The following is a 56,636-nucleotide window of genomic DNA, read 5'->3' on the forward strand; positions in this document are numbered from 1 at the left end:
GCGCCCTTGACGGCCGCCGCCAGCTTCCACCCAAGGTTCATCGCATCCTGAAGGCCGACATTCAGCCCTTGGCCGCCCGCTGGAAAATGAATATGCGCCGCATCCCCCGCAAGAAAGATTCTGCCGTCCCGATACCGCTTCGCTTGACGTGCGGCATTCCCGAACCTTGACATCCACGAAGGCTCGCTTAAACCGAAGTCAGTTCCGCAAATTCGTATAAGATCAGTTTTTAGCTCCTCCTCAGTGACCGGCACATCTTTCGGTGTCTGAGTTCGGTATGGGCTGATTACGACGACACGGTATCGACGCGGAGAAAGCGGAACAATCATCACACCGCCCTCTTTTGTGCAAAGGGACAGCACTCCTGACGGCGGCGGAGAAAGGAGCGCCACATCTCCAAGCGCCGCTGTAACGGTGCTGTCGGTACCCGAAAACTCAATTCCAGCCTGTTTCCGGACAGTGCTACCTGCACCATCGGCACCAATGACAAATTTGCTTATGATCGTCCGCACACTCCCCTCCCGATCCTTGAAAATCGTTTGCGCCCCTTCCCTGTTTTGCGTAACCGCCAGCGCCTCTGCTCCTCTAAACACCTCTGCTCCCAGGCTTCGCGCATGTTCCTCAAGCAGCTGCTCCGTTTTAACCTGCGGAAGCAAAAGCGTGTAAGGACAGCTCGTATCCAAGCCTGAAAAATCAAGACGGGTATCCAGCATCGAAAAGTGCCCGGAAGGTATCTTGCTCCCCTTGGATACAAACCGCTCCAAAAGCCCTCTCATCTCAAGTAGCTCCAGCGTGCGGGGATGCAGCGTCAGCGCCTTGGAATAAGGAACAGGCTTTTCAAGCCGCTCAACCACACATGTTTTCACCCCGGCCATCGCAAGCTCGGAAGCCAGCATCAACCCGACCGGCCCTCCCCCTATAATCACGGCTTCAACATTCATCTTAATCACTCCTTTTGTTTCATATAAAACGAATAAAAACCAATAAAAACAACCCAAAATTAAAAGCGAATTCTATTTTTGTTACACATGAAACAATTTTGATTATAACTCCTTACAAATTTTTCTTCAACACATTTTTCCAAACCAGCACAAAAAAGACGCCGTTTCAATTGGCGTCTTGGTTTTATTCAGAATCGGAGATCACACCGACAATCTTTTTTTCACTAATTGGACCAAAGTGCCGGCTGTCGAAGCTGTATATGCGATTATCTCCAACAACAAAATATTGTCCTTTCGGCACTCTGCTTGTTCCTGTCACATCTTTCAAGGTAAAATCACCCGTTACATGGCTTCCGGCAGAAACAGATTTCAAATGCTTCAAAAATGGCTCAGCAACCTGCTTTCCGTCCACATACAGCTGATCATCTTTATATTTGATCGATTCACCAGGCAGGCCGATCACCCGCTTAATCAGCACTTTTTGATCTGGGCCTTTGAAAAGGACAATATCAAAGCGATGAATGGTTTTAAATCGATGCGAAAATTTACTAACTAACAATTCGTTCCCTTCCTGAAAGGTCGGGTTCATACTGACGCCTTCCACCTTGTAATCAATAAAGACGGCATTTTTAACCTGAATGGCGAGAACGACGGACACTATACCGGCAAGAAACCAAAACCGTTTTTTCATGTTACTGCCTCCCCCCATCATGCTCACGCTGACTGGCTCTCACATGCAAATACCGCTCCACCTTTTTGCCCACATACCATAAAACAGCGATCACCAATACAGCAATGATCGTTCGTATCGGCTGTGTGATGAGCGCGTGCAGATCATATCCGATAAAGCTGATCATAAAAATCATGACAAGCTTCCCCGAGGCTGCCGCCAAAATAAACGGCCGCGTTCCGATCCTCGACAAACCGGCAACAACATTCACCGCGGCTGACGGTGTAAACGGAAAACAAAGCAGAAGAAACATAGGGCCAAAGCCGTGTCTTTCCACCCATAACATCAGCTTTCTGACCGACGGGTGACTGCGGATAACTCCAAGCAATCTTCTCTGCCCGTATTGACGGACAATGAAAAAGACAAGTATAGATCCAGCAGTTGATCCCGCCCAGGACAGGATGAATCCTTCCCAAAGGCCAAACGAGTTCGTATTCGCCACCACAAACACGATCAGCGGCAAAAACGGGAGAAATGCTTCTACTAAAGGCAGCAGCACAGCAATGAGCGGACCTAAAGCCCTGTAGCTTTGGAATAATTCAGTTAAGTTTTCTTGTGTAAAATAGGATAAAAAATGATCCAACATTTATACTCCTTACCGGGTTTGTCTATCCTTATTCTACACATTATCAGCAAAAAACTAAAAAGTTTTGGTGATTTTTTCTGTATTGAAACATTTCACCAGCCGATATAGAATATACAGAACGAACGTTCCCGCAAGAAAGAAGGAGTCAGCATGCCGAATTTACAGGAGGAAATATACGATTTAATTGAACGGGCTCTTTTTTTGCCCATGGCCATTACGATTTTAAATCGTGATCTCGCCGGAATTGAGCAAAGCGCTTTAAAATTGAAGCATCCTTATAAACAGCTTATCAGCGAATCATTAAAAATAGCACAAAAGGATTTGATTGAGGTCAGAAAAGAGCTGAGGAAAAGAAAAATTGTGATCCACGAGGCGGAACGCGATGAGGCCTTTACGCTTTATGTATTTGTGATCGAAGGTTATGAAGAAAAGCACCGTTATTTTAATCCGCGAATCCGTGAACAGGTTAGCGAATTATTAACGTTTTATCTATTTGCCCCGGACAGGCCATAAGTCTTTTGAATCATTTTGCGCCCTTCCGAAACTGCCCGCTCCCTCTTCGGGCAATTCTAATAATAAATTTCAGACAATTCACACTATACAAACAAAATGAATTTATTTATAATTCGAACCACAGCCTTTTACCCCAAAAAATGACATGTGCCGCCATATTTCCCGACATCATTTTCAGTACGCTCCGGCTTGCACACCCCACCTTAAAATAAAAGGAGGATTCTATGAAACTGATTCACGTTCTCGCCGCTTTGCCCTTTATTGGCATCTTACTCGGCATCCCTTTTGCAAATAAAATGACTCCCTATGTATTGGGCATGCCGTTTATTCTTGCCTATATCGTGATGTGGGCTCTTTTGACCTCTGCGTTGATGGCGATTGTATATGTCCTCGACAACGAAAATAAAAAGGAGGAAGCAGAATGAACGCAGCTCTCATCATCATTTTCGGCGTCCTGCTCTTGAGCATTTTTCTCGGTATACGCGCCCAAAAAGGAAAAGACATGAACCTTGAGCAGTGGACGGTTGGAGGCCGCGGCTTCGGAACCTTGTTCGTCTTCTTATTGATGGCAGGCGAAATTTATACCACATTTACGTTTCTCGGCGGAAGCGGCTGGGCCTATGGAAAAGGCGGACCGGCCTTTTACATCATTGCCTACGGCTGCCTGGCCTACATCCTTTCTTATTGGCTCCTGCCGGCTGTTTGGACGTACGCGAAACAGCATAAGCTGATGTCGCAGTCTGATTTTTTCACCCAAAAATATAACAGTCCGCTGCTTGGCGTACTCGTTTCACTGGTCGGCATCGCCGCGCTCATTCCGTATCTTGTGCTGCAGCTGAAAGGCCTCGGTCTGATTGTATCGGAGACATCGTACGGCAAAATCTCCCCGGCCGCCGCCATCTGGATCGGCGCCATTTCCATCACGGTTTACGTTATGGTTTCCGGCATTCACGGGTCTGCCTGGATATCGGTTGTGAAAGACATTATGATTTTGGTCGTCGTTCTGTTTTTAGGTGTGTATTTGCCCATTCATTACTACGGCGGATTTCAAGACATGTTTCAGCAGATCGAAACGGCAAAGCCGGGCTTTCTTACGCTTCCTGAAACGGGGCAAAGTACGGCGTGGTTCAGTTCAACCGTGCTCTTAACAGCCCTCGGGTTTTATATGTGGCCTCATACATTTTCCGCTTCGTATTCAGCCGAAAACCCAAGAGTCTTTCGCAAAAACGCCATCATCATGCCTTTATACCAGCTGGTCCTGCTCTTCGTCCTGTTCGTCGGCTTTGCCGCTATCCTGCAAGTACCTGGTTTGAAAGGTGCGGACGGTGATTTATCGCTTTTGAGACTGTCTCTGCAAACCTTTGACCCTTGGTTTGTCGGGATCATCGGCGCTGCCGGACTGCTGACGGCGCTTGTGCCGGGGTCTATGATCTTAATGTCAGCTTCCACCCTGTTTGCAAAAAATGTGTACAAAGTGTTCGCACCCCGCACGACAGAACAGCACGTATCGACACTTGCTAAATATGCAGTGCCAGTGATCGCGCTGATTTCGGTTTATTTTACGTTCAAAGGCGGGAATACCATCGTTACACTGCTATTAATGGGCTACAGCCTTGTCACACAATTATTTCCGGCACTGCTGTTCAGCTTGTTCAGGCATAATATAGTGACGAAACAGGGAGCCTTCGCTGGCATCCTTACAGGTGTCGGAGCGGTGTCTTATATTACATTGACGGAAACAACGATCAGCACTTTATTTCCAGCGCTGCCGCAAGCCGCAAAAGACGTAAATGTCGGCATCGTCGCCCTGCTTTTGAACATCACGGTCATGGCAGCAGTAAGCTTTGTGACAAGAAAAGCGAAAAGCGCTGCGGCCGGTCAAGCGGCGTAACCAATAAATAGTAAAAGCAATCTGGCCATCAGATTGCTTTTCTTGTTTAGCGTTCGCAGGCGATATAATCTTTATCGCGGTCTTTCTTTTTATTGGCATCATAAAGCGCCTTAGAGACGTAAGGCTTGTACTTCGTTTTTCCGCCTTTATTTTTCACCTTCGACGTGCGGGCCACCCCGCCTTTGTATACTTTGTTTAACTCCTTGCAGTTCTTATAGACTTTCACCTTTGTTTTGGCTTCCGCCACATGGCCGGCTCCGTATGAAAAACCGAAAACGAGACCGAGTGACAACAAAACCGCCGCCGCTTTTTTCATGACGATTTACTCCTCCTCATACCCAATATTTAGTTGTTTATAGCTGGATTTCATCTTAATTCATACAGTCAAGTTTGACAAGATAAATATGGAAAAAGGGTTGGATTTTTCTTGTCTTTCAGCATTCAAACTGTCAAAACATGTTTTTCTGAAAATACTCAGGGGTACACATACGAATGTACACCAAACAGAAAAGGAGCGTTGATGATGTCTGATTCAAATCTTAGCAATCCTTTAACAGCATTTTTTCATGATGAATTTCCCGAACAATATCAACAACCGCCCGGCCTGCAGCAGAACATGAAGCCAGTGCCGGATTGCGGAGAAAAAAGCTACAAAGGATCGGGTAAACTAACCGGCCGAAAAGCGCTTGTCACCGGCGGCGATTCCGGTATCGGCCGAGCGGCAGCGATTGCTTACGCCCGGGAAGGCGCCGATGTGGCCATTAACTACCTGCCTGCGGAACAGCCTGATGCTGAAGAGGTGAAAGAACTGATAGAAGCAGAAGGGCGAAAAGCAGCACTGATCCCCGGAGACTTGAGTGACGAATCCTTCTGCCAGGATTTCGTCAAACAGGCGCATCAGGAACTTGGCGGTCTGGATGTGTTGGCGCTGGTTGCCGGCAAACAGCAAGCGGTCGAAAACATCGAAGATCTGCCTACTGAACAAATCTATAAAACATTTGAAGTAAACGTCTTTTCCCTTTACTGGATTGTAAAAGCGGCGCTTCCGTATTTGCCTGAGGGCTCATCAATTATTACCACCACCTCAGTTGAAGGCTACAATCCAAGCCCGATGCTGTTAGATTACGCAGCAACGAAAAACGCCATTATCGGCTTTACCGTCGGATTGGGAAAACAGCTGGCTTCGAAGGGCATAAGAGTGAATTCAGTAGCGCCCGGGCCAATTTGGACACCGCTGCAAATTTCCGGCGGACAGCCGAAGGAAAACATCCCGAAATTCGGCCAAGGCACGCCGCCGTCACCTTTAAACCGTGCAGGCCAGCCAGTAGAATTGGCAGATGTTTATGTATTTTTAGCTTCAGAGAATTCAAGCTATGTGACATCCCAGGTATATGGCATCACCGGAGGAATTCCGACTGCCTAAGCAGGAGAAGGAGCTGTCCTGTTTTGTCAGCTCCTTTCTATTTTCTAATACCGCTCCCCGAGCTCTCGCAAAATAAAATCATAAATCATCTTCGTCCGCTCTTCCTTCGGATACAGCATAAATTCCTGCCGTTTTGGCACGCGGTGTTCGATTCTGTCCTGGAATTTGGTTCTGAGCCACGCTGTCCGGTAAACCTGGTTTTCGAACGAATTGCAGGAGATCGGCAGCTCCATTGTTTTGCCGTTCGAAAATGTCACTTCCGTATCGTCGAATGCAGTCGGTTTGAATTCTTTTACGTACACATGGGAAATCCAGCCGCATTGGGGTCTTGTCGAAGAAAGTGTAGGGAATAAAAAGATTTGGTTCGAAGGGTCCACCATGATCGGCGGTTTGTGTGAAATTTTTGTCACTTCATAAGTTCCCGCTTTTCTTCCCGCATAGCTTGATCCGAAAAAACGGCAGCTTCTGTCGACGATTTGCAGCGGCTTCATGCTGACATAAAATACGCAGTCTTTTTCAATAATTTTGGAACAGATTTTGCCATCAATTTCTTCTGGCAGCACGGCAATTGTTGCGCCGTTTACTTCATACGATTCTAAAGGTGCGTCAGTTTTCTGACTCATATTATAGCCTCCATCCTTTTTCTGCAAAATTTATACTAATAATCTATCATCTGTTTTTATAAAACGACAGGTTTTTTTAACAAATAAGCTAAAATCATCTTTTAATGATATTTTCTAGCGCTAAATTACTAGTAATAACCCGATTTTACATTCATATGATCTTCCGGTTTACGGCATTTTGCAGGATATGTCGATAGATTGCCAAGTATTAGTTGTCTAAAAATTATAAAAATTGATTGATTTTTTCGACCTTTATCCATATACTATAAAAAAGGCATTGGGGGGATTCTTTATGAAAGAGAAAAAATCGTACACTGAGCTCATGAAGTCCCGCAACACGCAAAAAACAAAAGAATTTGATGTCACAATGACGGATGTCTACATTCAAATGGTGCTCGATGAATCCTTGTATAAGCGTCGGCTTGCCATGCTGACGGACCAAATCAATAAAGCCTTGGACGAAAAAGATAAAGATGCGTTTCTTACGCTCTCTAAAGAATATGCAGCGCTCAAGCAGAGCGAATAAGCCAATCCTTAAGGATTGGCTTTTTATCACCCATTCACAATTGTTCCGCCATTGACGTGAATCGTCTGTCCTGTGACATAGGTGGAATCGTTGCTGGCAAGGTATAGATAGCTTGGCGCCACTTCCACCGGCTGTCCCGGGCGTTCCATCGGCACATCTGAACCAAACACTTCCACATCCTTTGCGGAAAAACTGGCCGGGATAAGCGGTGTCCAAATAGGACCCGGCGCTACTGCATTGACCCGTATGCCCTGCTGAACAAGCGACTGTGAAAGTGACCTTGTAAACGTAACGATCGCTCCTTTTGTCGCTGAATAATCGATCAGCGTTTTATTCCCTTTATAGGCGGTAATTGAGGCTGTATTAATGATGGAGCTCCCCTTTTTTAAATGAGGCAGCACCGCCTTTGTTAAGTAAAACATGGAGAAAATGTTTGTTTGAAAGGTTCTGACCAGCTGGTGGCTTGTGATTTTTTCAATGCCGGGCTGGACATGCTGCTCAGCTGCATTGTTGACCAATATATCAATGGACGAAAACGATTGGCTTGTCTGCATAACCACATCATTGCAAAACGCTTCATCCCCGACATCTCCAGCAATCAGCAGGCATTTTCCCCCTTCCTTTTCTACATACTGCTTTGTTTCCTCGGCGTCCTGATGCTCATTTAAATACACGACGACCACATTAGCCCCTTCTTTTGCGAATAACACCGATACAGCGCGTCCGATTCCGCTGTCTCCTCCGGTAATAATAGCGGTTTTGCCCTCTAATTTTTTCGCTTTCTTCGGCTTATCAAAAACCGGACGCGGGTCCATGAGATATTCTAAGCCCGGCTGCTGGTTCTGGTGCTGAGGCGGCAATGTTTTCTTTTTTTGATTCGCCAATGCAATCACTCCTTTTCAACCCTATTATGTTATGAACAATGCCTGCTCCCTATGTATGAAAAGATAGAATATGGAAAAATTAAGAATAAATCTGATTGGAGGTATAATGGCTTGGCTAATCAATATTTTGCAAAGGAAGCACCTGAAACATACTGGAAAACATCAACTGACCTGCCTTCTTTTCCGGCGCTTCAAGAGGATACTGAGTGTGATGTCACCATAATCGGCGGCGGGATTACGGGAATTACAACGGCATATGAACTCGCGAAGAGAGGCTTCCGTGTCGTTTTGATTGAAGCAAATCAGGTGCTCAATGGCACCACTGCCCATACAACTGCTAAAATTACCGCCCAGCATGACATGATTTACGATGAATTTATCCGCAATTTCGGATTGAACCACGCAAGGCTTTATTATGAAGCCAATCAAAACGCAATAGATTACATAAAAGGAATTGTGGATGAACATCAAATTGATTGCGAATGGAGCGAACAAGATGCATATCTTTACACAGCAAATGAAGACGCTGTAAAAAAAATCCGAACTGAGCACGAGGCATACACAAAGCTTGGCATTGAAAGAGACCTTATAAAGGAGCTTTCGATTCCCTTAGGTTCTAAGCTGGCGCTTGTCATGAAAAATCAAGCCCAATTTCATCCGCTTCAATACTTAAAAGCGCTTCTGGAGCAGATTGTTCAAAAAGGCGGACGGATTTATGAAGAGACCGTTGCGCTTGATGTCAAAAAAGGCGAAAGGCCTGAAGTGGTAACAAAAAGCCGGCACGCCATTAAGAGCCGCTTTATCATATGCTGTTCCCACTTCCCTTTTTATGACGGAGGCGGATTATATTCTGCGAGAATGTACGCTGACAGATCCTATGTCCTCGCCATCAAGCCAAAGATCGACTATCCCGAGGGCATGTATTTGAGTATCGATCAGCCGTCAGTGGCCCTCCGCTATACAAACGTAAACGGAGAAAAACTGATTCTCTTTAGCGGAGAAAGCCATAAAACCGGCCAAGGAAAAGACATGTCGACACATTACGAAACACTGAGACAAATGGCAGAAAGCACCATCGGCATCGAAAGCATCCCATATTATTGGTCCACCCAGGATCTTGTGACAATTGACAAAATTCCCTTCATCGGACCGATGTCGGAACAGGAGGACAATATTCTTGTAGCGACCGGATTCAAAAAATGGGGCATGACGTCATCAGCTGTCGCGGCCACTCTATTGTCAGACCTTGTGGAGAAAAAAGCCAATCCATACGAAAGCATTTTCACGCCGTCCCGTTTCCATCTGAACCCCGGACTGCAGAAAGTGATTTCTTACAATGCCGATGTCGCCAAGCATTTCATTAAAGGAAAGCTTGAAAAGCCTGACGTCCAGTTTGAAGAGATCGCGCCGGGTGAAGGAAAAGCCGTCACCATCAACGGCAGACGTGCGGGGGCATTCAGAGATGAAAAAGGCTGCCTTCATCTCGTCGATACGACTTGCACCCATTTAGGCTGCGAGGTCGACTGGAACGACGGCGAGCATACATGGGATTGTCCGTGCCACGGATCCCGCTTTAAGCCAACCGGCGAAATTGTTGAAGGTCCTGCCATCAAGCCATTAAAACAAATTGACTTTGATTAAACCGTTCATTTTAGTGAACGGTTTTTATAAATATTTTTCATCTGTATCTTCATTCACGTTCCCCTTGACCGATAAAAAAGAAAAAGGCTTAAAAAGCCAAAAGGTAAACATTATATTTTTCCCAAGGGGGATCACAGTATTGTTATTTAAAAAAGATAGAAAACAAGAAACCTATTTTTCTGATTCAAACGGACAGCAAAAAAACCGCATTCAGCTCACAAACAAACATGCGGATGTTAAAAAACAGCTCAAAATGGTCAGATTAGGAGATGCCGAGCTTTCCGCTTTAGAGCAGCTTCAGCCACTAATCCAAGAAAACATCGTTTTCATCGTCGATGCGTTTTATAAAAACCTTGACCATGAAAGCTCATTGATGGATATCATTCATGACCACAGCTCAGTTGACCGCTTAAAACAAACGTTAAAACGGCATATTCAGGAAATGTTTGCAGGCGTTATCAATGATGAATTTATCGAAAAGCGAAACCGAATCGCCTCCATTCATTTAAGAATCGGCCTTCAGCCAAAATGGTATATGGGCGCCTTTCAAGAATTACTCCTGTCAATGATTAACATTTACGAAACGTCTATTACAGACCATAAGGAACTGCTGAAAGCAATTAAAGCGACAACTAAAATCTTGAACTTGGAACAGCAGCTTGTTCTCGAAGCGTTTCAAAGCGAGTACAATCAAACCCGTGATGAACAAGAGGAAAAGAAAAACCTTCTTCACCAGAAAATTCAAGAAACCTCTGGGTCGATTGCAAATCTGTTTTCAGAAACGAGCAGATCTGTTCAAGAGCTTGTGGACAAATCTGAAGGCATTTCTGAAGCATCGAAAGCCGGCACAGTGACATCCGGCACCGTTGAAGAAAAGTCGATCGGCGGAAAAAAAGAGCTTGAAATCCAGCAAAAACAGATGAATAAAATTGACACGAGCCTTGTCAAAATTGAAAAAGAAATGGTCAAGCTAGATGAAATCGCACAGCAAATTGAAAAAATCTTCGGCATTGTCACTGGCATTGCTGAACAAACAAACCTCCTCTCGCTCAATGCTTCTATTGAATCTGCCCGCGCCGGTGAACACGGTAAAGGCTTCGCGGTAGTGGCTAATGAAGTGCGGAAGCTTTCTGAGGACACGAAAAAAACGGTCTCTACCGTGTCTGAGCTTGTGAACAATACGAATACACAAATCGAAATCGTCTCAAAGCATATCAAAGACGTGAATGGGCTAGTCGGCGATAGTAAAGAAAAAATGACGCAAATTAACCGCCTATTCGATGAAATCGTCCACAGCATGAAAGTCAGCAAAGAGCAATCAGGCAAAATCGACGTCGATTTGCAGGCCTTTCTCGGAGGGCTTCAGGAAGTCAGCCGCGCCGTTTCTCACGTGGCCGCATCTGTTGATTCGCTTGTTATCCTGACAGAAGAATAAACATCAAAAACCGGTCTGCCAAGCAGCCGGTTTTTTCACGCTTATATTGTTAACTAAAATTAAAAATTAGTTGACATAATAATGACCTGCATTTATTGTATAACCATATTTTATTACTGTTTGGAGGATTTCACATGCTGAGATTAATAGACATGATGCATATTGCCATTTTTACCGCACTGATGGCAGTGCTTGGCTTTATGCCTCCTCTCTTCTTATCATTTACACCCGTTCCGATTACATTACAAACGCTTGGTGTGATGCTGGCAGGCAGCATCCTCAAGCCTAAGTCTGCTTTCTTAAGCCAGCTTGTCTTTTTGCTGCTCGTTGCCTTCGGAGCGCCTCTTTTGCCCGGCGGCCGAGGCGGGTTTGGCGTTTTTTTCGGGCCGAGCGCAGGCTTTTTGATCGCTTATCCCTTCGCTTCGTGGCTGATCAGTTTAGCCGTTTCCAGACTGCGAAAAGTGACTGTATTGCGTCTCTTTTTCACACATATTGTATTCGGAATCATCTTTATTTATCTGCTCGGTATACCAGTACAAGCTTTTATCATGCATATTGATTTGTCACAGGCCGCCTTCATGAGCCTTGCGTATGTGCCTGGTGATTTGATAAAAGCAGCTGTATCTGCGTTTCTGGCGATAAAAATCACCCAAGCCTTGTCTCTTTCTGATACGATGTTTACGAAAGGAGGCTGATTCCATGACAATTACTCATACCTATTCATCTATTGCCGAAAGATCACCAGGCCGTGTGGCGATCCAAACTGAATCGGAGCAAATCACATACAGGGACTGGGCTCAACTAGTCTCTCAAACCGCAAATTGGCTGCGGTCGCAGCCGAACATGCCAAACCGTGTGGCGATCCTGCTCCCGAACAGCCTGGCGTTTTTACAGCTGTTTGCCGGAGCTGCAGCGGCGGGGTGCACGGCAGTTCCTATCGACACACGCTGGAGCGCGGCTGAATGCAAGGAGCGGCTGTCCATAAGTGATGCGGATCTTGTGGTGACTTCAGCCTTTTTCGAAAACAAACTGATAGATAACAAGACACCTGTTGTTTTGCTGGATAACTGTATGGCAGATATTTCGGAGGCATCCGCTGATCCCGTGCCTATCATTGATCAAGAGCACCCTTTTTATATGGGATTTACGTCTGGCTCGACAGGAAAACCGAAGGCCTTCACACGATCTCACCGCTCATGGATGGAGAGCTTTACGTGTACGGAAACTGATTTTTCTATTTCATCAGATGATAAGGTTCTGATTCCCGGGACGTTAATGTCCTCTCACTTCCTATATGGGGCTGTCAGCACCTTGTTTCTCGGGGGAACCGTTTGCTTGCTGAAAAAATTCTCCCCTACTCAAGCGAAGGAATGGCTGAACGGTAAATCTGTCAGCGTTCTCTATACCGTACCGACGATGACAGACGCCCTTTCCCGAATTGAGGCGTTTCCCAACAGTCCTGTCAAAATCATTTCATCAGGTGCAGACTGGCCGACAGAATCTAAGAATAAGCTGGCCGCAAAATGGCCTCATCTCAAGCTATACGATTTTTACGGCACATCAGAGCTTAGCTTTGTGACATATTCCTCACCGGAAGACAGCAAACGGAAGCCGCATTCAGCTGGCCGCCCTTTTCACAACGTCCAGATTGAAATCCGCAGCGCTGCGGGAGAACGCTGTCAGCCCCGAGAAATCGGAAAAATATTTGTCAAAAGCCCGATGCGGTTTTCCGGCTATGTCAACGGCAGCGCACTAGATGAATCCGGCTGGATGACAGTGGATGATATGGGCTGTGTCGATGAGGATGGCTTTCTATACATATCAGGAAGAGAAAACGGGATGATTGTGTACGGAGGGTTAAATATTTTCCCAGAAGAAGTTGAACGTGTGCTTCTCTCCTGTCCAGAGGTTGAAAACGCGGCTGTCGTTGGAATCCCGGACGAGTATTGGGGAGAAATCGCTGTAGCTGTCATTCACGGAAACACTGATGCCAGAAAGCTGAAAGCCTTGTGCAAACAGAAACTGGCATCCTACAAAATTCCGAAAAAATGGGTGTTTACAAACTGCTTGCCGGAAACGAGCAGCGGAAAAATCGCCCGTTCCAGCGTGAGGAAATGGCTAGAAGAGGGTGCAGTGTAACTTGAATGCGGTTATTGTTGATGCAAAACGAACAATCTTTGGAAAACAAAACGGGCTGCTGAATCACTTTCTCCCGGAGGATTTGGCGGCTCCAATCATCAGCTGTCTCAGCCGAAAGCTAAAGGATCAAATCAACGAGGTGATTCTCGGAAACGCAACCGGCAGAGGCGGCAATCTCGCCAGACTGTCAGCTCTGCAAGCCGGACTGCCTTTATCGGTTCCCGGGATGACGATTGACAGACAGTGCGGCTCCGGCCTTGAAGCTGTACGCTATGCCTGCAGTCTCATTCAAGCGGGTGCCGGCACGATGTATATCGCGGGCGGCTCAGAAAGCAGCAGCCAATCACCTTTTTCAGAACGGGCCCGCTTTTCTCCAGATACAATTGGTGATCCCGACATGGGCATCGCAGCGGAATATACGGCAGCACGCTATTCCATTAGCAGAAAAAAGCAGGATGAATATGCGCTTCTTAGCCAACAACGCAGCAGAAACGCACATGATGGTGGATTTTACCGTCAAGAAATTGTTCCTCTCGGCGAATTAGAGATGGACGAAGCATTTCTGAAAAAGCGGCCGATAGAAGCGATTATTTCCCGTGCAAAACCGGTTTTCGACACCAGCTCCGGAACGGTTACAGCAGCCAACAGCAGCGGCATATCAGACGGAGCGGCCGCTCTCCTTGTAATGGAAGAAGAAAAAGCGGCAGCCCTAGGGCTTAAGCCTGTGCTCCGGTTTATCGGCAGCGCCGTCAGCGGGATTCACCCAAACTATCCGCCCGCTGCACCGGTTGATGCGATCCGTAATCTCTTAATCACACACAATTTAACACCTGATGATATCGATTTATATGAAATCAATGAAGCCTTTGCCGTCAAAATTTGTGTCTGCTCTCAAGAACTCGGCATCCCCTTTTCAAAAATCAATGTTCGCGGCGGCGCGTTAGCCCTCGGCCATCCGTACGGCGCATCAGGTGCAGCTCTGGTAACCAGATTGTTTTATGAAGCGCAAAGACGGACAGACTGTCAATATGCCGTTGCGGCCATCGGAAGCGGCGGCGGAATCGGTCTTGCTTTATTATTTGAAATTATGGCATAGGCTTTTTCATAGGATGCGTGCTATTGATTTAGTATAATAGCGATATGACCAAAGTCAGGAAGGGGATTTTATGACAGCCGTTTGCTTAGTAAGACATGGAGAAACCGATTGGAACCTGCAGCAAAAATGCCAAGGCAAAACCGATATTCCGCTGAACGCGACAGGTGAACGCCAAGCAAGAGAAACCGGAGAATATGTAAAGGATTTTTCTTGGGATGTCATTGTGACGAGCCCGCTGAAAAGAGCGAAAAGAACCGCGGAAATCATTAATGAATATCTGCATCTTCCGATTGTGGAAATGGATGACTTTAAAGAACGCGATTACGGCGATGCGGAGGGCATGCTGCTGGAAGAACGGACAAAGCGCTATCCGGATAAAATCTATCCGAATATGGAAACGTTAGAAGTACTCACTGACAGGCTGATGGGCGGTTTGGTCAAAGTAAATCACGCGTATCCAAACCAGAAGGTGCTGATCGTCGCTCACGGTGCAGCGATTCACGCACTGCTGACGGAAATTTCCGGCGGTGACCCAGAGCTGCAAAGCACGCGCCTCGTCAACGCCTGCCTCAGCAACATTGAATTTGCAGAAGAGAAATGGCGGATTAAAGACTATAACATCAACAGCCACTTATCCGGCTTTATCAAATAAGAAAAGACAGGCGTTTGCCTGTCTTTTCCTTTTATTTCTTCACAGTCGGCATCTCTCGCTGAAGCTCATCCAAAATGGCATCCGCTCCGTCCACACTGCGGCGCAGAGACCATACCGCACGGTCCACGTGGTACACATGGCCGTTTTTCACTGCCTTCAGCTTCTTCCAAAGCACATTCTTTTCGATCGGGCGTTTGCCGTCCGCGTCAATGTCATCTGTTTTTCCTGTCATCAGGATGATGACATCCGGATCTGTTTTCAGCAGCTGCTCAAGTGTCATTTTCATGTTCACTGAGTCGCCGCCATTGCCTGATTCACTGTTATCTGACGTGCTGATCGCATATTGATAGCCGACCTGTGTTAAAAGTCTGGATGTAAAGAAATTTTCATCTCTGGCCATAATTGTATCATTTGTATTTCCAATTAACAGCACGGATTCGCTGTTAGCACTGATTTTTCGTTTTGTCTCATTGAGCTTTTCCTCATGCGCCGTCAGCTTTTTCTCCATTTCCTTCTCCTTGCCGACCGCTTTTGCAATCGTAAGTGAAGCGTCAATTGTATCCTGATAATCCGCGTTTAAATTATCAAGCGCAATCGTCGGTGCGATTTTTTTGAGCTGATCGTATACCTTTTTATGCCGGGTCGTATCGGCAATAATTAAATCCGGTTTTAATGAAGCGATTTTTTCCACGCTTGGCTGTGAGCGGGTGCCGACAGATGTGTAGCCGTCAATTTTCTTCAGCACATCCTTGTTAATCAGCTGCTTAGCTTTATTGTCATCGGCCACCCCTACAGGTGTAATGCCGAGATCAAGCAGCGTGTCGATAAAACCAAGTTCAAGCACAACAACCCGCTTCGGATGCTCAGGCACATTTGTCTTCCCTAAATCGTGTGTTACCGCTACTTTATTTTCTTTGCTGTTTTGATTGCCGCTTGAAGACGAGCAGGCCGCTGTTAAAACAGAAAGAAGCAAAACTGTAAGAATCATCAGTGCTTTTTTCATATGTCCAAGTCTCTCCTGTATGTAGTTTCTAAGGGTAAGATATCCAAGAGATAGTATAACACGGAATGAGAATCATTATCACTAACTTTTTTTGAAATGAGAAGAGAAAGTTCAGCTTACAGGAAAAACTTGTTTTTCATTGTAATGAAGCAGGACGATAATGGCAAATGAAAAATTATTTTCAGGGCGCAGCAGTACAAACCCATGTACATAAAAAAGCTTGCAGAAAAACATAGCTTTTCTCTGCAAGCTGATCCTGTTAAAGCTTCACAATGACTCTTCCTTGAATGCGATTTTGCAAAATATCTTTTAGCGCAGCCGGCGCTTCCGCCAACGATACTTCCCTATCCACGATGGCCAGCAGCTGATCTGGTTTAAGATCAGAAGACATGCGCTCCCACACAGTGGCTCTGACATCCATCGGACAGTACACTGAATCGATTCCGAGCAGGCTGACCCCGCGAAGAATGAACGGATACACCGTTGCAGGCACTTCTCCCCCGCCGGTTAAACCGCTTACCGCGACAGATCCGCCATATTGGATTTTGCTTAGAACCGAGGCAAGCTGTTTTCCGCCGACAGGATCAACCGCTCCCTGCCATTGCTGCTTGGACAGCGCCTTAAGCGTTCCGTCATAGACATCTTCCCTGCTGATCACTTCGCTTGCACCAAGCTGCTTCAAATAATCAGCGGCCTCCGGGTTTCCGGTGCTTGCCGCCACATCATAGCCCCGCTTGTTCAGCATCGATACTGCAATTCCGCCGACACCGCCGGTTGCTCCAGTGACAAGCACGCTCCCTTTTTCCGGAGACAGGCCGTTCTGTTCAAGCCGGTGCACCGATAACGCCGCGGTAAATCCCGCCGTTCCGTACACCATCGCTTCTTTTAACGAAAGATTCTGCGGCAAAGGCACCAGCCAGTCACCAGGCACTGAAGCATATTCACTTAATCCGCCATCGCGGGAGACACCGAGCTCATAGCTTGTCGCAATGACCTCATCCCCCTCGGCAAAACGCGGGTCATTGGAAGAGACGACCGTACCCGCGGCGTCAATGCCCAAAATAAGCGGATACTCTCTGACGATATTGCCGCCCGTTTTTCCAGCCAGACCATCTTTATAATTGATGCCGGAATAAGCCATTTTAATCAGGACACCATCTTTCGGCAAATCCTCTGTTGACATGGTTTTCACATGGACTGAAACATCATCGGCATTTTCCTCTGCCAGCAATGCTTGAAATAACGTTGACATTCGGTACACTCCTTTTCGTTTTTATTGTAACCGAAGAATGTTCCAAAAACCAAATCATCAAGCTTCAATTTCACTTCGCCGGCACATTGAGACGATAATGGACAAATGCAGTATCCTCTTCATAGCCGTTTTGCTCATATAAGCTTCTTGCCGTCAGGTTGTGGTGTTCAGTCTGAAGCGATAAACGACTTGCCCCGTTTTCCGCAGCATAATCCTTTGCGGCAGACAGCAGCTGCCCGCCAGCTCCCTTTGTTCGCGCATGAGGAGCGACGAATAAGTCATTTAATATGTAGATTCTTTTCATTGACACAGAAGAAAACGTTGGATAGAGCTGGGTAAAACCTATGAATTCTCCATTTTCTTCAGCTATCAAAATAATAGACTCGTGATTTTCCAGACGCGCTTTCAAAAAAGCCTCTGCCCCTTTCAGATCGGACGCCTGCTTATAAAATTCCCGATACTGGTTAAATAACGGCGTGATGGCTGCTGCATCTGATGTCTTTGCTTGGCGAATGTTCATCTCATTTCTTCCTCCCTCTCTATAATCGCTTTTTTTAACTTTAATAGAATTTTCTGCAAAGTTCATTTTTCAGAATACTTTTATCATCATACATAGAAAAAATATCACGATAATATCCATTGACCTCACGGAAACACATGCAGGTCATTTGAAGGATTTTTTTCGACAGGAATTTGCTAGGGCTCAGGAGCATTTAACCTGAAAAAGCTTGGCATTTCAACATAATGAACATTTGCTCATGTCTAATTTCATTCTTTTCTGTATGAAATTAGTTGCTTCGAGACTCTACAGAAATTGCGAGAGATGATATACCTAAATAGAGATAAAATCATCGCAAAAAAATAGGTCTACTAAAATATGATTCCATCTATTACAATAAATTAACAGAATAGTCTTTTAAGTAAGTCTAGTCTGAATTTTAAAAAAGGGAGAGTGTAAAGAGTGAGAAACAAAAATTTGTGGATCAGCTTGTTGTTTGCGTTAACGTTAATCTTTACGATGGCGTTCAGCAACATGTCTGCGCAGGCCGCCGGAAAAAGCAGTACAGAAAAGAAGTACATTGTAGGATTTAAACAGACAATGAGTGCCATGAGCTCCGCCAAGAAAAAGGATGTTATTTCTGAGAAAGGCGGAAAAGTTCAAAAGCAGTTTAAGTATGTTAACGCAGCCGCAGCAACATTGGATGCAAAAACAGTAAAAGAATTGAAACAAGATCCGAGCGTTGCATATGTGGAAGAAGATCATATTGCACATGAATATGCGCAATCTGTCCCTTACGGCATTTCTCAAATTAAAGCGCCGGCTCTTCACTCTCAAGGCTACACAGGGTCTAACGTAAAAGTAGCTGTTATCGACAGCGGAATTGACTCTTCTCATCCTGACTTAAACGTGAGAGGCGGAGCAAGCTTCGTACCTTCTGAAACAAACCCATACCAAGACGGCAGTTCTCACGGCACGCATGTAGCCGGTACGATTGCCGCTCTTAATAACTCCATCGGTGTTCTGGGCGTAGCGCCGAACGCATCGTTATATGCAGTAAAAGTTCTTGATTCAACAGGAAGCGGCCAATACAGCTGGATAATTAACGGCATTGAGTGGGCCATTTCCAACAATATGGACGTGATCAACATGAGTCTTGGCGGACCTTCTGGTTCTACAGCGCTGAAAACAGTAGTTGATAAAGCCGTTTCCAGCGGTATTGTCGTTGCTGCTGCAGCCGGAAACGAAGGCACGTCCGGAAGCTCAAGCACGGTCGGCTATCCTGCGAAATATCCTTCTACCATCGCGGTAGGTGCGGTAAACAGCAGCAACCAAAGAGCTTCATTCTCAAGCGTAGGTTCTGAGCTTGATGTGATGGCTCCTGGCGTATCTATCCAAAGCACACTTCCTGGAGGCACTTACGGCGCTTACAACGGAACGTCAATGGCGACTCCTCACGTTGCCGGAGCAGCCGCTTTAATTCTTTCTAAGCACCCGACTTGGACAAACACACAAGTCCGTAATCGTTTAGAGAGCACTACAACATACCTTGGAAGCTCTTTCTATTATGGAAAAGGGTTAATCAATGTACAAGCAGCTGCACAATAATATCAAAAAGAAGCAGGTTCCTCCATACCTGCTTCTTTTTATTTGTCATAATCCTGTTCTGGTTTATTCTCTTCTTTTTCCGCGTGTTGAATCCGCTCCATAATCGAAGGGTGGCTGCCTCTAAAAATTTTTACAAGCACCGGAGGATCAACCTGGCTCAGTCCCGTCACGGCCAAATCCTGAAACGTTTTAACAGCTGCTTCTCTGTTCTCCGTCAGCTCGATCCCATACTGGTCAGCCTGATTCTCCTGATAACGCGAGACAGCATGAGAAAAAGGCGTGACCGCAAAGCTCAAAACAGACACCAAAAGCAGCAACAGCGGCAAGGCTGCAAGGTCATGCCGTCCCTCCAAATGAAACATACTGCGGGTAAAGCGGACCGTCCGCTTATAAAGCTTATCAATGACATAAAATCCAGCGAGCGACACGAGCAAATAGCCAGCCAATCCGATATAGACGTGCTTCATGACATAATGGCCCATTTCGTGGCCCATAATAAAGAGAATTTCTGAATCGTCAAGTTTGTTCAGCGTCGTATCCCACAATACAATCCGTTTGTTGGCTCCGATGCCTGTGACATAGGCATTAAGCGCATTTGTTTTTTCAGACATATTCACTTCATATACATGATCAGCCGGAATCTCGTCTTCTTCTGCCAGCTCTAAAATCTTGCTTTCAAGCTCTTTGTTTTTCAGCGGATAAAAATCATTGTATAAAGGATCGATAATGACAGGCTGAATAAAAAACAGAAACAGCGAAAACGGCACTGTTAACAGCCAAGCGTATAACCACCATTTTTTTTCATGCCGTTTGATCAGCCAATAAAACACAACAACGCAAAGCGTAAAGATCGGAAAGCTGATCCAAAAGTCTATAACCTGATCCTTAGCCCAGCTGGCCGCTGTCTGTGTGGAAATGTTGTAATCAAGCGATACTTGATAGCCTATCCAATCTAAAGGCAGCGTCACCAACGTTGTGATCAGCGAAAGCACAAACACAAAACCAATGATCTGCAAAAACCGAAAAGGCACGGCCGCTTCCATCCATTTCTTTATTTTCTTTGAAACGCCGCTGACCAGCAATACAAAGAACAGAAACCAATCAAGAGGAATCCCGATAAAAAATAAAAAATTCTTTACATTTGAATACTGCTCCGCCACTGCCAATTCAGACGGCTTCATAAAAGAAGCCGGGTCAGCCTGCGTCCCTTTCACAGCCTCCGGTACTGCGGAATCACCGGACAGAAAAAAATACCAATAAAAAAACAGCCCGTACAGCACGTAAGCAAGCCCTGCCGCCGCAATCCACTTGCGCATAACGCCTCACTCCTCACATCAACCCGTTACTTCTATTGTAATCATAAATTCAAATTTTTAGAACCAAGCTATGCGCCGTACTTTTCCGCCCTTTTAAGCATGGAAAGCCCGATCACTGGGAAAACTAACAATGTTTGGAGTGATGCAAATGAAAAAATTAGTGGCAGCCATCGTGGTTATCGGTCTTGTGTTTCTTGCATTTTTCTATCTTTACAGCCGGTCAGGTGATGTGTATCAATCGGTAGATGCGGATTTGATCACGCTGTCTTCAAGCGGCGGGGAAGATATCGAGATCGAAAGAAGGCAGAATGTCAAAGATATGCTGGACATTATGAATCAGGGAAAACAGCTGAAGACAGACAAAACATCAACCCCTGATTACGAAGGGACAATCAAGTTTCATAAAGACCGGTACGACTCATTCAGACTATGGATTGACGGCAGCCAGCAAGCCGTTTATTTGAAGGACGGCACGTACTACAAATTAAATAAAAGCGACACAAAGGCGCTGCTGAACATTGTGAAAAAAGAAGCAAAGGATTGAAAATGAAAAAGCGAAGCTTCGCCGCTTCGCTTTTTCATATTATTGAGGCAAAATATCTCTCAGCGCCCGCCTGAGCATTTTCCCCGTCGCGTTTTTCGGAATGTCGTCAAGAAACGTTATGGCGGCAGGCCGTTTGTATTTTGCCAGATGTTTTTCACAGTGCTGCATGATGTCTGCTTCTGTTACGCCAGAGTGTTTCGGTACAACATACCCTTTTACCGCTTCCCCGCTTTGGGCGTCCGGCACGCCGATGATAACCGCCTCCTTGACATCCGGGTGGCGGTACAGCACTTCCTCCACCTCACGAGGATACACGTTGTATCCTCCTACAATGATCATGTCTTTTTTACGGTCAACAATGTAAAAATAGCCGTCCTCATCCCGTCTCGCTAAGTCCCCCGTATAAAGCCACCCGTCTTTTAACGCATGCTTTGTTTCCATCGGCATTTTATAATAGCCCTTCATCACATTGGGGCCTTTTACGATCAATTCGCCGACCTGATGATCGGGCAGCTCGCGTCCGAGGGGATCTACGATCTTGTTTTCGACATGTAAAATACTTGTCCCGATGGAGCCCGGTTTTCTGCCTCTGTCAAACGGGTTAAAGCATGTAACAGGTGAGGCTTCCGAGAGCCCGTAGCCTTCCAAAATGGTAACGCCGAATTTTTCTTCAAACGCCGTCAGCAGCGCGACTGGCATGGCTGCGCCTCCCGAAATGCACAGCCGGACGGAAGAAAAATCATCTTTCTTGCTGTTCTCATGCTGAAACAAGTAATTATACATCGTAGGAACACCTGCAAAAATGGTCGCCTGCTGCTGCTTAACGAGCTTAAAAACAGATGCCGGACTGAATTGAGGTTCAATTAAGACAGTTGCGCCGCTCATCAGCGGAGCATTCATGCAGACCGTTAAACAAAACACGTGAAACATAGGAAGAGCGCAGACGACATTGTCCTTCTCATCCATTCCCAAATAGCCGGCGACATCGTTGGCATTGCTGTACAGATTTTGATGGGTCAGCATCGCGCCTTTCGGTTTTCCGGTCGTTCCTGACGTATATAAAATAACCGCGTTATCATCAGGAACAAGCTTTGGGCTTTGTTTAGCGGCAGATGTCGGGCGCGCTATTTTTGCAAACGTTGTCATTTTCATTCTGACCTCTGGGTCTGAAGCTTCGGGCTCGGCATCTCCCGTCTTACATAAAATGACGAGCTCAACCTTCGGCAGTGATTCATGCATGCTTTCATAAAGCGGCAAAAGCTGATCAACACCCACGATCGCTTTTACATCGCCATTTGTCAGCATATAACCGATTTCTGTCGGCGTATACATCGGATTGATAGGCACGGCCACGACCCCAGCCTTTAACGCACCAAAAAATGCGATGATAAAATCCGGCGAATTGCCAAGCAGCAAAGCAAGATGGTCCCCTTTCTCCATACCGGCTTCCTGAAGGCCGTCCGCAAACCGCTGAATTCTTTCATTCAGCTCCTGATACGTCATCATGTGATCCTTAAACCTGCATGCGATGCTGTCGGGCTTCTCAGATGCTGTCTCTTCCAATTTCGAAACGAGATTCATTCTCCCACCCCTTATAGTGAATGAACAGTCATTCATTATTGAAGATAAGCTTTCTCTTTCATTATAGAGAAACACAAAAAAACACTCAAGAGCAAAAAGCCCCGAGTGTCATTCCTGTTATAGCTTCTTTAATGCTTCGGCAATCGGTGTATCTCCTTCTGTCAGATCAAAAGCCCGATTTTCCGTATTGGTTTCATCTAAAGAAGCAATGACCGTTTTCGCCACGTCATCACGGGAAATGAATCCCCGTTCCAGATCAGCGGCTGCTGAAACACTTCCCATTCCAGGCTCATTGCGAAGGCCTGCCGGACGGATAATTGTATAGGTTAAACCGCTGGATTCGAGAATTTTATCAGCGTAATGCTTGGCCACATAATAAGGTTTAAGTGATTCATTCCAGTTTTCACGGTTGTGGGCTTGCAGGGTGCTGACCATAATGAACCGTTTGATGCCCGCGATATCCGCAGCTTCAATGGCTTTTGCCGCTCCGTCCAGATCAACCAGCAGCGTTTTATCATAGCCAGTGCTGCCGCCGGAACCCGCTGTGAAAATGATCGCGTCGCAGCCTTTTGCCGCGGCGGCGATTTCATCCGGGCTGCCTTCCAGATTCGCAAGCACAGCTTCTGCACCGGCAGCTTCGAGAGACGCTTTCTGTTCTTCTTTTCTGACCATCGCTCTGACGGAATGGCTAGGGTTATCTTGGAATAGGGAAACGAGTCTTTGTCCGATTTGTCCGTTCGCTCCGATTAACAACACTTTCATGTGAATCCCTCCTGCCTCCATTATTTCAAAAACACAATCGCTCTTTCAAACAATGTGTTTCGCCTTAATAAATCAGATCAAGGAAATCCTCTTTCGTAATGTTCCCAAAGTAATGCTTGAGATTCACACCTTCCAGCACATCAGCAATGGCGCTGCGTTCATATTGTTTTCCGACCAGCAGGTTCTCAATTTCAGATACATCACCGACACCGAAGAAATCTCCGAAGATTTTGCAGTCCTCAATTTTGCCTTTCTTGACTTCCAAGCGTAAATCAATTGACCCGATCGGATAACGTTTTGAATGATTAAGGTTAAATTTCGGTGAGCGGCCGTAGTTCCAATCCCAATTCTGATAGCGCTCTTTCGAAATTTGATGAATAACCTCCCAATCTTTTTCTGTCAGCTTATACTCCGGCACGTTTTGAATGTCATTTGTGTTGAAAATATGCCGAAGCAAATGGCTGCGGAATTCCTCCGTGGTCATTTTATCATCAAGAAACTCACTGATGTTTGCCACGCGGCTTCTGATTGATTTGATGCCTTTTGATTCAATTTTATCCTTTTTCACCTTTAATGCTGACACAACATGATCAATGGCAGAATCAAACATGAGGGTGCCATGGCTGAAAATGCGTCCTTTAGTCGAAAACTGGGCGTTTCCGGATATTTTCCGGCCACCCGCTACAATGTCGTTCCGGCCGCTCAATTCCGCTTCAACCCCGAGCTGATGTAACGCCTGAATCACCGGCTCAGTGAACTTTTTGAAGTTATGAAAGCTGTCTCCGTCGTCCTTTGTAATAAAGCTGAAGTTCAAATTCCCGAGGTCATGATACACAGCGCCTCCGCCTGATAAACGGCGGACGACGATAATCCCGTTTTCTTCTACATATTTTGTATTGATTTCTTCTATTGTATTTTGGTTTTTGCCAATGATAATAGACGGCTGATTCACATAAAAGAGCAAATACGGCTGTTCAGGATCTAAATGTTTTACACAGTACTCCTCGATAGCAAGGTTGATCCGCGGATCATTGATATTTTGATTGTCGATAAATAACATGGTGCTCCTCCTTTATCCTTCCCACACAAAACCTGATGTTGCAATATTCACTTCGCCGTTAAAAACAGTTTTCGCTTCTTCGCGAAGATTGTTATGAACGCCGAAATGAGGCAAATGCGTCAGCAGCAGCTTTCCCGCTCCCGCTTCTTTTGCAATTCGCCCGGCTTCCAGGCTGTTCATATGGCCTGCGCTTGTCCCGTCTTGATCGGCATAAAAATTGCATTCTGAGATCAATAAATCGGCATTTTCCGAAAACGGAATAAATGAATCCTGATAGCTGGAATCTGCCGTATAAACGACAGTATGGCTGCCATCAGTAATCCGCATGGCATAGCACGTCACCGGGTGAATCGTTTTTAAAAAGGTGATTGTAAACGGACCGGCAGTCAACGGCTGATCCGGCTGATAGGCAATTCCTTTCGTATGTGTTTTATATGTAAGCTTTTGAAACTGTTCTATATCAGCATCATGTCCGTAAATCGGGAGCGTATGCTCTCCTTTGCCGAGAAACGAACCGACCTGCTTGGCAAATTGCAGCGGCCCGATATCTGCGATATGGTCATGGTGATAATGAGACAGAATCACCGCATTCAGCTTTTCCGCCGGTACATATCCAAACAGCTTCGATAATACTGCACTGCCGCAATCGACAAGCAACGAGTAATCACCTGACTGAAACAAATAGCCCGACGTCGCTTCATTTGCGGCCGGAAAACCGCCATAGCATCCGATAACTGTAACTTTCATAATGTCCTCCTATCTTCTCAAGAAAATTGATCCCCCTTCAATATACCCATTTTTCTTAAAAAAAGCATGTTTTAAACATTGTATCAAAACAGTTATTGATTTTTCAAAACTGTTATATTACAATGAAGACACTACAAAGGGGAAAGAGGGATTGGTTATGCTAGAAAAAATGACTGATTTTTTTAGAAACCTGCCTCCGAAAAAGTGTGCAGAATGCGGAAAAAAGATAGATGAACAGCATGAATGTTATATAAATATTTGCAGCGACTGTATAAAAATAAATGATATGTAAAGGGGCGAAAATCTCACACATAAAGTGTGAGATTTTTTTATTCGTTTAACTTCTATATATTTAAATAATAGTCAGGTTAGGTCAAAGCTCACCCGTTTTTAGATAATTCTGGTGATTTATATTGTGTTTTACAATATTATTTATTTTCTAAATATAATTTACTATAGACGAATTCATTTCTTATCTATTATAATTTGATCTAATAGTGAGATTAAATATATGTCAATTCATGATATATGTTGATACTTTGTTTTGGGAGGTAATCTATGAAAAGAATAAAGTTTGGATTAGCCACACAAATATTCGTTGGACTTATTCTAGGTGTTATTGTTGGCGTTATTTGGTACGGCAACCCAGCATTGCCTGCTTACCTGCAGCCAATCGGGGATCTCTTTTTACGCTTAATCAAAATGATAGTGATTCCTATTGTTGTCTCCAGCTTAATCATCGGTGTAGCCGGCGCAGGAAATGGAAAGCAAGTCGGTAAATTAGGCTTCAGAACGATTCTGTACTTCGAGATCATTACGACTTTTGCCATCATTCTCGGACTAGCACTTGCAAACATCTTCCATCCGGGTACAGGAGTTAATATACACGAAGCTCAAAAATCAGACATCAGTCAATATGTCGAAACTGAAAAAGAGCAAAGTAATAAAACAGTAGCTGATACGTTCCTACATATTGTGCCGACAAACTTCTTCCAATCCTTAGTCGAAGGAGATCTTCTTGCCATCATCTGCTTTACGGTGCTATTTGCATTGGGTATTTCTGCGATCGGTGAAAGAGGCAAGCCTGTATTAGCCTTTTTTGAAGGTGTGTCCCATGCCATGTTCCACGTTGTAAACCTCGTGATGAAAGTGGCTCCATTCGGTGTTTTCGCGCTTATCGGAGTGACTGTGTCTAAATTTGGACTCGGTTCTCTTCTTTCTCTCGGAAAGCTCGTCGGATTGGTGTATGTCGCACTTGCTTTCTTCTTGATTGTCGTGTTTGGAATTGTCGCAAAAATTGCCGGCATCAACATCTTCAAATTCCTTGCTTACATGAAGGACGAAATCTTACTGGCGTTCAGTACGTCCAGCTCTGAAACAGTTCTTCCTCGCATCATGGAAAAAATGGAGAAAATCGGTTGCCCGAAAGGCATTGTTTCATTTGTCATTCCAATCGGATATACGTTTAACTTAGACGGTTCCGTTCTCTATCAATCTATTGCCGCGCTGTTTTTGGCACAGGTATACGGTATTGATTTGACGATTTGGCACCAAATTACGCTTGTGCTCGTCCTAATGGTCACATCTAAAGGGATGGCTGCCGTGCCTGGTACTTCTTTTGTCGTCTTGCTTGCGACACTTGGCACTATCGGCGTTCCGGCTGAAGGACTTGCCTTTATTGCCGGCGTAGACCGCATCATGGACATGGCACGTACAGTTGTCAACCTGACTGGTAACGCGCTTGCTGCCGTTGTGATGTCTAAATGGGAAGGCATGTTTAATCCTGCGAAAGCAGAAACTGTCATGTCCCAAGCCAAAGCAGACCAAAACGCAACCATTTCCGGTTAATGAAAAGCCTGCGGGGTTCTTGCCCCGCAGGCTTTTTTTAGTCATGAACAAGCTCAAACAGCTCTGTCATCAAAACTGTATCCTCATTCAGCTCTAATTCACCGTTTTTGATCAGTTCCGCCCATGCCATCCGATGGTCTTCCTGAAATTTCTCAATTCGATCTCCATTGCCCTCTCCTTTGACTAACCTCATATCAGGTGCTCCAAAGGTCGTTTCAAACACATCTGTCACTTTTATATTGCATCTCGGATTGTCATGCTTATCATAAACGGTAACAAGCTGTCCCGCCGTTTGATACACTTCACTCAATTCATCTTTTGAATATAAAGATTTCGGGGCGCACGTGGCTGTTTTTTCTCCGGCGAGGATTTGCTGAATCAGCTGTTCCCCTAAGCCGTCATCTCCCTCCCAGCCGAATGTGCTTTTCATCTCATAAATGTTCATTCGCCTTTCTCCTCTGCCATCGGTGACTGTACATAATAATACAGAAGCTTGGCTGTATGTCGAAGAGATGATTGATGAGTGCGTTCAAATGCATGCGAAGCGTCAATTCCCGGCCCGATGAGTCCATGAACAATATCATGCCCGGATTTGATCGCTGCTGACGCATCCGACCCGTAGTATGGATAAATATCAAGCTTATAGTCGATATGATGCTTCTCGGCTAAATGGACTAAATGCTTTCTCAGCTGATAATGATACGGCCCGCTTGCATCCTTCACACAGATGGATACTGTATATTCATCTGTCGCCTGCCCGTCACCGATTGCCCCCATGTCGACCGCCAAATATTCAACTGTTTCAGGAGGAACATTCGAGTTCCCGCCGTATCCGATTTCTTCATTATTCGAAATAAGAAAATGAGTTGTATATGGAAGTTCAATTTCTTCTGTTTGAATTTGATGTATTAAGCGCAGCAATAAGGCGACGCTTGCTTTGTCATCCAAGTGGCGTGATTTAATAAATCCGCTTGATGTGATCTCGACACGGGGATCAAACGACACAAAATCTCCGACGCCAATGCCAAGCTCTTCCGTATCTTTCCGGCAGTGAACAGGTTCATCAAGGCGAATCTCCATATTCTCTTGATTCCGCTCAGCTTTTCCCGCGTCTTTGTATACGTGCACGGACGTTTGATGCATTAAAATGGTTCCTGTATACGTTTTTCCCGATGCGGTTTCAATTTGGCAATATTCCCCTTCAATCGAATTGTAACGGAAGCCGCCGATCAAATCGATTTTCAGCCGGCCGTCAGCTTTAATTTCTTTCACCATAGCGCCGAGCGTATCAACGTGCGCCGTCAGCATGCGATGCCGGGATGTGTCGCGTCCGGGAAGGGTGCCAATTAAGCCGCCCTTATGGTTCCGAACCGTTTGTACCTTCCATTCTTTTAAAAGGCTTTCAATATAATTGATCACCTCATATGTATTTCCTGTCGGGCTTGGGATTGATACAAGTTCTTTAATGAGCTCCATCGTTTTACGTACGGACGACATAGGACATTCCTCCTTTTATTTTTCTATTTAAAATATACTCTTTTCCCGAGGGACCCGTCCAATCTTTTCCTATCAGTCTCTCATATGCTGTAGAGAGCATGGGAATAGGAGGGATATCTATGTGCTGTCGTCATTCACATGAACGGAAACATCATTGTCGTGATTGGTTCGATGATTTTTGGTTCTTTGACGAGTGGTTCGATAAAGATTTCCATTGCAAGAAAAAGAAAGAATGCCATGACCCTTGCGAGAAGAAGAAAAAGAAACACCATTGTTTCTCTTGTAAAAAACACAGACACTGTTGCTGTCATTTCTAAAGACTGAATCAGAAATATTCTGATGACCCATGCTTCATGAATATTTCCATTCACATTTTTCCAAGCGGGCTGTACTGCTGCTTGGACTTTTTATTGAAACAGCCTATTTGCTTTTACAATCCAATAGACTGATACAGCCGCTATGAGAGCAACAACGATTTCAACAACAGCAGCATGTTCTATTATTCTTTTTTGGTATAAAACCGCCGGTACATTAAAGAGCGCATGTAAAAGGATAGAGTACAGCAGAAACTGCGGCCGGCGGCTTTTAATCGCATACAGGACAAGCAGGGACAGCCCGATTTGGACAGCAATGGCACTGATTCTTTCTATTCCGCCCAGCAGCCATTCATACGGAGGCGTATGCAGCAGCTGTTCCTGAATCGGCAGAAGCGCCTGTTTGATGTCGTCATTAATCAAAAGCTGTTCAAATGTTCCGCTATTGATCGCAAATGCGTATACAATAAGTGAGATAGAGGACAAGCCTGTAATCAGTACAGCCTCAAGCCCGCCATGGCCTGCCCCAAAAGCCAGTCCATCCGCCCAAGCATGATGGCGCTTCATAAAAAACCGCATCATGATATACCTTCCGCATTCCTCAAAAATCCCGGCCATCAAGCAGCCGTAAATGCCATACCACAATGGATTCTGCATGGCTTCTTTCGTCATTTCATTTACTTGCAGCACATAAACATGAACGCCGCCCTCCAACAGCTGGGCAAAGACAAAAAACGTGAGAGCGCCAATAAAGAACACCTTAAGCGAGGCGCCATACTTACGCTTAAACCATACAATCAGCCCGATTGGCAATAAAAACGCAATAGCCCCTGATAGCGCCATAAAGACTACCGCTCCTTGACTGACCATTTTTCAGCCTCCTTTTTCTTTTTCATAGATTCTCTATTTCACATTTTCTCTTTTTTTGCGAAAAATCCTCTTTTTTAGTACCAGATACTAATATCTAGTGTTATAATCTGATCACAAGGAGTGATTCATATGTCAAAAGCGAAAATTACAGCTATCGGCACCTATGCGCCGAGCAGACGCTTAACCAATGCTGATTTAGAAAAGATCGTTGATACGTCTGATGAATGGATTGTTCAGCGCACAGGAATGAGAGAACGCCGGATAGCGGATGAACAGCAGTTCACCTCTGATTTATGCATCGAAGCGATAAAGGATCTCAAGAGCCGTTATGGAGGGACACTTGATGATGTCGATATGATTCTTGTTGCCACTACAACATCCGATTATGCCTTTCCGAGTACGGCATGCCGCGTGCAGGAATATTTCGGCTGGGAAAACACAGGCGCTCTGGATATTAATGCGACGTGTGCCGGGCTGACATACGGCCTTCATTTGGCTAATGGATTGATCACATCCGGCCTCCATCAAAAAATTCTCGTCATCGCCGGAGAGACATTGTCAAAAGTAACGGATTATACCGATCGAACAACATGCGTGCTGTTCGGTGACGCTGCGGGGGCGCTGTTAGTTGAACGAGATGAAGAGACGCCTGGATTTCTTGCGTCTGTCCAAGGAACAAACGGGAACAGCGGAGATATATTGTACCGTGCCGGGCTGCGAAATGAACTAAATGGGGTTCCCCTTGCTGATTCCGGTAAAATGGTTCAAAATGGCCGTGAAGTGTATAAATGGGCAGTGAGAACCGTCCCCCGCGAATTTGAACGCCTTTTGCAACAGGCAGGGCTGACAAGCGGCGAGCTCGATTGGTTTGTCCCTCACAGCGCCAACTTGCGCATGATCGAATCGATATGTGAAAAAACACCGTTCCCGATTGAAAAAACGCTCACCAGTGTCGAATATTATGGAAACACGTCTTCTGTTTCGATTGTTTTGGCACTTGATCTCGCAGTCAAAGCCGGGAAGCTGAGAAAAGATCAAACCGTGATGCTGTTTGGGTTTGGCGGCGGATTAACCTATACAGGATTACTTGTTAAATGGGGTATGTAACAAAAAAAGAACTTGTTTCGAAGGAAACAAGTTCTTTTTCATTATGAAGCCGGCTGTTCTTCCGATGTTTCTTCCTTCCGGCTTAGCATCATAAAGTAAGTAATGCTCAGCAATATCATAAAGAGGGCGATGCCAATTAAGACGCCGGCCATCTGCCACATGTAGCCAAAATCGCCGTTTGAAATGACCGCTCTGAATCCGTTAATGCTGTAGGTCATCGGCAATGCGCCGTGGATGACTTGATAGAAATTCGGAAGCAATTCCAGCGGGAATGTTCCTCCGCTCGCTCCCAGCTGCAGCACTAAAATAATCACTGCGATAAACCGTCCCGGATTGCCCATCGTTGTGGCCAAAAATTGAATCATCGCCAGGAAAGCAAGACTCGTAATGATCGTGAACACGTAAAATCTCCACGTGCTCTCAACCTCGAGGCCGATTCCCAGCAGAAGAACCGTTGCCACTATCAGTGATTGAATGATTCCAACGAGCATCATAACGTTGAATTTGCTGAAGAACCACTCAAAACCGTTTCTCGGACGTCCTGACGCTTCCTTCAGCGGGAAGACAACCGTCAGCATGATGCCGCCGACATACAAGCCCATTGACAGGATATAAGGTGTGAGCCCTGTTCCATAGTTAGGAACGGAATGAATGGCGTCATCATTCGTTTTAACAGGATCGGCAAACATGCCGTATGTTTGATCGTCAGCATCGATATCTCCTGTTTGATCTGCCGCGTCCTTCAGCTTACTAGACAGCTCTCCTGTGCCGTCCAATAGCTTGCCTAAACCTGTATCAAGTGATTCAGATCCATCTGCAAGTTTTGATGATCCGCTTTGGACTTGTTTAGACCCGTCTAACAGTTTCAGCAAACCGCCGGATACTTGGCTGCTTCCTGTCACCAATTGCTCTGAGCCTGCTTTTGCTTTTGCGAACTGCTTATTATATTCACCGATACCGGCTGTCAATTTATTTTGGCCATCTGTCAGCTGCTGTGAAGCATTGTATATCTTCTCAGATCCAGCAGTTAATTTGTCAATCGCATCTTGAGTGGCTTTTGCGCCGTTATAAAGCTTAGAGGTAGCTTCCGGTAATGCCTTCACCTGTGCAACCTCTGCTTTCACATCTTCCAATGAGCTTTTTATCGTTGCAATGTCAGGCAGCTGATCAGCAGCAGGAAGCTGGCTTAACATTTGATCAAAATCAGGCGCATCAACTTGCGGAAGCTTCTTTTCAACAGAATTGATCAGCTGGCTTTTTTGCTCCGCAGTTAAGAAGTCACTCGAATTGATGAGATTTTTAAATGCCTGATCACGGTTTTTCAAGCTGTTTTCAAAGTCAGTCAACTGTTTTTTTAATTCCTTCATCGCTGTTTCTGACTTTTCCAGGTTGTTGACAGCTGTTTCAAGCTTCGTTAAATCGAGCGCATTGATGAGCTTTTCCGCTTTTGCTGCTTTCTCAGAACCTTCTTGGGCTTTACTGTTGAGCTGATCCAGTCCGTTTGTGAGATTAGGCAAGCCCTGCTGCACCTTTTGAAGGCCGGCATTCAGTTCATTCAGTTTGCCCGTTATCTTGCCTGATCCTGCGGCAAGCTTCCCTGAGTTTTCATAAATCGTATTGCTGCTGTCCTGGAATTTTCCGAGCGAGCTGTCAAGCGATTGGATGCCGCTTGTTACCTTTGCCGCTCCATCTGCAAGCTGCGCCGTTTTGTCACTGATGGTGGCGGTGCTTTCCTTCAGCTTCTCCAAATTTTCTTTCAGCTGGGCGCTTCCGTTTTTCGCATCCTTTGTGCCGTCATCAATTTTTTTCGCGCCGCTGCTCGCGTCGCTCAAACCCTTGGCGATATCTTTAAAGTTATCAAAAATGACTTTCGTATATTGCTCGGTCACTTCTTTAGAAACAGAGGCTTTCAGTTTATCGATCGCTTTTTCACCGATCGTTGCCCCTACATAGTTGGATCCGGCATTTGTATGGTATTTCAGATCCAGCTTTTTCGGATTTTTGTCCAATACCGTGCTGGCATTCTTAGAAAAATCCTCAGGAATCTCGACAACCAAATAGTATTTTTGATTTAATAAGTCCTTTAACGATTGGTCAAGATCACTGGAAAAATGCCAATCAAAGTTGTTATTATCCTTTAATTCTTTGACCAGATCATCACCGATTTGGAGTTTTTCTCCTTCATAGGTTTCTCCTTTGTCTTGGTTGACGACAACGACAGGGAGCTGGTCAACTGTGCCGTATGGGTCCCAATAAGCCTTTAAGAACACGCCGCTGTAAATAAGCGGGACAAACAAAATGGCAATGATGGGAATTAATAATGTTTTACTCGTTACGATGTCTTTCCACTGACTTCGTATTGTGTTCATCCTGATGCCTCCATTCTAAAACTGACTCATCATGAAAAATGGTCATTTTCTTGCAAAAAGAAAGGATTATCTAGTTGGCTGACAATCCTTTGACAACATACAATTCAAGCAGTTCCGCAATTGTCTGTTTATCAAGCGGGGGATGCTGTTTTTCCCAATCAAAAATGAGTGCGATATAAAGCTTCAGCATCACAAAAGCTGTCAGCTCAGGGTCGCACGGCTTGATTGCACCGCTTTTGATCCCGTTTTCTATCTTATCTTTCATATAAGATAGAAGACCACGCTCCATTTTTTGGATGACGTCCTGAACGGCCATTGTACCAATTTCAGCGTTTTCTTGGAAAATCTTGATCGTCAGCTGATGTGTTTTCCTGAACTCGAGAATGGCAAACAGCGCTCTGTGCACATTTTCATGGAATGGAAGATCCGGCTCCATCGCTTCGTCCGCTTTCTGCTTCATTTCCTTCAATAAAGTTGTGAAAATCTCGTCAAACAGCTCTTCTTTGTTTTTGAAAAAGGTATAAATGGTTCCCTTCCCCACATTCGCAAGCTTTGCCACTAGGTCCATTGTCGTCGCTTTATAACCGAACTGCGTGAAAGACTTTGTAGCAGCCTCTAAAATGAGCTTTTTTCGATCTATTGACATTGTCTATCACCCCGAAACTGACCGTTTGAACATTTTAGTCATTAAGTACATATGCAAATGTATCATAACCCGATGATCAATTCAATCATTTTTTACACAATATTGACATTCCCCACCAAAAAAACCTCCGCCGCAGCGGAGGGTTTTAGCTGAATAAATAGGTGAGCGCGTCAGACACGGCTGCTTTTCCTTGATCGATGCAGTCGGGAATTCCGACACCTTCAAAAGAAGCGCCTGTCATGTAGACACCCGGATACGCGGAGGCCAGTGCTTCGCGCAGCTCTTTGATGCGCTGCTTATGGCCGACATGGTACTGCGGCATGCTTTCATGCCAGCGGGTGACACATGCCATTTCCGGCTCCCCTTTTATGTTCATGACTTTCTTTAAGTCTTCTAACACAAAATTGATAATGTCGTTATCTGAGAGATCGACAATGGATTCGTCTCCGGCTTTCCCGACATATGCACGAAGCAGCGTTTTGCCTTCCGGCGCTGCGTGCGGCCATTTTTTGTTCGTCCACGTACAGGCTGTGATCGCGAAATCACTGTTTCTTGAGATCACAAAGCCCGTGCCCTCATGCTCCATTTGAACGGCGCCTTCAGGGAAGCCCAAGGCGACATTTGCCACGGATGTGGAGTGCATATTTTTCAAATGAGAAATGGCAGGAAGCTCTGAAAGCATTCCCGCAGCCGCTTTATGCGGAGCAGTCACAATCACTGAATCAGCATCAAGTGTGACTCCGTTATCCAACTCGAGTGAGTAGCCAGCGCCACCGTTGCTGATCTTGGTCACTTTTGTGCCTTTGTATATCTTCGTCAGCTTTAATTGCTTTTCGATCTCTTCGACAAGAGTCTGCAAACCGGTTGACAGGGTCTGGAACTGCCCTTGCTTTTTAGCCGTCAGCTGCTGGCCGGCGCCTTGAGGCCTTGTTTTTTTCATGCCTAGAATTAAACTTCTGTGCTTTTGTTCCGTCTGGTAAAATTGCGGAAAAGTCGACATTAGGCTGAGCTTGTCAATGTCGCCAGCGTAGATGCCTGATAGAAGCGGCTCGATTAAATTCTCAACCACTTCATCTCCGACACGTCTGCGGAAAAATTCTCCCAATGACTGGTCGTCTTTTGATTTGCTTGCAGGCAGGATGAAATCCATAGCGGCTCTTGCCTTCCCAGACAGAGAAAACAGACCGGTTGAAACGAACGGCGCGATTTTTGTCGGTATCCCCATTACGGCGCCTTTCGGCATTGGATGCAGAGTGCGGTTTACAAGCACATAGGATTGTCCTGTCGCATTGTTGACAAGTAAATGTTCAAGGCCTAAGTCTTTGACAAGCTCCGGAGCGCTTTTCTTCCGTTCCAGAAATGAGTCAGGCCCTCGTTCGATGATATAGCCGTCTTTTTTGACAGTCTGGATTTTCCCGCCGACTCTCGGACTTGCCTCAACGAGCGTCAGCTCAAGCGGCAGATCTTTTTCTTTGATTTCTTTTTCCATATAGAAGGCGGCGGCTAAACCGGTAATGCCGCCGCCGATGATGACTACATGTTTTTTGCCGTCACTCATGTTCATCGCCTTCTTTAACGTCCTAATTTTTTTAATACAACTGTTGCTAATGCATCAATAAATTCCGGCTTTGCATTCGGCATTTCCGGGCGGTAGTAGCTTGCGCCTATATCGTCAGTGACCACTTTGCATTCATAATCATTATCGTAAAGCACTTCTAAATGATCCGCTACAAATCCGACAGGGACATATACAAATGCCTGATAGCCTTTTTGTTCGAATAAATCACGTGTTAAATCCTGTACATCGGGTCCGAGCCAAGGATCAGGCGTGTTCCCTTCGCTTTGCCAGCCGACAGCATATTCGGAAACGCCTGCGCCTTCAGCAATCAATTTCGCCGATTCATGAAGCTGGTTCGGGTACGGGTCTCCAAATTCTTTGATTTTTTCCGGCAGACTGTGGGCGGATACGATGAGCATCGCCTTTTCTCTTTCATCCTCAGGCATTGACGCATATGTTTCCTTCACTCGGTCAACCCAGTATTTCACGAACTTCGGTTCATCGTACCAGCTTTCAACAGACGTAATCGTTAAGCCGCCAAGTTTTTCAGCCTCTTCTTTGGCACGTTTGTTGTAGGACTGCACGCTGAATGTGGAGAAATGCGGTGCCAGCACGATGCTGACTGCTTCTGTGATGCCGTCCTTATGCATCTCTGCCACAGCGTCTTCAATAAACGGCTCGATGTGCTTCAGACCGATATACGCTTTAAATGTAATCTCGTCCTGAATGTCATTTAAGTGCTGTTCAAGCTTGTGCGCCTGCTCTTCTGTGATTTTGGCAAGCGGTGAAATGCCGCCAATTGCTTCGTATCTGTCTTTTAAATCTTGAAGCATTTCAGGTTCAGGCTTTCTGCCTCTTCTGATATGTGTATAATAACGTTCGATATCTTCTTCTTTATAAGGCGTGCCGTACGCCATAACGAGAAGCCCCATTTTCTTTCTACCCACTGTTTACACCCTCTTTAATGATCTGATACAAATATTTTGACAGGTATATCATCATGATAGCAAAAGATACGCTTAGGAATATTGACCCGTTTTTTTGTTTTGTGAATATTTATGGACAAATGCTGTCAGTTTTTTCAAAACCTCAGGACTGACGTCAGGAAATACCCCATGTCCAAGGTTAAAAATGAAACCGTCCGATTTCAGGCCCTGATCCAGTATATCCGCCGTTTTTTTCTCAATGACTTCCCAAGGCGCCAGCAAAATGGACGGGTCCAGATTGCCCTGCACTGTTTTGGCGATGCCTTTTGATCTGGCCTCCTCAATGCCGAGTCTCCAATCGAGCCCGACAACATCGAGGGGAAGGTCATGCCAATCACCTGCCAGATGGCTTGCGCCGACACCAAACATGATCAGCGGCACATCCTCCTGTGCAAGCTCTGTAAAAATCCGGTTCATCACGGGTTTGATGTATGTTCTGTAGTCCGCCTGATTCAGCGCGCCGACCCACGAATCAAAGATTTGAATCGCTTTTGCGCCTGCTTTAATTTGCGCTTTTACGTATACGATAATCATGTCGGCAAGCTTATGCATCAAAAGGTCCCATGCATCCGGCATGCTGTACATGAAGGCTTTTGTTTTATTGTAGTTTTTCGCAGGACCGCCTTCGATCATGTAGCTGGCAAGCGTAAAAGGCGCACCCGAGAAACCGATGAGCGGGACGTTGAGCTGCTCATTGACAAGCAGTTTAATCGTCTCTAGCACGTACGGCACATCCTGTTCCGGATCAATCTGTCCGAGTTTTTCAATGTCCGCCAGAGACCGGATCGGCTGATCAATCACAGGCCCGATCCCGTTTTTGATTTCAACATCCACTCCGATTGAAGGCAGCGGAGTCATGATATCTTTATAAAGGATTGCAGCATCAACCCCGTATTGCTCAACCGGAAGTCTTGTGACATACGCACATAGTTCGGGCTGATGGGTAATCTCGAACAATCCGTACTTTTCCTTCAGCTTACGGTATTCCGGCTGTGAGCGCCCAGCTTGTCTCATGTACCATACAGGCGTGTGATCCGCTTTTTCTCCCCGTGCAGCTTTTAAAAACGTCTCGTTAAACGTTTCTTGTTTACTCATCTGATTTCCACCTTTCATACTGCAACCATACGTTCGTGTTTCTTGACCATTACACTATACCTCGTTTTGGGCAAATGGTATAGAAATGAGGCTCAATGTTCAAAAAATCGCCGAATTCCATTAAGAGGAAAACAATTTCGGCTGAACGTAATCGGTTCCTTCCCCTTCTCTTTTTGTCTGTGTATTATAAGGCACAACTTTATAAGAAGCGCCTGAGAACAAGTTGGCATAAGGGATTTCATAGCTGCCCTTTCCTTCGACTGAATCAAGAAGCGTCTCCTTGCCATCCTTATTTACATAAATTCTGTATACGGTCCGATCATCCTCTTGAGCATCCCATTTTAATTCAATGGTAAACAGCCCCGCTGCTTTAAATGTGTAATCTGCTGTTAGCGTTTTGACCGGCTCCAGCTTAATCGGGCTTTCCAGTTCTTTGACGTTTTTAGGCTTCGTAAACACATCACCGGTTTCTCCAGCCTGCGTCAAAATATCTTTAAACAGTCTCGTCGAATACGCGCTGCCGCCTTTTAAATAATGGTTTTGGTCTGTTTTATCATAGCCCATCCAGACAGCCCCGGTTATTTTCGGCGTATAGCCGGCAAACCAAGCATCCTTTGTCGCGCCGGAGACGCCTGTATAAGAAGTAGAACCGGTTTTTCCCGCCAGATCGCCGTGATAAGTTCCTGACACGGCCGTTCCCTTTTTGACCACCTGCTGCAGCATTCTCGTCATATTCCAAGACGTCTGCTTGCTGAATACCCGCTTTCCTTCTTCTTTATGGTCGGCTATTGTTTCTCCGTCTTCATCCTCTATGCTGGAAATAAAGAACGGTTCAGTATACATTCCATCCGCGGCAAACGTATGAAACGCGCCGGCAAGCCGGAGCGGGGAAACGCCTTTTTCCAAACCGCCGAGAGCGAGGGCAAGGCCTTCATCAGGGATATCGATGCCGTTTGCTTTCAAATAAGATTTTCCTGTTTCGACGCCGATCTCATTCAGCGTCCAGACAGCCGGTGCGTTTTTGCTGTACGTAATGGCGTCAGACATGGTCACTTCGCCCTCATACTGGCTGTCATAGTTTTTCGGTGTATAATCTCCGTAGGATTGCAGCTCATCCTTTAATAGAGAATATGGTTTAAATTCCTTTTCCTGCATCGCCGGCCCGTATACCGCAAGCGGCTTCAATGTGGAACCCGGCTGGCGGGCAGCTGTGACGCGGTTGTATCCTTTGGATGTGTATTCTCTTCCGCCGATCGCCGCTTCCACACCGCCTGTCTTGTTATTGATAAAGACGGCGCTTCCTTCAGCATTCTGGTCTGTTCCGGGATAGTAGCTTCCCTGCTTCATCACCTGATAAGCCGTCTTCTGAAGCTTCGAATCAAGCGGAACCTTGATCGTGTATCCGCCTTGAAGAAGCTGCTCTCCGGAAATCGAGTACTTGTCTTCCGCCTCTTCAATCACAAGATCAATATAGCTGTCAAACCAAGGTGTTTCCGACTGTTTCTTCACGTTCAGACCGAGCGTCCTCCCCTGCGCGCTGACAGCCTCTTTCGCACTGATGTAGCCTTGGTCATTCATCATGCCGAGAATCGTATCACGCCGCTCCTTACTTTTATCAGGATGCAAAACAGGAGAATACGTAGAAGGCGCCTTCGGAATAGCGGCCAAAACCGCGCCTTCGGATATAGTTAAATCTTTTACTTCCTTATTAAAATAATAGTGGGACGCCGCTTGTATGCCGTAGACCCCATGCCCGAAGTAAAGCTGGTTCAAATACATTTCCAGCAGCTTGTCCTTGCTGTAATCCCGTTCAAGATTGATCGCAATGATCACTTCTTTTGTTTTTCTTAAAAACGTTTTGTCGTGTGTCAGAAAAATATTTTTGGCAAGCTGCTGAGTGATCGTGCTTCCGCCTTCCACCTTTCCGCCTGCTAATATATCGCGGTATACCGCCCTTCCGACAGATTTCGCATCAATGCCGTGATGTTCATAGAACCTTTTATCCTCAACAGCGATAAACGCTTCTCTGACCCGCTCCGGAATCTCATTAATCGAGACCGGCTCACGATTTTCTGTATACAGGCTGGCAACCTCCACTCCGTCTTGATCGACAATTTTTGAAGAGGCATGAAGAATCAGCTTCTTTTCATCTATGACATAATGCCCGAGAAAAATAATTGAAATATATCCTATTAAAGCGAGAAAAGCAGTTAACACTAAAATAATGATGGGTATAAATAGTTTCTTTTTCTTCACCTTAAACATGAACTCACCTCGCCTTTCTAAAGGTAGTATGGGAAAAATTGTTTAGAATTATGTTTGAAGCACTCGCCAATAGAAACTTATACCATTGTTTTGATATACTAGCAAGCAGGAGGTGGCTGATATGAATGTTTATATTACATATGGGACAGCCGATTTTTTAAAAACGCTCGTAAAGAAGCATCCGTCGGAAAATATCCTTTTGATGCAGGGCCAGGAAAACGCGATTTTGATCCACGAAACAAGCGGAGATACCGTTTTTCAGGCACCTCATGCCTATGAAGTGATTGACCAAGCCGGCGAGATGAAGAATCCCGGTTTTGCCGTCTTGAACAATATCGCCGTCACTCAGGAAGGACGTCCGCTGTTTGAAAACAGATTCAAAAACAGAGCGGGAAAAGTAGAAAATGAGCCCGGTTTTGAAGCAATTCGTGTGCTCCGCCCGCTTGACAGTGATACGTACGTCATTCTGACCTTGTGGGAAACGGAAAGAGCCTTTCAAGACTGGCAGCAGTCAGGTTCATACAAAGAAGCCCACAAAAAACGCGGCACGTCTGCCGGAATTGACACCACGTCGATCTTCTCCCGGCCTTCGTATGTCACCACATATTCAGCTGTCGAATAGCTGCCGGCATCTCCGGCAGCTTATTTATCGGGAGGAAAGCAAAATGAAGAACACTTGCCCAGTCTGCGGGTTTAAGGGACTGACTGAACCGGCATATGATAAGCAAGGGAATCATTCTTATGAAATTTGTCCGTGCTGCGGTTTTCAGTTTGGATTTGATGATTACGACATGCAGCGCGAGGATGGTTCATTTTTAAAACCATCGGAAAGCATCATCGCCTACAGAAAAAACTGGCTGGCTGATGGCGCCGTTATTTTTTCTCCTGAATGCTTCCCTGAGCATCAGCAGAAAGCGAATAGAGTGTTAAAGCAGCATTTGCTTGAGCAGCTCAAACAGATCAATGTTCATCTTCTATCATAACCCTGCCTTCTGTCCCCGCACCTTCCGCCTGCCTATGAATAATCTGTAGGAAGCGGAAGGAGTGATTAATGATGGAAGTCGGGATTTTGTCTGTCCACATACTGTATGTGTTTTTTATCGGGGCGATTATCCTATTTATGCTGCTGCGGAAAGATACGACCTTTATTTCCTTATTCGGCATTTTCATGATATCGCTTTGGACCAGCCATTCACTTTCAGCTTCTGTCAGCAGTTTATTCCACAGCTTTATTTACGCGGCCGGCGAACTGCTGCCCACGATTTTCATCATTTGTTTTATCGTTTCGATGAGTGATTTGTTAACAAAAACAGGGATAAATGAAGCGATGATTTCTCCCTTTGCAAACCTTGTGAAAGGCCCTGTGACTGCCTATTGGCTGATTGGCGGCCTGATGTTCGCCATTTCTCTCTTCTTCTGGCCTTCTCCGGGTGTCGCTTTGATCGGCGCGGTCCTGCTCCCGGCGGCGGCCCGCGCCGGGTTGCCGCCTATTGTAGCAGCCATGGCCATGAACTTGTTCGGTCACGGTTTTGCTTTGTCAGGGGACTTTGTCATTCAGGCGGCGCCGAAACTGACAGCTGATGCGGCAGGCATTCCTGTCGGTGATGTCGTCTCGGCGAGTATTCCCCTTGTGCTGATTATGGGCTTGACCACTACAACCGCAGCTTTTATCATAATTCAGCGCGAACGCAAAAAACAGCTGGGTCCAGCTTCAGCTTCTTTTTCCCCTAAGCTTTCTGACGAACAAGACACCTCGCTGTATCTGCCAAAACGCCTGCGGTCCATATTGGCTTTTTTGATTCCGCTTGTCTTTCTTGGGGATATCGCCTGCATGCTCTTGTTTAATCTACAGGGAAATGATGCAACCGCGTTAATCGGCGGGTCTGCCATCTGCATCCTCCTGACTGTCCATTTTCTCGTGTATAAGCAAAAAGGGCTTGAAAAAATCACCGGTTATTTTATTGATGGGTTCCAGTTCGGCTTTAAGGTTTTCGGCCCCGTCATCCCGATTGCCGCTTTCTTTTACCTTGGCGGCTCAGGTTTTGAAAGCATACTGGGCACTGCACTCCCTAAAGGTTCCCAAGGCATTGTCAATGATCTCGGCATTGCTTTATCCGGCATGATGCCTATGTCAAAGGAGCTTGCCGCCGTTGCTCTAACTGCCGCTGGAGCGATAACCGGCCTCGACGGATCAGGGTTTTCAGGCATTTCTCTCGCAGGCTCTGTCGCACACCTCTTTTCGTCCGCTCTTCATACTGATCCCGCCGTTCTGACCGCACTCGGCCAAATATCTGCCATCTGGGTGGGGGGCGGAACACTGGTCCCATGGGCGCTGATTCCCGCTGCGGCCATTTGCAAAGTTGATCCTTTTGAGCTTGCCAGAAAAAACTTCATTCCCGTCGCGATTGGCCTTTCTGTGACAGCCATCGCAGCCATGGTGTTGCTTTGAAGTCAAGTTGAAATATTCAGACTTTTTCTATACAATCATGGAAAAGCATAGAAAAAGGGGGAAGCGGCTTTGTCCATATTTACACTGCAGAAAGAGATAAACAAACAGCTCGACAGCTGTTTTGAAGAAATGGTCGAGATCAGGCGCCATTTTCACATGTATCCTGAGCTCTCGTTTCAAGAAGAAAAAACCGCCGCATTTATTGCTTCCTATTATGAATCATTAGGCGTCCCGATCCGCACGAATGTTGGCGGCAGAGGGGTTTTAGCATATATAGAAGGCAGCGAATCCGGCCCAACAGTCGCGTTGCGGGCCGACTTTGACGCCCTCCCCATTCAAGATGAAAAAGATGTTTCTTACGCCTCCAAAGTGCCGGGTGTCATGCACGCATGCGGCCATGACGGCCATACGGCAGCTCTTCTCGCAGTGGCAAAGGTCCTTCACCAAAATAGACATGAACTGAAGGGAACATTTGTGATAATCCATCAGCATGCGGAAGAATATTATCCGGGAGGCGCAAAGCCAATGATTGATGACGGCTGTCTTGAAAATGCAGATGTGATATTCGGCACGCATCTTTGGGCGACTGAGCCGCTCGGAACCATTCTCTGCCGCCCCGGCGCCGTGATGGCGGCGGCGGACCGATTCACGATAAAAATCCGCGGTAAGGGCGGCCACGGCGCTCACCCGCACGATACAAAAGACGCCGTCCTGATCGGCTCGCAAATCGTTTCCTCTTTGCAGCACATTGTCAGCCGCAAAGTTAATCCGATTCATTCCGCCGTCATTTCGACAGGCTCTTTTATCGCCGACAACCCGTTTAATGTCATTGCAGACCAAGCCACACTCATCGGCACAGCGCGTTCATTTGACGATAGTGTCCGCAACGTTCTGGAGAAAGAAATTGAAGCAGTTGTAAAAGGAGTGTGCAGCATGCACGGCGCGTCCTATGAGTACAACTATGAACGGGGCTATCCGGCTGTTGTGAACCATCCTGCAGAAACGAGCCACTTGGTCAGCAGCGCAAAGAACACGGAGGGCGTTCACCAGGTCATTGACTGTGAACCGCAAATGGGCGGCGAGGATTTTGCCTACTACTTACAAAACGTCAAAGGCACTTTTTTCTTTACTGGTGCCGCTCCTGAACAGCCAGAGCGCGTCTATTCCCACCACCATCCGAAATTCGATATCAATGAAAAAGCAATGCTGACAGCAGCAAAGGTGCTTGCGGGTGCCGCGATCACCTATCATACACTATAAAAAAACAGCCGGAGTGTTTATTCTCCGGCTGTTTCCTTTGTAATTCTCATATGAAAAACGTGTCTTGCCGTCTCGCCAAGCTGAGAAAGCAGCTTATAATTGGCAATGCCGCCGACTGCCGCACCTACTCCGGGCAAAAGCTGCAAAAGCTTTACGACGTCGATATAATCGCGATATTCCTGCTGGAACACTCTCCAGTCGATACTCTTTTTCTCCGTCTCCCAATTGTCGATGACACAAAAAAGCGATTTGCGGCAGTCATCACTCGAAAACGCGAGCTGAAACACCAGCAGCAAAAACATTCTTTCTTGTGCATCCTTCACATCAAAGCCATAAATTGAGGATAAGGTAAATAAACACTTCATCTTAATCGAAAGCAGCAGCGGGAAATCGGCAATCCCTAAAAAAATGCCGCCCGCTCCGGTTCCGACTCCCTCAGCAGCCGCCACTTTCTGATAAGAAGCAATCGTTTTTTTCGCCAGTTCGTTTTTTTCACTGAGCGAAAGTGCGCTTGTATCCTTCTTATAGGCGATGATATTGGAGCCGGCCATCGTCGCTTCGACCATTTTTTTCACACTTTCGGTGACGGCCGCATGAATTTTTTCCGGAATCCGCTCATTCACCTTCGTTTGCATACGCTTTGAAAAGCGTTCAAACATGGAATCTTTTCGCAAAAAATGCATTTTCCATTGAAGGGCTTCATGCATCAGCAGCTGGTTATCTGTCATTTGACCTACCCCTTTTTAAGCTCACAGCTTTCCATGTTTTTTCAGTCTGGTTGTCATATAAGAAGGCATAATAACAAAAATCAGGACGGCAGAACCGATCAGCGCGTACAGAAACCCTGTCAAGCCGGCAGCATAGGCAGAAGCAGCAGACATCAGCAGCGCTTGTACGGAAAGTGCCGTTTTTAATAAAGAGAAATAACTTTTCAGCTTCGTTTCTTTTTTCACAGGGTACAGCTCTTGAAGCGCCAAATGGTCAAAGTGGCCGAACAGCGGAAGAAGCTGAACGCCCGTAATAAAAATGGTGAATACAGTCAAAACCCCTGCAATGAGCGGGCTTGCTGACATATACATAATGATCAGGGCGAAAATGACCGTCAATCTGACGAGGATGCCCAAATAATCACTTGAACGTAAAAAGGCCCGGGTGAACATGTAGGCAAACGTTTTGCGCTGTTCAAACGGCACGAGACGCAGCAAAAAGTCGAGATACGCCCTGCGTTTCGCTTGCTTTCGTAAATGCGGCACATCAGTGAACAGGTTGGCAATTCGGTAGAAACGCTGCTTGCGTCTCAATTCGGACTCAATATGGCTCTCCCATTTAAACGTTTTCCGTTTTGCTGAGGAAGACATATAGAGATAAAGACCTGCCATAATGACATAAACCACAAGCGCATACATATAGACAGATTGGAAAACAAAATAAAGAACGAGCGTATTCGCCGCAAAGCGAATGATCACATCCATCGGTTTCAAGCTTCGGTCATTCTGGAAGGTCGTGCGCCATTCCATCACCTGATTCCACGCTTTCAGCAACAAAAGCTGGGCAAAAACTGCCGCATACGATGCGAGCGAAGCCCCCGGTGCGACAGCGAAATAAAGCGGCATTGCAACAATGCTCAGTGCAATCAGCGGAAACAGCTGAGACACATAACTGTAGACAAACGCCTGCTTCAAGTAAGGCTCCATTTTTGCTTCAAGCGGCAATAAGAAGACAAGGTCAGCCTCTTTCAACAGCGTCCGCACATAAGAGCTTGTCAACACGAGCGAAAACAGTACGGCCATCACCCAGAAGGACGGAAAGTGAGCGGGAATGTCACGTATCCATTTGCTGTACCAGCTTGCAGCGCCCGCGAGAAAAAAGATCAAAACAATGACAAGGTGATCGTTGAGCATATATTTCATATACGTCCTTGTTTCTTTGATATGCTCCTGCAGCCGCGACTGCCAAATATCAAGCATATTATTCATGGCCCGCGTCTTCCTTTGTGAGTTCAAGATACAAATCGTCCAGCGCCGCGTCCTTCATTCCAAACTGCTCTCTGAGTTCGGACAGCGTGCCGCGCGCCCGCACCTCGCCGTTATGTAAAATAATAAACGAATCACAATAGCGCTCTGCCGTTGCCAAAATGTGCGTTGACATCAGCACGCTCGCCCCGCTTTTTTTCGCTTCATTCATCCGCTCAAGCAGCGCGTTAATCGCAAGCGGATCAAGTCCTAGAAAAGGCTCATCAATGATGTAGAGCGCGGGCTCTGCCAAAAATGCGCACATAATCATAACCTTCTGCTTCATTCCTTTAGAAAAATGAGCCGGGAACCACTTCAGCCTCTTCTCCATTCGGAATTCCTTTAAAAGCGGCGGCAGCCTTTTCTCCATCGTTTCTTTTGAGATACCGTATGCCATCGCTGTTAACTCCAGATGCTCCATCAGCGTCAGCTCTTCATATAAAACAGGTGTTTCAGGTATATAGGTGAATTGTGAGCGGTAGCCTTCCGGATCCTCAGCAAAGGTTTTCCCATTTAATTCGATTGATCCTTTATGCGGGTCCATCAGCCCGATGATATGTCTGATTGTTGTACTTTTACCCGCACCGTTCAGCCCGATTAAACCGACAATTTGATTCGGTTCAAGGGTGAATGATACGTTTTTCAAAACCGGATTTCTTGTATATCCGCCGGTCAAGTTCTTTACCGATAGCAGAGACATAGTTTCTCCCCTTATATTGTTTTCTTCATAGTACCAAAAACAAAGCATGATTTGAAACAATTCCCTTTTAACAAATGATGAATTTGCTGTCATAAAGAAACAGGTTTCGGGACATCATAATGGTTGTAGAGGAAAAGCATATCAACTGAAAAATGAGGTGTTTGTCAAAGACGTCTTAGATACAGTTGGATAGAAAATAAACATGTCCAATGCTCAAACCTTTTCTCTTCACTGAACTTGATGAATTCTTCTATGAAGCAAATTGTCAAATGAGGTGTTTATCGCAGGAATCGTTAGGCATTAAACAAGTCTTCATTTTATCGACAAATGAGGTGCTTACCAAAGGCATATCACATTTTCTTCATAAAGCTCTTCCTCTGCATTCAGGGTGAACGCTCGCCGTTCATCCTGTTTTCTATTTCCAGCATTTCTGTGGTACGATGAGTGTATACATACGAAACAATTTCATAAGGAGGAACTTTCATGCATAATGCAGAGAATTGTATCTTTTGTAAAATTATTGCCGGTGACATTCCATCCGCAAAGGTGTATGAAGATGAACACGTGCTTGCCTTCCTTGATATCAGCCAAGTGACAAAGGGACACACGCTTGTCATTCCGAAAACGCATATCGAAAACGTGTATGAATTTACGGATGAATTAGCAAAACAATATTTTCACGCTGTTCCGAAAATCGCCCGCGCCATCCGGGATGAATTTGAACCGATCGGCTTAAATACGCTGAACAATAACGGCGAAAAAGCAGGACAATCTGTTTTCCATTATCATATGCATATTATCCCGCGCTACGGAAAAGGAGACGGATTCGGAGCCGTTTGGAAAACACATGCTGATGATTACAAACCGGAGGATCTGCAGACCATCTCTTCCTCTATCGCGAAACGCCTGGCCTCATCATAAGATGGGGTTATTTTATTTGTGAGCATTTATAGCAAACATCCGTCAATTTCTTTTGATTATTCTAATTTTTTATACAAAAACTGCATTTTTGTGATAGGATAATTGTATTATTTTATACATTAACGTGGAGAACAGGGAGAGGATCATAATGGAACGCACAACAAATTTTAACGCAGGTCCTGCAGCGCTGCCATTGGAAGTTCTGCAAAAAGCACAGAAAGAATTTATTGATTTTAACGAATCCGGCATGTCCGTTATGGAGCTTTCCCACCGCAGCAAAGAATACGAAGCGGTGCACCAAAAAGCGAAAAACCTTTTAATCGAACTGATGGGCATCCCGGAAGATTACGATATTTTGTTTCTTCAAGGCGGGGCAAGCCTTCAATTCTCAATGCTTCCGATGAACTTTTTAACACCTGATAAAACCGCACATTTTGTAATGACTGGGGCTTGGTCCGAAAAAGCCCTCGCTGAAGCAAAGCTCTTCGGGAACACCTCTGTGACAGCGACAAGCGAGGCAGACAATTACAGCTTTATTCCTGAAGTTGACCTTACAGATGTAAAAGACGGCGCGTATTTACATATCACGTCCAACAATACGATTTTCGGCACACAGTGGCAAGAATTCCCGGATTCCCCTATTCCGCTTGTCGCTGACATGTCCAGCGATATTTTAAGCAGAAAAATCGATGTGCCCAAATTTGACGTGATTTACGGAGGCGCCCAAAAGAACCTCGGCCCTTCCGGTGTGACAGTTGTCATCATGAAAAAAACGTGGCTGCAAAATGAAAATGCGAACGTTCCAAAAATCCTGACATATTCAACGCATGTCAAAGCGGATTCACTTTACAACACTCCGCCGACATTTGCGATTTATATGCTGAGCCTTGTTCTGGAATGGCTGAAAGAAAACGGCGGTGTTGAAGCTGCTGAACAACGTAATGAACAAAAAGCGCAGGTGCTCTACAGCTGCATTGATGAAAGCGGCGGATTCTATAAAGGACATGCCAGAAAGGACAGCCGCTCACGCATGAATGTTACCTTCACGCTTCGTAATGACGAATTAACGAAAACATTCGTTCAGGAAGCAAAAGAAGCAAAGATGATCGGCCTTGGCGGACACCGTTCAGTAGGAGGCTGCCGTGCTTCTATTTATAACGCGGTGTCTCTCGAAGACTGTGAAAAATTAGCTGCGTTCATGAAGAAATTCCAGCAGGAAAATGAGTAAAAAGTCTGGCTATGCAAACCGTTCGTTTGGTATACTGTTTGCATATCACATTCTTTAAGCCTTCGCAATAAATGACGAGCATATTATTGGAGGGCAAAAAGCTTAGCAGAGGAGAGCATAGATATGAAAACAAAAGAGTTAGTCATTATGGCTCTGTTTGCCGCAATCGGCGCAGCGCTTCATTCCATTATTCCGCCCTTTTTAGGCGGCATGAAACCAGATATGATGTTGATCATGATGTTCATGGGCATCCTTCTGTTCCCGCGGGTGCAAAATGTACTCGTCATTGGGATTGTGACCGGAATCATTTCCGCACTTACAACCGCATTTCCAGCCGGACAGATTCCTAACATCATCGATAAACCCGTGTCAGCGTTTCTGTTCTTCATCCTGTTCCTTTTGTTCAGAAAGAGCCAGAAAACAGGTGCAGCCGCAGTTCTGACAGCGATCGGGACCATTTTATCGGGCATTGTATTTTTATCGTCAGCTTTATTGATCGTCGGTTTGCCTGGCGGTTTCGCCGCATTGTTCGCGGCTGTTGTTCTGCCGGCCGCTGTACTGAACACAATCGCAATGATTATTATTTATCCGATTGTGCAAACCATTTTAAAACGTTCAAGCTTTATGGAAGCTGCTGAATAATTGTCACCCAAAACCTCTTCCGCTTCCGGGAGAGGTTTTTTTCGACAGAGAGTCCGCAGCCTGTCAGCATGTTTTAAGCAAAGAGTTTTGTGAAAAAGATCAGACATAGTGTAAAGGCGGTTCCGGTTGAACAAACAAGCGCTTTCTGCCGGATGACCTTCTTGGGCGGATAAGAAGCAGCCTGGCTAAGGAGTCTGATATAGTAAACAGCGCCTGAAGCGAAGGCAAGGGTGATGCAGGATAACACAATTATAAAGACAGACAACCTTCTCCCTCCTTTTCACTTAAAAAATATGCTAAAATAAAGCAAGCTATGTATAGAAGTTCAGGCTTTCAACAAAAACGAAAAATACTGAATGAATCCTATTTTCAAGAAAAAGACGGGGTGATTGTAATGGCGGACGGACGTTCTCTGCTAACAGGACTATTCGTAGGCGGCATTATCGGAGGGGCTGCAGTTCTTCTTACTGCACCTTCCTCAGGAGCGCAGCTGCGTGAAAAAATGAAAACCAATTATGATTCTTTCGAAGAAACGATCAAACGCTTAAAATCAGACGGGCTTGCGTTAAAAGACCAGCTGATCAAAGCGGCCAAAGAAAGTACAGATGTCATTAAAGATGTGAGCGGCGAGCTCCAAACGTCAATTAAAAAATGGCAGGAAGAGATCAAACCTCACCAACAGGATCTGCAAAAAGAAATCGCTGATATTGAAGAGAAGATCAAACAGCTGGAGAAAACCTTACAAAACTAATATCCTATTCAAAAGAAAAAAATGCGGGCCAAAACTGGACCCGCATTTTTTTTTGACCGAAAAAGCCTCTCACCGCAACGGATTGTGAATTTATTAAAAAATTCTTAAATTTTCATCTTTATTAATCTTTATTTTATTGGCATAATAGAGAAAAAGAAAAAGAGAAGCAGGTGACGTAATGAATCGAGTGGAACCGCCTTATGATGTGAAAGAGGCTCTGGTCTTCACCCAGAAAATGGCTCAGCTTAGCAAAGCTCTTTGGAAATCGATTGAGAAGGATTGGCAGCAATGGCTTAAACCGTATGACCTGAATATTAATGAGCATCATATTTTATGGATTGCGTATCAATTGAATGGAGCTTCCATTTCTGAAATCGCGAAATTCGGGGTCATGCACGTATCAACCGCATTCAACTTTTCAAAAAAGCTGGAAGAGCGAGGATATTTAAGATTCTCCAAACGGCTGAATGATAAACGGAACACATACGTCCAATTGACTGAGGAAGGGAATGAAGTATTCTGGAGCTTGCTCGAGGAATTCGATCCGACTCGCAACGCGGTTTTTAAAGGATCACAGCCACTTTATCATTTATTCGGAAAATTCCCTGAAGTGGCAGAACTGATGTGTATGATACGCCATATTTACGGCGATGATTTTATGGAAATTTTCGAAACGTCACTCACCAATATTGACAATGACTTTGAAAGCGTAAACGGAAAACTGAAGAAAAAAGCAAAGGACAGTGCTGCGGATGAACCGGCAGAAGAGCTCGAACCTGTAAACAGTTAATCAAAGTGCTTCATGATGCCGATAAAGACTTCCATCAGCTCTTGATAAAGCCCCTGCCCATATAGGGAAAAAATAGTTTCATGAACATCTAATTTTTCATTCAGCTGTCCGGCAAATAGCGCAAGGAGCTTATCGAAGGTTACAAATCCTTGCGCTTTTTGTGCTGCCAGCTCATCCGACAATTCATCGCATATCCTCATAACCTCTTCCCCTTCTTCCCTGCTCAGCCCTTTGTCAATGAGAAGCGCATAGAAAGGGTACCTGTCCATATCTACTGTTTTCACTAATAATTGTATGTAATATTCTAATCGCTCAATGCGATGATCCATCGAATCCATCCACACCACTTCTTTCTATCTTTAATCTTATTTTAGCTGATAATTCACTGAGAAGAAAGTTCTAACCCCATATTTCGCAGTTTGTTTGCTTGTTTCAAAAAAATAACTGCCGGATGATATTTTTTCTTAAAAAAGCATTGATTTTTTCTCTTAGGAGGAGTAAATTATTTTGAGATTCTAATCAAGATGTATGGAAGGATGACTTTAATGAATTGCTGGAAGACCATAAATCTCATGAAGGATTATGGCGCCGTTCGCATCATATTAATTGCTGTATGTTTTATGATTTTAGTTTTTATATCTACCTTTTTAGCATTTGAGCTGCTGCGGCCCGGCACAAGCTTAAGCGATGAATATGTACCTGTATTCGGCGGATTGCTCGTCTTTATTTTATTTGCACATAAAGTCATCCATGTCCTGCCGATCATCTGCAAAAAAAGAAAATCAGAAAAAAAGTTTTTCATATTGCGCATGCGCGCATGGAAACGGATACCAAAAACGACTATGCTGATTTCACTGGTAAGCCCGTTTTTGCTGATAACGCCTGTATTGTTTTACGCTGCGCTGGCTTTTCCAAATCATGCCCATTATTTCTGCATGATTTCGGGCATTCATGCCGGCTACTGTCTGCCCGACTTCTTGCTGGCCCTCAAGCTGATACAAGCGCCGAAAGCCGCTTTTATTGACCAGGAAGCAGACGGCTTGGATATTCTTGTTGAAAAGTAGCCAAACCTTGTCGCTAGTAGCGATTTTTCAATTTGCATTCTATCTTTTTTAATAAATATTTGGTAATGTAATATGGGACAGTTCAGAGAGAGGGGGAATCTCCCATCATTTTATTCTATTTTATCGTGGCTGCCATGTTTATTTTATATTTCATAAACAGGCTCACCAATACACTATGCCTTGTCAGAGAGATTCCTGAAGAGCGGCAGGATAAGGTATTCCGATTTATCAATGTATCTATATTAATTTTACTGATCTCTTCATTTGTGGAGATCTCCTTTACTGTGTAAATATGAAAGAAAGCCTGGCTGCTGATTCAGCAGCCAGGCTTTTTATTTTGATTAGCACAGCCAAGAAGCGCCGATGATAATCAATAAAATAAATAACACAACCAATAAAGCGAAACCGCCTGCAAATACTTCACCCATCTTAAAAAGCACCTCCTGTAAAAAGCTTTATTTTCCAATTACATCTTATGCAATTCATGATTGAAACGATTAGGCGCTAGTGAAAATAAAGGATCGCTTATCTTGCAAGCGATCCCCGGGTTGCTTAGTAGATGTAAGCTGCACCTACGATGATAAGCAAAATGAACAGTACGACAAGCAATGCGAAACCGTTAGAGTATCCTCCGCTCATGTTACATACCTCCTTTTCTTGATCAATATATAAGTATGCCATCAGCAAAAGTTTGACTAGACGAATGCCCTTTATTTAAAATCTTTTTACAGAAAGCCACAATGTGTTATGATACGCTTAGGTAATTTAATTTGGAATGATTAGGAGTGTTTGAAAACAATGAAAAAAATTGCAATAGCAGCTATTACCGCGACAAGCATCCTCGCTCTCAGTGCTTGCAGCGGCGGCGACAAAGAAGTCATCGCAAAAACAGACGCAGGCGATGTAACGAAAGGCGAGCTTTACACAAACATGAAGAAAACAGCTGGTGCAAGCGTCCTGACACAGCTAGTGCAAGAAAAAGTATTGGACGAGAAATATAAAGTGACAGATAAAGAAATTGACAATAAGCTGAAAGAATACAAAACACAGCTTGGCGATCAATATACTGCCCTCGAAAAGCAATATGGAAAAGATTACCTTAAAGAGCAAGTAAAATATGAATTGCTTACACAAAAAGCGGCTAAAGATCAAATTAAAGTAACAGATGCTGATACCAAAGAATACTGGGAAGGCTTAAAAAACAAAATCCGCGCAAGCCACATCCTTGTCGCTGATAAAAAGACAGCTGAGGAAGTAGAGAAAAAGCTGAAAAAAGGCGAGAAATTTGAAGACCTTGCAAAAGAATACTCTACAGACAGCACTGCATCAAACGGAGGCGACCTTGGCTGGTTCGCAAAAGACGGTATGGTGGAAGAATTCAGCAAAGCTGCATTTAAATTAAAAACAGATGAAGTCAGTGATCCTGTCAAATCACAATACGGCTACCACATCATCAAAAAGACAGAAGAACGCGGCAAATACGATGACATGAAAAAAGAACTGAAATCCGAAGTTCTTGAACAAAAACTAAGTGACAACGCAGCCGTTCAGGAAGCTGTTCAAAAAGTTATGAAGAAAGCTGATATCGAAGTAAAAGATAAAGATCTGAAAGACACATTTAATACTTCTTCAACAAGCGAGAGCACTTCTAGTTCTAAATAATAAAAAAAGCTGTGCAGGCTCATCGAGCTGCACAGCTTTTTTATGCGATGGAATGGTTTTGATTTTCGTCTTCAGGCTGCTGAGAACTGCGGCGCTCTCTCTCCTTTTCCATCCTCTCCATATATATCTGCCCTTCTTTTTCAATAAAGGACTGGTCTGCTTTTTCTTCCTCTTTTGCTGCCGCCACAATTTTATATGCACTGAAAATGATGCCTACAATACAAAGATACACCCACCATGGAAAAAATAACACGGGCTTCTCCCCCTTTTACATAGATTCTTTATTCTTAAATCTATGCGGGAATAAGACGAGTTATGAGCGCCAAAAGCGCATAAAAAAGGACTGACCTGAATGGTTCAGCATCAGTCCTTTTTTGATTATTTGTGAAAAGCCGGTTTGTAAAAGGAACGGTTTTCCAGTGCAAATACACGTTCAGTATACTCGCCCGGTTTCACGCGCTCAAGCGCTCTGTCCATCATATTCATTTTGGCATCCAGGTTGTCTATATAGTGCAGAATTTCCGCTTCTTTCACCATCGGCGGCTTCGGGCTTCCCCACTCCGCTTTGCCGTGGTGACTCAAAATCAAGTGCTGAAGAATTAACACCTCTTCAGAGTCAATTTGAAGCTCTTCAGCCGCTTTTGACAGCTCTGTGACCATAATCGAAATATGGCCGAGCAAATTGCCTTCGACCGTATACGAAGTGGAAACAGGGCCGGACAGCTCTTTCACTTTTCCGAGATCATGCAGGATAACACCCGCATAAAGCAGATCGCGGTCAAGAGACGGATATAAATCCGCAATGGATTTCGCCAGATTCAGCATAGAAACAACATGATACGCTAAACCGGAGACAAACTCATGGTGATTTTTCGTAGCCGCCGGATAATCCATAAATTCTGCTTCGTGTTTTTTGACTAAAAACCTTGTAATCCGTTGGATATTCGGATTTTTCATTTCAAATATATATTGAGTGATGGTGTCCATCATTTCATTTTTCGGAATGGGCGCGGTTTCTAAAAAATCATCAATATTGACGTCTTCATGCTCGCTCACTGGTCTGATATTTCTCAGCTTCAGCTGGGTGCGCCCCCGGTAATGGTGGACATCCCCCACAACCTTCACAATCGTCTGCGGCGCATAGGTCACTTCATCACTTTGCTTGGCATCCCACAGCTTCGCTTCAATATCGCCTGACTGGTCTTGCAGCATCAGCGTTAAAAATGGTTTCCCGTTGCTCGCAATCCCTTTCGTCAAGGATTTAATCAATAGATATTGGTCCACCTGTTCGCCAACCTCATGTAGCATAATCCCTTTAGCCATTCTATTAAAGCTCCCTCCGTATCTTATCTTACATAATACCAGTATATCACATACCGATTTACAGCTATAGAACCTCTTTTATGACACCAAATGAATGATTTCGCTGCTTTTAAACGCATCCTTTACATGATCATGACATGTAAAATACAAAATCTGCCTTCCGCCTTCACATAAATCATAAAGAACGTCTAATACACGTTTGAGCCTTTCCTGATCAAAATGAACAAAGCTGTCATCCAGCTGGAATGGAAGCCTTGACCCATCCTGACGCGTAACGGCCAGAGCAAATCGGATCGCTGTATACAGCTGCTCACACGTCCCCTGTGACAGCTCTTCCGCTTGATAGACCGTTCCATCACAATGCATGACCATAATGGAATCATCCGTTTCGGAAAAATAAATCGTTTGGTAGCTTCCGTCAGTCAGCGGGCGGAAAAATTCTCCGGCCGTCTCCAGAAGGCGCGGGAGCTCGACTTTTTTATGCCGCTCCAATTTGTTTCTGATCACTTGTTTGATCATTTGGATCGAGGCCCATTTTTTAGCGGTGTCTTTCACACGTTCCTTTTGCATTTCGGTTTGCAGCTTGAGGTCTGAGACCAACCCCGAAGCCTCTAACTGTTCCTGTTTGACAAAGAGCAATGCGATTTGGCTGCGAAGCTGTTGGATCTCCTCAGTCAGCCGCTCTTTTCTTTCCTTCTCAATTAATTGCTTGTTTTTCAATTCAGAAAGCGTATTGGAATCCGCCAGTTCAAGCTCAACCGGGTGTACGCTTTGAAGCTGCGCGTTTACATGATGGAGCTTGTTCTCCGTATCCTTCAGTTGCCTGCTGATCTCAGCTATTGCGCAAAACTCATTTCTGTCTTTTGCAGCCGCCGCGGCAAATAACTGTTCGATCCGGGCTTCAAAATACTGGATTTCTTGTTCCAGCTCCAGCAGCTGTTCCTTTGTATAATGAATATCTGTTTCAATTCCTTTTCTTTGTTTCTCGATTTCTTTTTCACGTTCAACGTTTTTCCGCAGTGTGTGAAGGGCGTCCGAGATGGACATATTCTGACTCTGATCCGCAGGATAAAGCATGCTGACGCGTTCTTCGAATGTTCGCCGGCGCTTTTTCAGCCTGCCTGCTTCAATTGTCAGCTCATGCTTTTTCTTCACGTCTTTTTTGACATCCTTCATTAAGCTGTATGCATCAAGCAAAAAAGACGGATCTTCCATGAATCGGAGCTCCTTCATAAAACGCTCGACCTGAGTAAAGGACGGGGCCATATCGGTTTCCCACTGTTCAAACTGCTGGATGACCCTTTCATAAGCAGCCTCTTTTTGCTGGAGCACTGCCCGCTGTGTGATGAGATGCTGTTTATTGCGGTCATCCTCCCATAACGCTTCTCTCAGCGCTTCGGCTTCTGCCGGCAACATGTCCGTCACTGGCTGTCTCGTCTCCCGGCTGTTTCGGGAAGACGGTGTTTTTTTACCTAATGCAAGCCAATACACAACCAGTGCAGCGCCGATGCTTATGGCAGGAATCCATTGCTGCAGCAGCAGAAAGAGAACGATGAACAACATACCAGCTGCAATGACAGTCTTTTTCTGTTTAACCTGCTGCCTTTCAAAAAACTTCAGCTGTTCTCGCAGCTTCGCTTGCTCTTGATGCTGCCCCTGTGCTTCATCATATGCTTTAAGGGCCGCTTCTTTATCTTTTCTATCGCTGTTTTCAAGAATGGCGGACGAAGCGGCCTGAACGGCCTTTTCTGCGTCTTCCAGCTCTTTCCGGGCAAGTTCAAACGTCTCATCAAGCTGCCGTTTTCTGTCTCTTGCCCGCACATATTG

General features: G+C 45.2%; 60 protein-coding genes and 2 pseudogenes (2 of these 62 cut by a window edge). 28 read left to right on the forward strand and 34 right to left on the reverse strand.

Annotated features, from left to right (window positions below; translation table 11 throughout):
* The 3 genes from JMN17_RS15290 to JMN17_RS15300 form a co-directional block, all read right to left on the reverse strand.
* A protein-coding gene (locus JMN17_RS15290; protein ID WP_202328536.1) for a monooxygenase crosses the window boundary here: on the reverse strand, positions 1-947 show its 5' portion. Its footprint begins 553 nt before the window's first position; only the first 947 of its 1,500 coding nucleotides appear in the window; the start codon lies at positions 945-947; its stop codon lies off the left edge, out of view.
* Between the two features lie 178 nt (positions 948-1,125).
* Positions 1,126-1,632, reverse strand: coding sequence for a signal peptidase I (gene lepB, locus JMN17_RS15295; RefSeq protein ID WP_087991288.1), 507 nt, complete (start codon positions 1,630-1,632; stop codon positions 1,126-1,128).
* Between the two features lies 1 nt (position 1,633).
* Positions 1,634-2,257 (reverse strand): TVP38/TMEM64 family protein, encoded by a 624-nt coding sequence (locus tag JMN17_RS15300; RefSeq protein ID WP_087991287.1) that lies wholly within the window; start codon positions 2,255-2,257, stop codon positions 1,634-1,636.
* 150 nt (positions 2,258-2,407) lie between these two features.
* On the opposite strand from JMN17_RS15300, the gene JMN17_RS15305 reads away from it, so the two are divergent.
* The 3 genes from JMN17_RS15305 (at position 2,408) to JMN17_RS15315 (ending at position 4,661) form a co-directional block, all read left to right on the forward strand.
* Positions 2,408-2,770, forward strand: a complete 363-nt coding sequence (locus JMN17_RS15305) for a hypothetical protein (RefSeq protein WP_087991286.1) — start codon at positions 2,408-2,410, stop codon at positions 2,768-2,770.
* Positions 2,771-2,994: 224 nt separating this feature from the next.
* Positions 2,995-3,195, forward strand: coding sequence for a DUF3311 domain-containing protein (locus JMN17_RS15310; RefSeq protein WP_087991285.1), 201 nt, complete (start codon positions 2,995-2,997; stop codon positions 3,193-3,195).
* Positions 3,192-4,661, forward strand: coding sequence for a sodium:solute symporter family protein (locus JMN17_RS15315; RefSeq protein WP_087991284.1), 1,470 nt, complete (start codon positions 3,192-3,194; stop codon positions 4,659-4,661). The genes JMN17_RS15310 and JMN17_RS15315 overlap by 4 nt, the downstream gene beginning before the upstream one ends.
* A gap of 46 nt (positions 4,662-4,707) precedes the next feature.
* Here the strand turns inward: JMN17_RS15315 and JMN17_RS15320 are convergent, their stop codons facing one another.
* On the reverse strand, positions 4,708-4,977 hold the full coding sequence (locus tag JMN17_RS15320; RefSeq protein ID WP_087991283.1) for an excalibur calcium-binding domain-containing protein: 270 nt from the start codon (positions 4,975-4,977) through the stop codon (positions 4,708-4,710).
* 207 nt (positions 4,978-5,184) lie between these two features.
* Here JMN17_RS15320 and JMN17_RS15325 point away from each other — a divergent pair, with 207 nt between their 5' ends.
* Entirely contained in the window at positions 5,185-6,084 is a 900-nt protein-coding gene (locus JMN17_RS15325; protein ID WP_202328481.1) for an SDR family oxidoreductase, read from the forward strand.
* 44 nt (positions 6,085-6,128) lie between these two features.
* Here the strand turns inward: JMN17_RS15325 and comK are convergent, their stop codons facing one another.
* The gene (gene comK / locus JMN17_RS15330) at positions 6,129-6,707 is read right to left on the reverse strand and encodes a competence transcription factor ComK (protein ID WP_087991281.1); all 579 of its coding nucleotides are present in this window, start codon (positions 6,705-6,707) and stop codon (positions 6,129-6,131) included.
* Between the two features lie 292 nt (positions 6,708-6,999).
* On the opposite strand from comK, the gene JMN17_RS15335 reads away from it, so the two are divergent.
* On the forward strand, positions 7,000-7,233 hold the full coding sequence (locus tag JMN17_RS15335) for an IDEAL domain-containing protein (protein WP_003239440.1): 234 nt from the start codon (positions 7,000-7,002) through the stop codon (positions 7,231-7,233).
* A gap of 26 nt (positions 7,234-7,259) precedes the next feature.
* Here the strand turns inward: JMN17_RS15335 and JMN17_RS15340 are convergent, their stop codons facing one another.
* Positions 7,260-8,117 carry an SDR family oxidoreductase gene (locus JMN17_RS15340; RefSeq protein ID WP_087991280.1) on the reverse strand — a complete coding sequence of 286 codons (858 nt, stop codon included), beginning with the start codon at positions 8,115-8,117 and terminating at the stop codon, positions 7,260-7,262.
* A 111-nt stretch (positions 8,118-8,228) separates the two neighbouring features.
* Between JMN17_RS15340 and JMN17_RS15345 the strand changes: the two genes are divergently transcribed.
* The 7 genes and pseudogenes from JMN17_RS15345 (at position 8,229) to phoE (ending at position 15,080) form a co-directional block, all read left to right on the forward strand.
* Positions 8,229-9,758 (forward strand): FAD-dependent oxidoreductase, encoded by a 1,530-nt coding sequence (locus JMN17_RS15345; RefSeq protein WP_087991279.1) that lies wholly within the window; start codon positions 8,229-8,231, stop codon positions 9,756-9,758.
* A 13-nt stretch (positions 9,759-9,771) separates the two neighbouring features.
* Positions 9,772-10,437 (forward strand): annotated as a pseudogene (locus JMN17_RS22170) (protoglobin domain-containing protein); the annotation flags it as partial.
* A gap of 240 nt (positions 10,438-10,677) precedes the next feature.
* Entirely contained in the window at positions 10,678-11,193 is a 516-nt protein-coding gene (locus JMN17_RS22175; RefSeq protein ID WP_437124959.1) for a methyl-accepting chemotaxis protein, read from the forward strand.
* 134 nt (positions 11,194-11,327) lie between these two features.
* Complete coding sequence (locus JMN17_RS15355) at positions 11,328-11,888, forward strand: biotin transporter BioY (protein WP_087991277.1); 561 nt, start codon at positions 11,328-11,330, stop codon at positions 11,886-11,888.
* Positions 11,889-11,892: 4 nt separating this feature from the next.
* Entirely contained in the window at positions 11,893-13,332 is a 1,440-nt protein-coding gene (locus JMN17_RS15360; RefSeq protein ID WP_087991276.1) for an acyl-CoA synthetase, read from the forward strand.
* Position 13,333: 1 nt separating this feature from the next.
* A complete protein-coding gene (locus JMN17_RS15365) occupies positions 13,334-14,428 on the forward strand; it encodes an acetyl-CoA C-acyltransferase (protein WP_087991275.1) in 1,095 nt (364 codons plus the stop codon).
* A gap of 70 nt (positions 14,429-14,498) precedes the next feature.
* The gene (gene phoE / locus JMN17_RS15370) at positions 14,499-15,080 is read left to right on the forward strand and encodes a phosphatase PhoE (protein WP_087991274.1); all 582 of its coding nucleotides are present in this window, start codon (positions 14,499-14,501) and stop codon (positions 15,078-15,080) included.
* Positions 15,081-15,111: 31 nt separating this feature from the next.
* Here the strand turns inward: phoE and JMN17_RS15375 are convergent, their stop codons facing one another.
* From JMN17_RS15375 to JMN17_RS15385, 3 genes are all read right to left on the reverse strand, one after another.
* Complete coding sequence (locus JMN17_RS15375) at positions 15,112-16,083, reverse strand: ABC transporter substrate-binding protein (protein WP_087991273.1); 972 nt, start codon at positions 16,081-16,083, stop codon at positions 15,112-15,114.
* A 259-nt stretch (positions 16,084-16,342) separates the two neighbouring features.
* Entirely contained in the window at positions 16,343-17,335 is a 993-nt protein-coding gene (locus JMN17_RS15380) for an NADPH:quinone oxidoreductase family protein (protein ID WP_087991272.1), read from the reverse strand.
* A 70-nt stretch (positions 17,336-17,405) separates the two neighbouring features.
* Positions 17,406-17,855, reverse strand: a complete 450-nt coding sequence (locus JMN17_RS15385) for a GNAT family N-acetyltransferase (protein ID WP_202328483.1) — start codon at positions 17,853-17,855, stop codon at positions 17,406-17,408.
* 441 nt (positions 17,856-18,296) lie between these two features.
* Here JMN17_RS15385 and aprE point away from each other — a divergent pair, with 441 nt between their 5' ends.
* A complete protein-coding gene (gene aprE, locus JMN17_RS15390) occupies positions 18,297-19,442 on the forward strand; it encodes a subtilisin AprE (protein ID WP_202328484.1) in 1,146 nt (381 codons plus the stop codon).
* Between the two features lie 38 nt (positions 19,443-19,480).
* On the opposite strand, the gene JMN17_RS15395 is transcribed toward aprE, so the two are convergent.
* The gene (locus JMN17_RS15395) at positions 19,481-20,758 is read right to left on the reverse strand and encodes a M48 family metallopeptidase (RefSeq protein ID WP_202328485.1); all 1,278 of its coding nucleotides are present in this window, start codon (positions 20,756-20,758) and stop codon (positions 19,481-19,483) included.
* A gap of 148 nt (positions 20,759-20,906) precedes the next feature.
* Between JMN17_RS15395 and JMN17_RS15400 the strand changes: the two genes are divergently transcribed.
* The gene (locus JMN17_RS15400) at positions 20,907-21,302 is read left to right on the forward strand and encodes a hypothetical protein (RefSeq protein ID WP_087991268.1); all 396 of its coding nucleotides are present in this window, start codon (positions 20,907-20,909) and stop codon (positions 21,300-21,302) included.
* A 39-nt stretch (positions 21,303-21,341) separates the two neighbouring features.
* On the opposite strand, the gene lcfB is transcribed toward JMN17_RS15400, so the two are convergent.
* The 4 genes from lcfB to JMN17_RS15420 form a co-directional block, all read right to left on the reverse strand.
* Complete coding sequence (gene lcfB / locus JMN17_RS15405; protein ID WP_087991267.1) at positions 21,342-22,883, reverse strand: long-chain-fatty-acid--CoA ligase LcfB; 1,542 nt, start codon at positions 22,881-22,883, stop codon at positions 21,342-21,344.
* Positions 22,884-23,000: 117 nt separating this feature from the next.
* Positions 23,001-23,645 carry an SDR family oxidoreductase gene (locus JMN17_RS15410; RefSeq protein WP_087991266.1) on the reverse strand — a complete coding sequence of 215 codons (645 nt, stop codon included), beginning with the start codon at positions 23,643-23,645 and terminating at the stop codon, positions 23,001-23,003.
* A 64-nt stretch (positions 23,646-23,709) separates the two neighbouring features.
* Positions 23,710-24,705 carry a lipoate--protein ligase LplJ gene (gene lplJ / locus JMN17_RS15415; protein WP_202328486.1) on the reverse strand — a complete coding sequence of 332 codons (996 nt, stop codon included), beginning with the start codon at positions 24,703-24,705 and terminating at the stop codon, positions 23,710-23,712.
* 12 nt (positions 24,706-24,717) lie between these two features.
* Complete coding sequence (locus JMN17_RS15420; RefSeq protein WP_202328487.1) at positions 24,718-25,452, reverse strand: MBL fold metallo-hydrolase; 735 nt, start codon at positions 25,450-25,452, stop codon at positions 24,718-24,720.
* Positions 25,453-25,609: 157 nt separating this feature from the next.
* Between JMN17_RS15420 and yhfH the strand changes: the two genes are divergently transcribed.
* Both yhfH and gltT read left to right on the forward strand, forming a co-directional pair.
* Positions 25,610-25,744 (forward strand): protein YhfH, encoded by a 135-nt coding sequence (gene yhfH / locus JMN17_RS15425; protein WP_032732181.1) that lies wholly within the window; start codon positions 25,610-25,612, stop codon positions 25,742-25,744.
* A gap of 266 nt (positions 25,745-26,010) precedes the next feature.
* Positions 26,011-27,300 (forward strand): glutamate/proton symporter GltT, encoded by a 1,290-nt coding sequence (gene gltT, locus JMN17_RS15430; RefSeq protein ID WP_087991263.1) that lies wholly within the window; start codon positions 26,011-26,013, stop codon positions 27,298-27,300.
* A 37-nt stretch (positions 27,301-27,337) separates the two neighbouring features.
* On the opposite strand, the gene JMN17_RS15435 is transcribed toward gltT, so the two are convergent.
* From JMN17_RS15435 to JMN17_RS15450, 4 genes are all read right to left on the reverse strand, one after another.
* The gene (locus JMN17_RS15435; protein WP_087991262.1) at positions 27,338-27,745 is read right to left on the reverse strand and encodes an ASCH domain-containing protein; all 408 of its coding nucleotides are present in this window, start codon (positions 27,743-27,745) and stop codon (positions 27,338-27,340) included.
* Positions 27,742-28,797 (reverse strand): M42 family metallopeptidase, encoded by a 1,056-nt coding sequence (locus tag JMN17_RS15440; RefSeq protein ID WP_087991261.1) that lies wholly within the window; start codon positions 28,795-28,797, stop codon positions 27,742-27,744. Before JMN17_RS15440 ends, JMN17_RS15435 begins: the two co-directional genes overlap by 4 nt.
* Positions 28,798-28,931: 134 nt before the next feature.
* Complete coding sequence (locus JMN17_RS15445) at positions 28,932-29,168, reverse strand: hypothetical protein (RefSeq protein ID WP_176365276.1); 237 nt, start codon at positions 29,166-29,168, stop codon at positions 28,932-28,934.
* 36 nt (positions 29,169-29,204) lie between these two features.
* The gene (locus tag JMN17_RS15450; protein WP_087991259.1) at positions 29,205-29,981 is read right to left on the reverse strand and encodes a YhfC family intramembrane metalloprotease; all 777 of its coding nucleotides are present in this window, start codon (positions 29,979-29,981) and stop codon (positions 29,205-29,207) included.
* Between the two features lie 129 nt (positions 29,982-30,110).
* Here JMN17_RS15450 and fabHB point away from each other — a divergent pair, with 129 nt between their 5' ends.
* Entirely contained in the window at positions 30,111-31,088 is a 978-nt protein-coding gene (fabHB, locus tag JMN17_RS15455; protein ID WP_087991258.1) for a beta-ketoacyl-ACP synthase III FabHB, read from the forward strand.
* A gap of 41 nt (positions 31,089-31,129) precedes the next feature.
* On the opposite strand, the gene JMN17_RS15460 is transcribed toward fabHB, so the two are convergent.
* From JMN17_RS15460 to JMN17_RS15485, 6 genes are all read right to left on the reverse strand, one after another.
* Positions 31,130-33,457, reverse strand: a complete 2,328-nt coding sequence (locus tag JMN17_RS15460; protein WP_087991257.1) for a YhgE/Pip domain-containing protein — start codon at positions 33,455-33,457, stop codon at positions 31,130-31,132.
* Between the two features lie 70 nt (positions 33,458-33,527).
* Complete coding sequence (locus JMN17_RS15465; RefSeq protein ID WP_087991256.1) at positions 33,528-34,103, reverse strand: TetR/AcrR family transcriptional regulator; 576 nt, start codon at positions 34,101-34,103, stop codon at positions 33,528-33,530.
* 145 nt (positions 34,104-34,248) lie between these two features.
* Positions 34,249-35,661 (reverse strand): protoporphyrinogen oxidase, encoded by a 1,413-nt coding sequence (hemY, locus tag JMN17_RS15470; RefSeq protein WP_202328488.1) that lies wholly within the window; start codon positions 35,659-35,661, stop codon positions 34,249-34,251.
* Positions 35,662-35,675: 14 nt separating this feature from the next.
* Complete coding sequence (gene hemH, locus JMN17_RS15475) at positions 35,676-36,608, reverse strand: ferrochelatase (RefSeq protein WP_087991254.1); 933 nt, start codon at positions 36,606-36,608, stop codon at positions 35,676-35,678.
* A 72-nt stretch (positions 36,609-36,680) separates the two neighbouring features.
* Positions 36,681-37,742 carry a uroporphyrinogen decarboxylase gene (hemE, locus tag JMN17_RS15480; protein ID WP_202328489.1) on the reverse strand — a complete coding sequence of 354 codons (1,062 nt, stop codon included), beginning with the start codon at positions 37,740-37,742 and terminating at the stop codon, positions 36,681-36,683.
* 120 nt (positions 37,743-37,862) lie between these two features.
* On the reverse strand, positions 37,863-40,007 hold the full coding sequence (locus JMN17_RS15485) for a transglycosylase domain-containing protein (RefSeq protein ID WP_087991252.1): 2,145 nt from the start codon (positions 40,005-40,007) through the stop codon (positions 37,863-37,865).
* Between the two features lie 121 nt (positions 40,008-40,128).
* Between JMN17_RS15485 and hmoB the strand changes: the two genes are divergently transcribed.
* The 4 genes and pseudogenes from hmoB to sndC all read left to right on the forward strand — a co-directional run bounded on the left by hmoB (position 40,129) and on the right by sndC (position 43,716).
* Complete coding sequence (gene hmoB / locus JMN17_RS15490; RefSeq protein WP_087991251.1) at positions 40,129-40,629, forward strand: heme-degrading oxygenase HmoB; 501 nt, start codon at positions 40,129-40,131, stop codon at positions 40,627-40,629.
* A 43-nt stretch (positions 40,630-40,672) separates the two neighbouring features.
* Positions 40,673-40,990: pseudogene (locus JMN17_RS15495) on the forward strand (hypothetical protein).
* Between the two features lie 68 nt (positions 40,991-41,058).
* A complete protein-coding gene (locus JMN17_RS15500) occupies positions 41,059-42,456 on the forward strand; it encodes a hypothetical protein (RefSeq protein WP_202328490.1) in 1,398 nt (465 codons plus the stop codon).
* A gap of 69 nt (positions 42,457-42,525) precedes the next feature.
* Entirely contained in the window at positions 42,526-43,716 is a 1,191-nt protein-coding gene (sndC, locus tag JMN17_RS15505; protein ID WP_087991249.1) for an N-acetyl amino acid acetylase SndC, read from the forward strand.
* Positions 43,717-43,733: 17 nt separating this feature from the next.
* Here sndC and JMN17_RS15510 read toward each other — a convergent pair whose 3' ends face one another.
* Genes JMN17_RS15510 through ecsA form a run of 3 tightly spaced genes read right to left on the reverse strand, consistent with a single transcriptional unit; the run spans position 43,734 to position 46,428 of the window.
* Positions 43,734-44,444, reverse strand: coding sequence for an EcsC family protein (locus tag JMN17_RS15510; RefSeq protein WP_202328491.1), 711 nt, complete (start codon positions 44,442-44,444; stop codon positions 43,734-43,736).
* Between the two features lie 21 nt (positions 44,445-44,465).
* Positions 44,466-45,692, reverse strand: coding sequence for an ABC transporter permease EcsB (ecsB, locus tag JMN17_RS15515; protein WP_087991247.1), 1,227 nt, complete (start codon positions 45,690-45,692; stop codon positions 44,466-44,468).
* The gene (gene ecsA, locus JMN17_RS15520) at positions 45,685-46,428 is read right to left on the reverse strand and encodes an ABC transporter ATP-binding protein EcsA (protein ID WP_087991246.1); all 744 of its coding nucleotides are present in this window, start codon (positions 46,426-46,428) and stop codon (positions 45,685-45,687) included. The genes ecsB and ecsA overlap by 8 nt, the downstream gene beginning before the upstream one ends.
* Positions 46,429-46,911: 483 nt before the next feature.
* Between ecsA and JMN17_RS15525 the strand changes: the two genes are divergently transcribed.
* The 3 genes from JMN17_RS15525 (at position 46,912) to trpP (ending at position 49,219) form a co-directional block, all read left to right on the forward strand.
* Positions 46,912-47,349: an HIT family protein gene (locus JMN17_RS15525; RefSeq protein ID WP_087991245.1), complete on the forward strand. Its 438-nt coding sequence runs from the start codon at positions 46,912-46,914 to the stop codon at positions 47,347-47,349.
* A 148-nt stretch (positions 47,350-47,497) separates the two neighbouring features.
* Complete coding sequence (gene serC, locus JMN17_RS15530) at positions 47,498-48,577, forward strand: 3-phosphoserine/phosphohydroxythreonine transaminase (protein ID WP_087991244.1); 1,080 nt, start codon at positions 47,498-47,500, stop codon at positions 48,575-48,577.
* Positions 48,578-48,700: 123 nt separating this feature from the next.
* Positions 48,701-49,219 (forward strand): tryptophan transporter TrpP, encoded by a 519-nt coding sequence (gene trpP, locus JMN17_RS15535; protein WP_087991243.1) that lies wholly within the window; start codon positions 48,701-48,703, stop codon positions 49,217-49,219.
* A gap of 73 nt (positions 49,220-49,292) precedes the next feature.
* Here the strand turns inward: trpP and JMN17_RS15540 are convergent, their stop codons facing one another.
* The gene (locus tag JMN17_RS15540) at positions 49,293-49,484 is read right to left on the reverse strand and encodes a hypothetical protein (RefSeq protein WP_087991242.1); all 192 of its coding nucleotides are present in this window, start codon (positions 49,482-49,484) and stop codon (positions 49,293-49,295) included.
* Between the two features lie 129 nt (positions 49,485-49,613).
* Between JMN17_RS15540 and JMN17_RS15545 the strand changes: the two genes are divergently transcribed.
* Positions 49,614-49,970 carry a YtxH domain-containing protein gene (locus JMN17_RS15545; protein ID WP_010329248.1) on the forward strand — a complete coding sequence of 119 codons (357 nt, stop codon included), beginning with the start codon at positions 49,614-49,616 and terminating at the stop codon, positions 49,968-49,970.
* A gap of 178 nt (positions 49,971-50,148) precedes the next feature.
* Positions 50,149-50,760 (forward strand): HTH-type transcriptional regulator Hpr, encoded by a 612-nt coding sequence (locus JMN17_RS15550; protein ID WP_087991241.1) that lies wholly within the window; start codon positions 50,149-50,151, stop codon positions 50,758-50,760.
* Here the strand turns inward: JMN17_RS15550 and JMN17_RS15555 are convergent.
* Positions 50,757-51,098: a YhaI family protein gene (locus JMN17_RS15555; RefSeq protein WP_202328492.1), complete on the reverse strand. Its 342-nt coding sequence runs from the start codon at positions 51,096-51,098 to the stop codon at positions 50,757-50,759. The two genes, JMN17_RS15550 and JMN17_RS15555, sit on opposite strands and share 4 nt — an antisense overlap.
* 207 nt (positions 51,099-51,305) lie before the next feature.
* Between JMN17_RS15555 and JMN17_RS15560 the strand changes: the two genes are divergently transcribed.
* Positions 51,306-51,824, forward strand: coding sequence for a DUF3267 domain-containing protein (locus tag JMN17_RS15560; protein WP_087991301.1), 519 nt, complete (start codon positions 51,306-51,308; stop codon positions 51,822-51,824).
* 341 nt (positions 51,825-52,165) lie between these two features.
* Here JMN17_RS15560 and yhzE2 read toward each other — a convergent pair whose 3' ends face one another.
* Entirely contained in the window at positions 52,166-52,252 is an 87-nt protein-coding gene (yhzE2, locus tag JMN17_RS15570) for a sporulation protein YhzE2 (protein WP_032681524.1), read from the reverse strand.
* A 124-nt stretch (positions 52,253-52,376) separates the two neighbouring features.
* Complete coding sequence (gene yhzE1, locus JMN17_RS15575) at positions 52,377-52,463, reverse strand: sporulation protein YhzE1 (protein ID WP_003327753.1); 87 nt, start codon at positions 52,461-52,463, stop codon at positions 52,377-52,379.
* A 159-nt stretch (positions 52,464-52,622) separates the two neighbouring features.
* On the opposite strand from yhzE1, the gene prsA reads away from it, so the two are divergent.
* Complete coding sequence (gene prsA, locus JMN17_RS15580) at positions 52,623-53,486, forward strand: peptidylprolyl isomerase PrsA (RefSeq protein WP_087991239.1); 864 nt, start codon at positions 52,623-52,625, stop codon at positions 53,484-53,486.
* Positions 53,487-53,526: 40 nt separating this feature from the next.
* Here the strand turns inward: prsA and JMN17_RS15585 are convergent, their stop codons facing one another.
* From JMN17_RS15585 to JMN17_RS15595, 3 genes are all read right to left on the reverse strand, one after another.
* Positions 53,527-53,739, reverse strand: coding sequence for a sporulation YhaL family protein (locus JMN17_RS15585; RefSeq protein WP_202328493.1), 213 nt, complete (start codon positions 53,737-53,739; stop codon positions 53,527-53,529).
* A 125-nt stretch (positions 53,740-53,864) separates the two neighbouring features.
* Positions 53,865-54,809 (reverse strand): 3'-5' exoribonuclease YhaM, encoded by a 945-nt coding sequence (yhaM, locus tag JMN17_RS15590; RefSeq protein ID WP_087991237.1) that lies wholly within the window; start codon positions 54,807-54,809, stop codon positions 53,865-53,867.
* Between the two features lie 78 nt (positions 54,810-54,887).
* A protein-coding gene (locus JMN17_RS15595) for an ATP-binding protein (RefSeq protein ID WP_202328494.1) crosses the window boundary here: on the reverse strand, positions 54,888-56,636 show its 3' portion. Its footprint extends 1,149 nt past the window's final position; 1,749 of the gene's 2,898 nt are visible here — the last part of the coding sequence; its start codon lies beyond the right edge, outside the window; the stop codon is at positions 54,888-54,890.

The sequence above is a fragment of the Bacillus sp. RHFS10 genome, assembly GCF_016757475.1.
In the GTDB taxonomy this organism is placed as follows: Bacteria; Bacillota; Bacilli; order Bacillales; family Bacillaceae; genus Bacillus; species Bacillus subtilis_G.

Excerpts from the sequence above, each read along its gene's own strand:
- serC (WP_087991244.1), top strand. The coding sequence starts at position 47,498 with ATGGAACGCACAACAAATTTTAACGCAGGTCCTGCAGCGCTGCCATTG.
- JMN17_RS15320 (WP_087991283.1), bottom strand. The coding sequence starts at position 4,977 with ATGAAAAAAGCGGCGGCGGTTTTGTTGTCACTCGGTCTCGTTTTCGGT.
- yhzE2 (WP_032681524.1), bottom strand. The coding sequence starts at position 52,252 with ATGGGTGAAGTATTTGCAGGCGGTTTCGCTTTATTGGTTGTGTTATTT.
- JMN17_RS15410 (WP_087991266.1), bottom strand. The coding sequence starts at position 23,645 with ATGAAAGTGTTGTTAATCGGAGCGAACGGACAAATCGGACAAAGACTC.
- lcfB (WP_087991267.1), bottom strand. The coding sequence starts at position 22,883 with ATGAATCTCGTTTCGAAATTGGAAGAGACAGCATCTGAGAAGCCCGAC.
- lepB (WP_087991288.1), bottom strand. The coding sequence starts at position 1,632 with ATGAAAAAACGGTTTTGGTTTCTTGCCGGTATAGTGTCCGTCGTTCTC.
- JMN17_RS15555 (WP_202328492.1), bottom strand. The coding sequence starts at position 51,098 with ATGGATTCGATGGATCATCGCATTGAGCGATTAGAATATTACATACAA.
- yhzE1 (WP_003327753.1), bottom strand. The coding sequence starts at position 52,463 with ATGAGCGGAGGATACTCTAACGGTTTCGCATTGCTTGTCGTACTGTTC.
- JMN17_RS15450 (WP_087991259.1), bottom strand. The coding sequence starts at position 29,981 with ATGGTCAGTCAAGGAGCGGTAGTCTTTATGGCGCTATCAGGGGCTATT.
- JMN17_RS15400 (WP_087991268.1), top strand. The coding sequence starts at position 20,907 with ATGAAAAAATTAGTGGCAGCCATCGTGGTTATCGGTCTTGTGTTTCTT.
- JMN17_RS15440 (WP_087991261.1), bottom strand. The coding sequence starts at position 28,797 with ATGTCGTCCGTACGTAAAACGATGGAGCTCATTAAAGAACTTGTATCA.
- JMN17_RS15460 (WP_087991257.1), bottom strand. The coding sequence starts at position 33,457 with ATGAACACAATACGAAGTCAGTGGAAAGACATCGTAACGAGTAAAACA.
- trpP (WP_087991243.1), top strand. The coding sequence starts at position 48,701 with ATGAAAACAAAAGAGTTAGTCATTATGGCTCTGTTTGCCGCAATCGGC.
- fabHB (WP_087991258.1), top strand. The coding sequence starts at position 30,111 with ATGTCAAAAGCGAAAATTACAGCTATCGGCACCTATGCGCCGAGCAGA.
- hemY (WP_202328488.1), bottom strand. The coding sequence starts at position 35,661 with ATGAGTGACGGCAAAAAACATGTAGTCATCATCGGCGGCGGCATTACC.
- hmoB (WP_087991251.1), top strand. The coding sequence starts at position 40,129 with ATGAATGTTTATATTACATATGGGACAGCCGATTTTTTAAAAACGCTC.
- JMN17_RS15435 (WP_087991262.1), bottom strand. The coding sequence starts at position 27,745 with ATGAACATTTATGAGATGAAAAGCACATTCGGCTGGGAGGGAGATGAC.
- yhaM (WP_087991237.1), bottom strand. The coding sequence starts at position 54,809 with ATGGCTAAAGGGATTATGCTACATGAGGTTGGCGAACAGGTGGACCAA.
- JMN17_RS15375 (WP_087991273.1), bottom strand. The coding sequence starts at position 16,083 with ATGAAAAAAGCACTGATGATTCTTACAGTTTTGCTTCTTTCTGTTTTA.
- phoE (WP_087991274.1), top strand. The coding sequence starts at position 14,499 with ATGACAGCCGTTTGCTTAGTAAGACATGGAGAAACCGATTGGAACCTG.
- JMN17_RS15315 (WP_087991284.1), top strand. The coding sequence starts at position 3,192 with ATGAACGCAGCTCTCATCATCATTTTCGGCGTCCTGCTCTTGAGCATT.
- JMN17_RS15325 (WP_202328481.1), top strand. The coding sequence starts at position 5,185 with ATGTCTGATTCAAATCTTAGCAATCCTTTAACAGCATTTTTTCATGAT.
- JMN17_RS15545 (WP_010329248.1), top strand. The coding sequence starts at position 49,614 with ATGGCGGACGGACGTTCTCTGCTAACAGGACTATTCGTAGGCGGCATT.
- JMN17_RS15465 (WP_087991256.1), bottom strand. The coding sequence starts at position 34,103 with ATGTCAATAGATCGAAAAAAGCTCATTTTAGAGGCTGCTACAAAGTCT.
- JMN17_RS15380 (WP_087991272.1), bottom strand. The coding sequence starts at position 17,335 with ATGTCAACGTTATTTCAAGCATTGCTGGCAGAGGAAAATGCCGATGAT.
- JMN17_RS15395 (WP_202328485.1), bottom strand. The coding sequence starts at position 20,758 with ATGCGCAAGTGGATTGCGGCGGCAGGGCTTGCTTACGTGCTGTACGGG.
- prsA (WP_087991239.1), top strand. The coding sequence starts at position 52,623 with ATGAAAAAAATTGCAATAGCAGCTATTACCGCGACAAGCATCCTCGCT.
- JMN17_RS15550 (WP_087991241.1), top strand. The coding sequence starts at position 50,149 with ATGAATCGAGTGGAACCGCCTTATGATGTGAAAGAGGCTCTGGTCTTC.
- JMN17_RS15560 (WP_087991301.1), top strand. The coding sequence starts at position 51,306 with ATGAATTGCTGGAAGACCATAAATCTCATGAAGGATTATGGCGCCGTT.
- comK (WP_087991281.1), bottom strand. The coding sequence starts at position 6,707 with ATGAGTCAGAAAACTGACGCACCTTTAGAATCGTATGAAGTAAACGGC.
- gltT (WP_087991263.1), top strand. The coding sequence starts at position 26,011 with ATGAAAAGAATAAAGTTTGGATTAGCCACACAAATATTCGTTGGACTT.
- ecsA (WP_087991246.1), bottom strand. The coding sequence starts at position 46,428 with ATGTCTCTGCTATCGGTAAAGAACTTGACCGGCGGATATACAAGAAAT.
- JMN17_RS15500 (WP_202328490.1), top strand. The coding sequence starts at position 41,059 with ATGATGGAAGTCGGGATTTTGTCTGTCCACATACTGTATGTGTTTTTT.
- JMN17_RS15310 (WP_087991285.1), top strand. The coding sequence starts at position 2,995 with ATGAAACTGATTCACGTTCTCGCCGCTTTGCCCTTTATTGGCATCTTA.
- JMN17_RS15510 (WP_202328491.1), bottom strand. The coding sequence starts at position 44,444 with ATGACAGATAACCAGCTGCTGATGCATGAAGCCCTTCAATGGAAAATG.
- JMN17_RS15305 (WP_087991286.1), top strand. The coding sequence starts at position 2,408 with ATGCCGAATTTACAGGAGGAAATATACGATTTAATTGAACGGGCTCTT.
- JMN17_RS15360 (WP_087991276.1), top strand. The coding sequence starts at position 11,893 with ATGACAATTACTCATACCTATTCATCTATTGCCGAAAGATCACCAGGC.
- hemE (WP_202328489.1), bottom strand. The coding sequence starts at position 37,742 with ATGAGTAAACAAGAAACGTTTAACGAGACGTTTTTAAAAGCTGCACGG.
- JMN17_RS15420 (WP_202328487.1), bottom strand. The coding sequence starts at position 25,452 with ATGAAAGTTACAGTTATCGGATGCTATGGCGGTTTTCCGGCCGCAAAT.
- JMN17_RS22175 (WP_437124959.1), top strand. The coding sequence starts at position 10,678 with ATGAATAAAATTGACACGAGCCTTGTCAAAATTGAAAAAGAAATGGTC.
- lplJ (WP_202328486.1), bottom strand. The coding sequence starts at position 24,705 with ATGTTATTTATCGACAATCAAAATATCAATGATCCGCGGATCAACCTT.
- ecsB (WP_087991247.1), bottom strand. The coding sequence starts at position 45,692 with ATGAATAATATGCTTGATATTTGGCAGTCGCGGCTGCAGGAGCATATC.
- JMN17_RS15525 (WP_087991245.1), top strand. The coding sequence starts at position 46,912 with ATGCATAATGCAGAGAATTGTATCTTTTGTAAAATTATTGCCGGTGAC.
- JMN17_RS15355 (WP_087991277.1), top strand. The coding sequence starts at position 11,328 with ATGCTGAGATTAATAGACATGATGCATATTGCCATTTTTACCGCACTG.
- JMN17_RS15300 (WP_087991287.1), bottom strand. The coding sequence starts at position 2,257 with ATGTTGGATCATTTTTTATCCTATTTTACACAAGAAAACTTAACTGAA.
- JMN17_RS15335 (WP_003239440.1), top strand. The coding sequence starts at position 7,000 with ATGAAAGAGAAAAAATCGTACACTGAGCTCATGAAGTCCCGCAACACG.
- JMN17_RS15385 (WP_202328483.1), bottom strand. The coding sequence starts at position 17,855 with ATGAACATTCGCCAAGCAAAGACATCAGATGCAGCAGCCATCACGCCG.
- JMN17_RS15485 (WP_087991252.1), bottom strand. The coding sequence starts at position 40,007 with ATGTTTAAGGTGAAGAAAAAGAAACTATTTATACCCATCATTATTTTA.
- yhfH (WP_032732181.1), top strand. The coding sequence starts at position 25,610 with ATGCTAGAAAAAATGACTGATTTTTTTAGAAACCTGCCTCCGAAAAAG.